General features: G+C 64.8%; 50 protein-coding genes (2 of these 50 running past the window's edge). 28 read left to right on the top strand and 22 right to left on the bottom strand.

Annotation, left to right across the window (positions count from 1 at the left end):
* The 8 genes from P6U24_RS34055 to P6U24_RS34020 all read left to right on the top strand — a co-directional run.
* Positions 1-392 carry the 3' portion of a phosphoadenylyl-sulfate reductase gene (locus P6U24_RS34055; protein ID WP_407156770.1) on the top strand. It extends 358 nt beyond the left edge of the window, so the window shows 392 of its 750 coding nt (coding positions 359-750); the start codon falls outside the window, past its left edge; the stop codon is at positions 390-392.
* A 254-nt stretch (positions 393-646) separates the two neighbouring features.
* Complete coding sequence (locus P6U24_RS34050; RefSeq protein WP_407156769.1) at positions 647-1636, top strand: sulfate ABC transporter substrate-binding protein; 990 nt, start codon at positions 647-649, stop codon at positions 1634-1636.
* Positions 1637-1927: 291 nt separating this feature from the next.
* Positions 1928-2713, top strand: a complete 786-nt coding sequence (gene cysT, locus P6U24_RS34045) for a sulfate ABC transporter permease subunit CysT (protein ID WP_407160682.1) — start codon at positions 1928-1930, stop codon at positions 2711-2713.
* A gap of 10 nt (positions 2714-2723) precedes the next feature.
* Entirely contained in the window at positions 2724-3620 is an 897-nt protein-coding gene (gene cysW, locus P6U24_RS34040) for a sulfate ABC transporter permease subunit CysW (protein ID WP_407156768.1), read from the top strand.
* Positions 3610-4647 carry a sulfate/molybdate ABC transporter ATP-binding protein gene (locus P6U24_RS34035; RefSeq protein WP_407156767.1) on the top strand — a complete coding sequence of 346 codons (1038 nt, stop codon included), beginning with the start codon at positions 3610-3612 and terminating at the stop codon, positions 4645-4647. Before cysW ends, P6U24_RS34035 begins: the two co-directional genes overlap by 11 nt.
* 277 nt (positions 4648-4924) lie before the next feature.
* Positions 4925-5434 (top strand): CAP domain-containing protein, encoded by a 510-nt coding sequence (locus P6U24_RS34030; RefSeq protein ID WP_407156766.1) that lies wholly within the window; start codon positions 4925-4927, stop codon positions 5432-5434.
* Positions 5435-5562: 128 nt separating this feature from the next.
* Complete coding sequence (locus P6U24_RS34025; RefSeq protein WP_407156765.1) at positions 5563-6741, top strand: DUF3734 domain-containing protein; 1179 nt, start codon at positions 5563-5565, stop codon at positions 6739-6741.
* 5 nt (positions 6742-6746) lie between these two features.
* A complete protein-coding gene (locus tag P6U24_RS34020; protein WP_407156764.1) occupies positions 6747-7535 on the top strand; it encodes a 3-hydroxybutyrate dehydrogenase in 789 nt (262 codons plus the stop codon).
* 166 nt (positions 7536-7701) lie between these two features.
* Here the strand turns inward: P6U24_RS34020 and P6U24_RS34015 are convergent, their stop codons facing one another.
* The 3 genes from P6U24_RS34015 to P6U24_RS34005 form a co-directional block, all read right to left on the bottom strand.
* The gene (locus tag P6U24_RS34015) at positions 7702-8358 is read right to left on the bottom strand and encodes a L,D-transpeptidase (protein WP_407156763.1); all 657 of its coding nucleotides are present in this window, start codon (positions 8356-8358) and stop codon (positions 7702-7704) included.
* A 143-nt stretch (positions 8359-8501) separates the two neighbouring features.
* Positions 8502-9872: a polysaccharide biosynthesis C-terminal domain-containing protein gene (locus tag P6U24_RS34010; protein ID WP_407160681.1), complete on the bottom strand. Its 1371-nt coding sequence runs from the start codon at positions 9870-9872 to the stop codon at positions 8502-8504.
* 291 nt (positions 9873-10163) lie between these two features.
* Positions 10164-11003 carry a protein-disulfide reductase DsbD domain-containing protein gene (locus P6U24_RS34005; protein ID WP_407156762.1) on the bottom strand — a complete coding sequence of 280 codons (840 nt, stop codon included), beginning with the start codon at positions 11001-11003 and terminating at the stop codon, positions 10164-10166.
* A gap of 130 nt (positions 11004-11133) precedes the next feature.
* Between P6U24_RS34005 and P6U24_RS34000 the strand changes: the two genes are divergently transcribed.
* Positions 11134-11799, top strand: a complete 666-nt coding sequence (locus P6U24_RS34000) for a YqgE/AlgH family protein (protein ID WP_407156761.1) — start codon at positions 11134-11136, stop codon at positions 11797-11799.
* Positions 11800-12048: 249 nt separating this feature from the next.
* Here P6U24_RS34000 and P6U24_RS33995 read toward each other — a convergent pair whose 3' ends face one another.
* Complete coding sequence (locus P6U24_RS33995) at positions 12049-12936, bottom strand: TauD/TfdA dioxygenase family protein (RefSeq protein WP_407156760.1); 888 nt, start codon at positions 12934-12936, stop codon at positions 12049-12051.
* Between the two features lie 172 nt (positions 12937-13108).
* Between P6U24_RS33995 and P6U24_RS33990 the strand changes: the two genes are divergently transcribed.
* The gene (locus P6U24_RS33990; RefSeq protein ID WP_407156759.1) at positions 13109-13489 is read left to right on the top strand and encodes a CsbD family protein; all 381 of its coding nucleotides are present in this window, start codon (positions 13109-13111) and stop codon (positions 13487-13489) included.
* A gap of 113 nt (positions 13490-13602) precedes the next feature.
* On the opposite strand, the gene P6U24_RS33985 is transcribed toward P6U24_RS33990, so the two are convergent.
* Entirely contained in the window at positions 13603-15318 is a 1716-nt protein-coding gene (locus tag P6U24_RS33985; protein WP_407156758.1) for a DUF459 domain-containing protein, read from the bottom strand.
* Positions 15319-15719: 401 nt separating this feature from the next.
* Positions 15720-17084 carry a lytic murein transglycosylase gene (locus P6U24_RS33980; RefSeq protein ID WP_407156757.1) on the bottom strand — a complete coding sequence of 455 codons (1365 nt, stop codon included), beginning with the start codon at positions 17082-17084 and terminating at the stop codon, positions 15720-15722.
* Positions 17085-17328: 244 nt separating this feature from the next.
* Here P6U24_RS33980 and P6U24_RS33975 point away from each other — a divergent pair, with 244 nt between their 5' ends.
* Entirely contained in the window at positions 17329-18204 is an 876-nt protein-coding gene (locus P6U24_RS33975) for a UTP--glucose-1-phosphate uridylyltransferase (protein ID WP_407156756.1), read from the top strand.
* A gap of 232 nt (positions 18205-18436) precedes the next feature.
* Here P6U24_RS33975 and P6U24_RS33970 read toward each other — a convergent pair whose 3' ends face one another.
* Positions 18437-19933 (bottom strand): diguanylate cyclase, encoded by a 1497-nt coding sequence (locus tag P6U24_RS33970; protein ID WP_407156755.1) that lies wholly within the window; start codon positions 19931-19933, stop codon positions 18437-18439.
* Positions 19934-20092: 159 nt separating this feature from the next.
* Here P6U24_RS33970 and P6U24_RS33965 point away from each other — a divergent pair, with 159 nt between their 5' ends.
* The 7 genes from P6U24_RS33965 to P6U24_RS33935 all read left to right on the top strand — a co-directional run bounded on the left by P6U24_RS33965 (position 20093) and on the right by P6U24_RS33935 (position 26960).
* Positions 20093-20374: a hypothetical protein gene (locus P6U24_RS33965; RefSeq protein ID WP_407156754.1), complete on the top strand. Its 282-nt coding sequence runs from the start codon at positions 20093-20095 to the stop codon at positions 20372-20374.
* A gap of 86 nt (positions 20375-20460) precedes the next feature.
* The gene (locus P6U24_RS33960; protein ID WP_407156753.1) at positions 20461-21024 is read left to right on the top strand and encodes a hypothetical protein; all 564 of its coding nucleotides are present in this window, start codon (positions 20461-20463) and stop codon (positions 21022-21024) included.
* Between the two features lie 229 nt (positions 21025-21253).
* Entirely contained in the window at positions 21254-23047 is a 1794-nt protein-coding gene (locus tag P6U24_RS33955; RefSeq protein WP_407156752.1) for a peptide ABC transporter substrate-binding protein, read from the top strand.
* Between the two features lie 50 nt (positions 23048-23097).
* The gene (locus P6U24_RS33950; RefSeq protein WP_407156751.1) at positions 23098-24057 is read left to right on the top strand and encodes an ABC transporter permease; all 960 of its coding nucleotides are present in this window, start codon (positions 23098-23100) and stop codon (positions 24055-24057) included.
* Entirely contained in the window at positions 24023-24964 is a 942-nt protein-coding gene (locus tag P6U24_RS33945; RefSeq protein ID WP_407156750.1) for an ABC transporter permease, read from the top strand. Before P6U24_RS33950 ends, P6U24_RS33945 begins: the two co-directional genes overlap by 35 nt.
* Positions 24964-25965, top strand: coding sequence for an ABC transporter ATP-binding protein (locus P6U24_RS33940; RefSeq protein ID WP_407156749.1), 1002 nt, complete (start codon positions 24964-24966; stop codon positions 25963-25965). The genes P6U24_RS33945 and P6U24_RS33940 overlap by 1 nt, the downstream gene beginning before the upstream one ends.
* A complete protein-coding gene (locus P6U24_RS33935; RefSeq protein ID WP_407156748.1) occupies positions 25962-26960 on the top strand; it encodes an ABC transporter ATP-binding protein in 999 nt (332 codons plus the stop codon). Before P6U24_RS33940 ends, P6U24_RS33935 begins: the two co-directional genes overlap by 4 nt.
* A gap of 183 nt (positions 26961-27143) precedes the next feature.
* On the opposite strand, the gene P6U24_RS33930 is transcribed toward P6U24_RS33935, so the two are convergent.
* From P6U24_RS33930 to P6U24_RS33920, 3 genes are all read right to left on the bottom strand, one after another.
* Positions 27144-29129: a cache domain-containing protein gene (locus P6U24_RS33930; protein WP_407156747.1), complete on the bottom strand. Its 1986-nt coding sequence runs from the start codon at positions 29127-29129 to the stop codon at positions 27144-27146.
* 460 nt (positions 29130-29589) lie between these two features.
* Positions 29590-32466, bottom strand: coding sequence for an EAL domain-containing protein (locus tag P6U24_RS33925; protein ID WP_407156746.1), 2877 nt, complete (start codon positions 32464-32466; stop codon positions 29590-29592).
* Positions 32467-32624: 158 nt separating this feature from the next.
* Positions 32625-33623, bottom strand: coding sequence for an NAD(P)H-quinone oxidoreductase (locus tag P6U24_RS33920; protein WP_407156745.1), 999 nt, complete (start codon positions 33621-33623; stop codon positions 32625-32627).
* A 93-nt stretch (positions 33624-33716) separates the two neighbouring features.
* Here P6U24_RS33920 and P6U24_RS33915 point away from each other — a divergent pair, with 93 nt between their 5' ends.
* The gene (locus P6U24_RS33915; protein ID WP_407156744.1) at positions 33717-33908 is read left to right on the top strand and encodes a DUF1192 domain-containing protein; all 192 of its coding nucleotides are present in this window, start codon (positions 33717-33719) and stop codon (positions 33906-33908) included.
* Between the two features lie 389 nt (positions 33909-34297).
* Positions 34298-34807: a DUF1465 family protein gene (locus tag P6U24_RS33910; protein WP_407156743.1), complete on the top strand. Its 510-nt coding sequence runs from the start codon at positions 34298-34300 to the stop codon at positions 34805-34807.
* Positions 34808-34950: 143 nt separating this feature from the next.
* Here P6U24_RS33910 and rpmE read toward each other — a convergent pair whose 3' ends face one another.
* Positions 34951-35178, bottom strand: coding sequence for a 50S ribosomal protein L31 (gene rpmE / locus P6U24_RS33905; protein ID WP_407156742.1), 228 nt, complete (start codon positions 35176-35178; stop codon positions 34951-34953).
* Between the two features lie 186 nt (positions 35179-35364).
* Here rpmE and P6U24_RS33900 point away from each other — a divergent pair, with 186 nt between their 5' ends.
* A complete protein-coding gene (locus tag P6U24_RS33900; RefSeq protein WP_407156741.1) occupies positions 35365-37224 on the top strand; it encodes an ABC transporter transmembrane domain-containing protein in 1860 nt (619 codons plus the stop codon).
* A gap of 261 nt (positions 37225-37485) precedes the next feature.
* Positions 37486-37686, top strand: a complete 201-nt coding sequence (locus tag P6U24_RS33895) for a hypothetical protein (protein ID WP_407156740.1) — start codon at positions 37486-37488, stop codon at positions 37684-37686.
* A 224-nt stretch (positions 37687-37910) separates the two neighbouring features.
* Here the strand turns inward: P6U24_RS33895 and P6U24_RS33890 are convergent, their stop codons facing one another.
* The 3 genes from P6U24_RS33890 to P6U24_RS33880 all read right to left on the bottom strand — a co-directional run bounded on the left by P6U24_RS33890 (position 37911) and on the right by P6U24_RS33880 (position 40555).
* The gene (locus P6U24_RS33890) at positions 37911-38360 is read right to left on the bottom strand and encodes a GNAT family N-acetyltransferase (RefSeq protein WP_407156739.1); all 450 of its coding nucleotides are present in this window, start codon (positions 38358-38360) and stop codon (positions 37911-37913) included.
* A complete protein-coding gene (locus P6U24_RS33885; RefSeq protein ID WP_407156738.1) occupies positions 38357-39385 on the bottom strand; it encodes a peptidoglycan -binding protein in 1029 nt (342 codons plus the stop codon). Before P6U24_RS33885 ends, P6U24_RS33890 begins: the two co-directional genes overlap by 4 nt.
* 171 nt (positions 39386-39556) lie before the next feature.
* A complete protein-coding gene (locus P6U24_RS33880; protein WP_407156737.1) occupies positions 39557-40555 on the bottom strand; it encodes a flagellar motor protein MotA in 999 nt (332 codons plus the stop codon).
* Positions 40556-40856: 301 nt separating this feature from the next.
* On the opposite strand from P6U24_RS33880, the gene P6U24_RS33875 reads away from it, so the two are divergent.
* The 4 genes from P6U24_RS33875 to P6U24_RS33860 all read left to right on the top strand — a co-directional run bounded on the left by P6U24_RS33875 (position 40857) and on the right by P6U24_RS33860 (position 47308).
* On the top strand, positions 40857-41879 hold the full coding sequence (locus P6U24_RS33875) for an SAM-dependent methyltransferase (RefSeq protein WP_407156736.1): 1023 nt from the start codon (positions 40857-40859) through the stop codon (positions 41877-41879).
* A gap of 294 nt (positions 41880-42173) precedes the next feature.
* The gene (locus tag P6U24_RS33870) at positions 42174-43367 is read left to right on the top strand and encodes an efflux RND transporter periplasmic adaptor subunit (RefSeq protein ID WP_407156735.1); all 1194 of its coding nucleotides are present in this window, start codon (positions 42174-42176) and stop codon (positions 43365-43367) included.
* Positions 43368-43372: 5 nt separating this feature from the next.
* Positions 43373-46522, top strand: a complete 3150-nt coding sequence (locus P6U24_RS33865) for a multidrug efflux RND transporter permease subunit (RefSeq protein ID WP_407156734.1) — start codon at positions 43373-43375, stop codon at positions 46520-46522.
* A 189-nt stretch (positions 46523-46711) separates the two neighbouring features.
* Complete coding sequence (locus P6U24_RS33860; protein WP_407156733.1) at positions 46712-47308, top strand: hypothetical protein; 597 nt, start codon at positions 46712-46714, stop codon at positions 47306-47308.
* 147 nt (positions 47309-47455) lie between these two features.
* Here P6U24_RS33860 and P6U24_RS33855 read toward each other — a convergent pair whose 3' ends face one another.
* The 6 genes from P6U24_RS33855 to P6U24_RS33830 form a co-directional block, all read right to left on the bottom strand.
* Positions 47456-48247, bottom strand: coding sequence for an inositol monophosphatase family protein (locus P6U24_RS33855; protein ID WP_407156732.1), 792 nt, complete (start codon positions 48245-48247; stop codon positions 47456-47458).
* A gap of 293 nt (positions 48248-48540) precedes the next feature.
* On the bottom strand, positions 48541-49677 hold the full coding sequence (locus P6U24_RS33850) for a tetratricopeptide repeat protein (RefSeq protein ID WP_407156731.1): 1137 nt from the start codon (positions 49675-49677) through the stop codon (positions 48541-48543).
* A 10-nt stretch (positions 49678-49687) separates the two neighbouring features.
* Positions 49688-50359 carry a thiamine phosphate synthase gene (locus tag P6U24_RS33845; protein ID WP_407156730.1) on the bottom strand — a complete coding sequence of 224 codons (672 nt, stop codon included), beginning with the start codon at positions 50357-50359 and terminating at the stop codon, positions 49688-49690.
* A 2-nt stretch (positions 50360-50361) separates the two neighbouring features.
* Complete coding sequence (locus P6U24_RS33840) at positions 50362-51384, bottom strand: class I fructose-bisphosphate aldolase (protein WP_407156729.1); 1023 nt, start codon at positions 51382-51384, stop codon at positions 50362-50364.
* Positions 51385-51571: 187 nt separating this feature from the next.
* Positions 51572-52069 (bottom strand): Hsp20/alpha crystallin family protein, encoded by a 498-nt coding sequence (locus P6U24_RS33835; RefSeq protein ID WP_407156728.1) that lies wholly within the window; start codon positions 52067-52069, stop codon positions 51572-51574.
* Positions 52070-52173: 104 nt separating this feature from the next.
* A complete protein-coding gene (locus P6U24_RS33830) occupies positions 52174-52629 on the bottom strand; it encodes an Hsp20 family protein (protein ID WP_407156727.1) in 456 nt (151 codons plus the stop codon).
* Positions 52630-52976: 347 nt separating this feature from the next.
* Between P6U24_RS33830 and P6U24_RS33825 the strand changes: the two genes are divergently transcribed.
* Both P6U24_RS33825 and rpoH read left to right on the top strand, forming a co-directional pair.
* Positions 52977-54107 carry a glycosyltransferase family 4 protein gene (locus P6U24_RS33825; RefSeq protein ID WP_407156726.1) on the top strand — a complete coding sequence of 377 codons (1131 nt, stop codon included), beginning with the start codon at positions 52977-52979 and terminating at the stop codon, positions 54105-54107.
* Positions 54108-54555: 448 nt separating this feature from the next.
* Entirely contained in the window at positions 54556-55470 is a 915-nt protein-coding gene (gene rpoH / locus P6U24_RS33820; RefSeq protein WP_407156725.1) for an RNA polymerase sigma factor RpoH, read from the top strand.
* Positions 55471-55709: 239 nt separating this feature from the next.
* Here the strand turns inward: rpoH and P6U24_RS33815 are convergent, their stop codons facing one another.
* The gene (locus tag P6U24_RS33815) at positions 55710-55976 is read right to left on the bottom strand and encodes a hypothetical protein (RefSeq protein WP_407156724.1); all 267 of its coding nucleotides are present in this window, start codon (positions 55974-55976) and stop codon (positions 55710-55712) included.
* Positions 55977-56595: 619 nt separating this feature from the next.
* A protein-coding gene (gene fba / locus P6U24_RS33810; protein WP_407156723.1) for a class II fructose-bisphosphate aldolase crosses the window boundary here: on the bottom strand, positions 56596-57036 show its final stretch. Its footprint extends 627 nt past the window's final position; 441 of the gene's 1068 nt are visible here — the last part of the coding sequence; its start codon lies beyond the right edge, outside the window; it ends in the stop codon at positions 56596-56598.

Genomic DNA, 57036 nt, shown 5'->3' with positions numbered 1-57036 from the left:
GGTTCTCCGATCCCGACGCCTGCTGCCGCATCCGCAAAGTGGAGCCGTTGGCGCGTGCGCTGGCGCCGTTCTCCGCCTGGCTCAACGGCCGCAAGCGTTTCCAGGGCGGGGCGCGCGCCGCGATCCCGGTCGTCGAGCAGGACGGCACGCGGCTGAAATTCAACCCGTTCGCCAACGTCTCGCGCGACGAGATCACGGCGATCTTCAACGATGCCAAGCTGCCGCCGCATCCTCTGCTGGCGTCGGGTTACCTGTCGGTCGGATGCATGCCCTGCACCAGCCGCACCTCGGCCAATGAGGATGCGCGCGCCGGCCGTTGGCGCGGCCGGCCGAAGACCGAATGCGGCATCCACACGGTTTCCAGCACTGAGGCGCTGGCGTCCTCGGCGTAACCCAGCGTTCCACCGCCGCGCCGGAGCGAAAGCGGCCGGAGCGGCGCTGGCTTGTCGTGCTGCTATCAAAAGTGCTGATCCATCAGCAGCTTCGGGTGTGACAGAAGGCGGCATCCGTTCTCGCGCCTTGCGGTAGCAGAATCGCGCTGCCGGAACCGAAACAAGAAAATCCGGTTTTGTTGACTTGTCGCGTTCCATCCGGCGTCTTGCGTGGCGGGCTCGCCTCCTCGGGCGGGCAACAATGGAGAGCTTCGATGATCCGGCGTCTTGTGATGGTTGCGGCGGCGTTGTGCTGGGCAGGGTCGGCCTTCGCGGCCGACGTGTCGCTGCTGAACGTGTCCTATGATCCGACGCGCGAGCTCTATATCGAGTTCAACAAGGCGTTTGCCGCGGCCTATCAGAAGGAGACCGGCAAGAGCGTCGAGATCAAGCAGTCCCATGGCGGCTCGGGCTCGCAGGCGCGCAGCGTAATTGACGGGCTGCAGGCCGACGTGGTGACGCTGGCTCTCGCCTACGACGTCGATGCCATCGCCGCCAAGGGCCTGATTGCACCTGACTGGCAGAAGCGATTGCCGCAGAATTCCTCGCCCTACACCTCGACGATCGTGTTCCTGGTGCGCAAGGGCAATCCGAAAGGCATCAAGGACTGGGACGACCTGGTGAAGTCGGGCGTGCAGGTCATCACGCCAAACCCCAAGACGTCAGGCGGTGCGCGCTGGAACTATCTTGCTGCCTGGGGCTATGCTCTGAAGAAATCGGGCACCGCGGACAAGGCCAAGCAGTTCGTTGCCGACCTCTATGAGCACGTTCCCGTGCTCGACACCGGTGCCCGGGGCGCCACCGTCACTTTTGTGGAGCGCGGCGTCGGCGACGTCCTTCTGGCCTGGGAGAACGAGGCTTATCTTGCTTTGCGGGAGTTCGGCCAGGACAAGTTCGAGATCGTGGCGCCGCCGCGCTCGATCCTGGCCGAGCCGCCGGTCGCAGTGGTCGACGCGGTTGCCAATAAAAAAGGCACACGAAATGTTGCCGAGGCCTATCTCAAGTACTGGTATACGAAGGAAGGTCAGGAAATCGCCGCACGCAATTCGTACCGTCCGCGCGATCCGGAGGTAGCCAAGGCTTACGAGAATGCGTTCGCCAAGGTCGAGCTTTTCACCATCGACGACGTGTTCGGCGGCTGGACCAAGGCGCAGAAGGATCATTTTGCGGAAGGCGGCATGTTCGACCAGATCTACAAGAATTGATCGAACGATGAGTTGAGTGCGTAGGGTGGATTAGCGACCGCGAATGATCGTTGTTGGATATCTCGCTGCAAGCGGCGGTCGCGTAACCCACCATGCTGGTGGATATGAGTGGATATGATCGGTGGGTGACGCGACTGCCACGTGGAAGTCTCGGTTGTCGAGACAGCAGGCGTACAGTCGCTAACCCACCCCACGAGCTGATCGAAATGAACTGAGCCGGATGACCTCTTGAGCGCATTTGTGACCAGTCTTGCACCACGACGCAGCACCTTGCCGGGCTTCGGTCTCACCATGGGCCTGACGCTGACCTGGCTGTCGGTGATCGTGCTGATCCCGCTCGCCGGCTTGTTCATCAAATCGATGGAGCTGAGCCTCGATCAGTTCTGGGGCATCATCACCAGCCGCCGCACGCTGAGCGCGCTGCGGGTGTCGTTCGGACTCGCCTTTGCCGCGGCCTGCGTCAATCTGGTGATGGGCACCATCATCGTCTGGGTGCTGGTCCGCTATCGCTTTCCTGGCCGGCGGCTGTTCGATGCCATCGTCGACGTGCCGTTCGCGCTGCCGACCGCGGTCGCCGGCGTGGCACTGACCTCGCTGTTCGCCGAGAAGGGCTGGCTCGGCGCCCCGCTTGCGGCACTCGGTCTCAAGGTCGCCTTCACGCCGGTCGGCATCTTCGTTGCGATGATCTTCATCGGCATTCCCTTCGTCGTGCGCACGGTGCAGCCGGTGCTGATCGATCTCGATCCGGAGCTGGAGGAGGCCGCGGCCAGCCTTGGCGCCGGCCGCTGGCACATCGTGACCAAGGTGATCCTGCCGAGCCTTACGCCGGCGCTGCTCACCGGGCTCGCGCTGGCTTTCGCGCGCGCCGTCGGCGAGTTCGGCTCGGTGATCTTCATCGCCGGCAATCTGCCGAACATCTCCGAGATCGCGCCGCTTTTGATCGTCATACGCCTGTCCGAATATCGCTATGCGGATGCCACCGCGATCGCGGTGGTGATGCTGGTTGCGTCCTTTGTCATCATCTTCACGGTGAACCGGCTGCAGCGCTGGGCGCAGAGCCGGATGCCCGCGAATTAAGGATTTCGACGTGAGCATCGAGATGACAGTGCCGCGCGCGCATGCGAGTTCTCCAGCGGAGATCGCGCGCGCCAGTCACGATCCCCGCAGCGAGCCGCGGGCCGTCCGCATCGTCCTAATTACTCTGGCCATCGGCTTCCTGTCGATCTTCGTCGTGCTGCCGCTGGTCATCGTGTTCGCGCAGGCCTTTGCCAAGGGCGTCGGCGCCTATCTCGCCGCGCTCGCCGATGCGGAAGCGCTGGCCGCGATCCGGCTCACGCTGCTGGTGGCCTTGACCTCGGTCGGGCTCAATCTGCTGTTCGGTCTGATCGCGGCCTGGGCCATCGCGAAATTCGATTTCGGCGGCAAGACGCTGCTGATCACGCTGATCGATCTGCCGTTCTCGGTCTCGCCCGTTATCTCCGGCCTCGTGTTCGTGCTGCTGTTCGGCGCGCAAGGCTTTTTCGGCAACTTTCTGCAGGCGCATCATCTGCAGGTCCTGTTTGCATTCCCTGGGATCGCGCTGGCGACCACCTTCGTGACCTTTCCGTTCGTCGCCCGCGCGCTGATCCCGCTGATGCAGGAGCAGGGCACGCAGGAAGAGGAGGCCGCGATCTCGCTCGGCGCCTCCGGCTTGCAGACCTTCTTTCGCGTCACGCTGCCCAACATCAAATGGGGCGTGCTCTACGGCGTCCTGCTCTGCAATGCGCGCGCGATGGGTGAGTTCGGCGCAGTGTCGGTGGTGTCAGGCCATGTGCGCGGCGAGACCAACACCATGCCGCTGCTGGTCGAGATTCTCTACAACGAGTACCAGTTCGTCGCCGCCTTCGCGATTGCCTCGCTGCTCGCCATGCTGGCGCTGATCACGCTGATCGCGAAGACCGTGCTCGAGCGACATCTGGATGAGGGGGCGCCACGTGGCCATTGAAGTCAAAAATCTCGTCAAGAGCTTCGGCACCTTCAGGGCGCTCGACGGCGTCGATCTCAGGGTCGCCGATGGCGAGCTGCTGGCACTGCTCGGTCCTTCCGGCTCGGGCAAGACCACGCTGCTGCGGATCATCGCCGGACTGGAATGGCCCGATAGCGGCGAGATTCATTTCGACGGCGAGAACGCGCTCTCGCGCGGCGCGCGCGAGCGGCATGTCGGCTTCGTGTTCCAGCACTATGCGCTGTTCCGCCACATGACGGTGTTCGAGAACGTCGCCTTCGGCCTGCGCGTGCAGCCGCGTCGGGTGCGCAAGAGCGAGGCGGAGATTCGAAGGAGGGTGAAGGAGCTGCTCGACCTCGTGCAGCTCGACTGGCTCGCCGACCGCTATCCGAACCAGCTCTCCGGCGGCCAGCGCCAGCGCATTGCGCTGGCGCGCGCACTGGCGATCGAGCCGCGCATCCTCCTGCTCGACGAGCCGTTCGGCGCGCTCGATGCCAAGGTGCGGAAGGAGCTCAGGCAATGGCTGCGCTCGCTGCACAACGAGATCCACGTCACCTCGATCTTCGTCACCCATGACCAGGAGGAGGCGCTCGAGGTCGCGCATCGCGTCGTGGTGATGGACAAGGGCCGCATCGAGCAGGTCGGTTCGCCCGGCGAGGTCTATGACAGCCCGGCCAGCGCCTTCGTGCACAGCTTCATCGGTGAATCCATCATGCTGCCGGTGGAGATAAAGGACCGTGCGGTGCATCTCAACGGCCGGCCGCTCGATCTCATGGCCGACGACATCGAGGCCGGCGCCTCGACCTTGTTCGTGCGCCGGCACGATATGCTGATCGGCCCGGCCGGTTCTGGCCCGCTGCAGGGCGCCGTGACCCATGTGCGCAGCTTCGGCCCGGTGCAGCGCGCCGAGATCGTGCTCAATGAGAGCGCGACCACGATCGAGATCGATGCGCCACGCGACCGCGATCTCAGGGTCGGCGAGGCGATCGGCCTGCGGCCGCGGCGCTATCGGATTTTCGCGGGGTGATGACAGCCCCGATCGTGATCTACCCTCTCCCCTTGTGGGAGAGGGTGGCTCGCCGCGCAGCGGCGAGACGGGTGAGGGGTCTCTCTCCACTTGCAGTGCGCGGGGAGAGAGACCCCTCACCCGGCTCAATCTCGCTTCGCGATCTTGAGCCACCCTCTCCCACAAGGGGAAAGGGTGCAGTGTGCCCTTGGGCAGCATGGGAACTTACCCCGCGTTCACCATTCAGCCACGGTTGGTATGCAACAACCCGCCCGTCTGTCACGGGGATGATTCAGTGATGCGCGCGGGTGCGGCCCTTTTCGTCACATTGTTGCTGGCTGGATGCGCCGCGGAGGTGCCCGTCGTCGAGGCCCCGTCGATGTATGCCGATATGGCCGTCTCCGGCGCCAGGCTCGATGCCGCTGCGGCGGCGACGATGATCTCGCAATATCGCCAGAACAACGGCCTCGGCACTGTCGAGGTCGATCCCGAGCTGATGAGGCTTGCGGAGGCGCAGTCGCAGGCGATGGCCGACAAGAACAAGCTCGATCACGACGTCCGCGCACCGCTCGCCAAGCGCCTCACCGGCGCCGGCTATCAGGCCAATGTCGCGGTCGAGAACGTCTCGGCCGGCTACCATACGCTCGCGGAAGCGTTTTCCGGCTGGCGCGACTCGCCGCCGCACAAGGCAAACATGCTCAAGAGCGGTGTCACAAAAATAGGCATCGCTGCGAGCTATGCTCCGAACACCAAGTACAAGGTGTTCTGGACCATGATCCTGGCCGCGCCCGACAAGCAGCCGTCCTGATCCGGCATCGGCCTTGTGCCGGGCGGCGATGCCGGTTTTAGCCCGCGCACAACCCAGCCTTGGGTATGGTTGACGTCACTGCGAAGTGACGCCACGGTGGTTTCATGTTTGATAATTGATCGATCGACATGACGGATCATTCTCTTCCGCCGCAGCCCTCCACACCTTCAGAAGCGCAGCGCGTGCTGGTGCTGCAGGGTGGCGGCGCACTCGGCTCCTATCAGGCCGGCGCCTTTCAGGCGCTGTGTCATTTCCATTTCGACCCCGAATGGGTCGCAGGCATCTCGATCGGCGCGGTCAACGCGGCAATCATCGCGGGCAACGAGCCCGAGAAGCGGGTGCCGCGCCTCAAGGAATTCTGGGAGATGGTGTCGGCGCCGGTGCCCTGGAAGCCGCTGCTCAATGGCGATCACGGGCGCAGCGCGTTCAACGAGGCCAGTGCCGCGCTGATCGCGACCTTCGGTGTGCCCGGCTTCTTCACGCCGCGGATTCCGCCCGCGCCGCTCTGGCCGCCGGGCCATCCCGAAGCGCAGAGCTATTACGACACCACGCCTTTGAAACGCACGTTGGAGCGGCTGGTCGATTTCGATCGTGTCAACGATCTGAAATGCCGGCTGAGCGTCGGTGCGGTCAGCGTCACCAGCGGCAATTTCCGCTATTTCGATAATGTCGAGTTCGCCCGCCAGGGCAAGCGCATCGGCCCGGAGCACATCATGGCGTCCGGCGCGCTGCCGCCGGGCTTTCCTCCCGTCGTCATCGACGGCGAGCATTATTGGGACGGCGGCATCGCCTCCAACACGCCGCTCGACTACGTGCTCGATGCGGAGACCAATCGCGACCTCCTGATCTTCCAGGTCGATCTGTTCAGCGCGCGCGGTGTGGTGCCGATGACCCTGCTGGAAGCGGCCGAGCGCGAGAAGGACATCCGCTACTCCAGCCGCACCCGGATGAATACCGACAAGAACCGGCAGATCCACAATGCCCGCCGGGCTGTGCGCGACCTCATCAGCAAGTTGCCGGAGCATCTGAAGGACGATCCTTCGGTCCAGCTGTTGCGCGAGGCCTCGAAGGAGAACACGGTCACGGTGGTGCATCTGATCTACAAGAGCAAGAACTACGAGACGTCCTCCAAGGACTATGACTTCTCCCATGTGGCGATGGTCGAGCACTGGAATGCCGGCGTGCGCGACGTGCATCTGTCGATGCGGCACAAGGATTGGCTGGAGCGGCCGCAATCGGGGGAGACCATGGTAACTTACGATCTCCTCGGGGACGGCACGCAAACCCTCCACGACAAGCAGGAGTGAACGAGATGGGTAATCTGTCAGGCAAGACCGCCGTCGTCACCGGCTCGACCAGCGGCATCGGGCTCGCTTATGCGCGCGCCTTTGCCAGCGCCGGCGCCAACATCGTGCTGAACGGCATGGGTCAGCCCGCCGACATCGAGAAGGAGCGCGCGGGCATCGAGAGCGACTTCAAGGTCAAGGCGGTGCATTCGCCGGCCGACATGACCAAGCCGGCGGAGATCGCCGAGATGGTCGCGCTCGGCGAGAAGACGTTCGGCTCGGTCGACATCCTGGTCAACAATGCCGGCATCCAGTTCGTCTCGCCGATCGAAGAATTCCCGCCGGAGAAGTGGGAGGCGATCATTGCCATCAATCTCTCCTCGGCATTCTACGGCATCCGCGCGGCCGTGCCCTTGATGAAGAAACGCGGCTGGGGCCGCATCATCAACACGGCTTCGGCGCACTCGCTGGTCGCTTCGCCGTTCAAATCGGCCTATGTCTCGGCCAAGCACGGCATCGCCGGCCTGACCAAAACCGTGGCGCTGGAAGTTGCCACCCACAAAATCACCTGCAATTGCATCTCGCCCGGTTACGTCTGGACCCCGCTGGTCGAGAAGCAGATTCCCGACACGATGAAGGCGCGCAACATGACCAAGGAGCAGGTCATCAAGGACGTGCTGCTGGACGCCCAGCCGACCAAGGAGTTCGTCACGGTGGAGCAGGTGGCGGCGCTGGCGCTGTTCTTGTGTAGCGACGATGCCTCGCAGATCACCGGCGCCAATCTGTCGATCGACGGCGGCTGGACCGCCGAATAAGGCCACCGCTTTCTATCGTCATTGCGAGCGGAGCGAAGCAATCCAGGGCTGAGATAAAGAGCCTGGATTGCTTCGTCGCCTTTCGGCTCCTCGCATGACGGAGCCCGATTTACGAATCCGATAAGTTCCCGCGCAGGGTTTCGCTGTCGCGCTCGCGGCTGTCCGATCACGTACGCCGATTGCCGAACAGGCCGCCGCTCGAGGCGCTCGCGCCGGCTGGGAGGACGACCACCGTCGTGCCCTGCTTGACGTGATCGTAGAGGTCGATGACGTCGCTGTTGGTCATGCGGATGCAGCCGGACGAGATCGCCTGCCCGATATATTCCGGCTGGTTGGTGCCGTGAATCCGGTACAGCGTGTCCTTGTTGCCCTCATAGAGATAGATCGCCCGCGCGCCGAGCGGGTTGGCTGGCCCGCCGGCGACCCGCTTCGGGTAGGGCCCGAGCCGGGCCTGGATCTCCGGCGTCGGAATCCAGTCCGGCCATTCTTGCTTCTTGCCGACCGTGGCGACGCCCGAGAAGGCCATGGCCTCCTCACCGACCGCGACGCCGTAGCGGATCGCCTTGCCGTTCGGCAGCACGTAATAGAGATAGCGCGCATCGGTATCGACCAGGATCGTGCCGGGTGCCTCGCGCCGGTCGTAGTCGACGATGTGCCGCTGATATTGCTCGGGGATCTTGGCTTCCGCATAGGGCGGATGCGCCAAGAGTTGCCGATCGCGCGGAGTCAGGCTGGCATCCGTCGATGGCGACAGCGTCGCCTGCATGCATCCCGCCAGCAGCGTCGCCCCCATCAGTGACACCGCGAGTCCCAATCTCGACATCGCTCGCTCCCCCAATGCGCATCGTCAGGCTATTCGCAGGCTCAATCATGCCTAAAACAAGGCGCTGAAATCAACGGTTGCGTGATCGAGGAACTTTTCCGCTTCCGCGAGGCGCGTTTGAATTTCGCGGAGATCTCATTAAGTCAGTTTATTTGACCAAACGCCAACACGTGCAGACCCAGTCGCCGCTTGACGATCCAGAACAGCAGCGCGGTCTCGGCGACCAGCGACAGCGAGGTCGCGGCCGCAGCGCCATGGCCGCCGAAGCGCGGCACCAGCGCGAGGCAGAGTACGACGTTCATGACGAAGGCCGCCGCATAAGCGGCGGCACAGATGTGCTGATGGCCCAGCATGTTGAGCAGGCGTTCGACCGGGCCGATCGCGGCCCGCACCACAAGCCCGATCGCGGCGACGAACATGATGTTGTAGCCGGCGACGAATTGCGGACCGAACAGCCACAGTAGCGGCTGGCCGAGCGCGAGCAGCAGCAAGGTGGCCGCCAGCGAGGGCCAGAACGTCCAGCGGATCGCATGCGCGACATAGGCCGACAGCCGGTCCTTGTCGCCGAGCGCGTGATATTCCGCGAAGCGATGCGCCGTGGTCGCCGACATCGCGTAGTGAATGAAGGAGACCAGTGCCAGGGTCTTCACCACGGCAAAATAGATGCCGACCTCGTCCGAGGGGCGGAACTGCTGCAGCACCAGCACGTCGGTGTAGGACAAGAGCAGATAGAAGCTCTCGACCAGCAGGATCGGCAGCGAGACGCTGAGCCAGCCTTTGATGTCGTAATCCTTCGGCCCGCGCCCGACATGGGCACCGAGCCTGCGATTGAGCACCAGCATCTGCCCGAGCATCGCGATCCACACCGCACCCGTGCTCGCGAGCATGGCGGTGGAGGCGCCGAGATGGAAGCCGAGCACGAGGGCGCCGGCGGTGATGCCGATGATCAGCGCCTGGCGGATGATGAATTGCGGCATCAGGCCGAGCGTCATCCAGTCGTGCGAACGGGCGATGCCGTCCTGGGTGTTGGCGACGACGAAGGCCGGCAGCGTCGCGCAGCCGATCATGAGCGGCACGATCTCGCCCGGCTCGATCCACGGCGACAGCAGCCTGACGAGACCGGCCAGCAGCAGCGCTGCGACGGTCGAAGCGGCAAAGGTCAGCCAGCGCCCGCCGGCGAGAAAGCCGCGCAGCAGCGCCAGCTCCCCGGCGGTGCGATAGTCGGGGATGATCTTCTGCGCCGAGGAGGCGAGGCCAAAGTCCAGCATGCTGCCGAGCAGCAGCACCCAGGTCCAGACGTAAACATAGACGCCGTAGTCGGAGCTGCCCATCCAGCGTGCCAGCAGGATCTGCGACAGATAGGCAAGGCCGGCGCTGAGCACGCGGATGACGAAGATGATACCGGCGAGCCTGCGCGTCAGCGACGCGTCGCTGGCGCCGCCACTGAGCCCTGCCTTCAGCCGCGCGACCAGGCCGGCGGGAGAGCGGGGCGTTTCGGCATCCATCACGGCCACGGCGGGTCCACTGCGCATGCCGCGGATGGCGGCGACAGGCCCCCTGTATCAACCCATCGTTAAGATTCGGTTGGATCGGGCCGCGATGACGGTGCGCTCCCTCTCCCCGTTCTTACGGGGAGAGGGTTGGGGTGAGGGGCAGACGCACGGGCGGTGCGAGTATTGAGACCTGTGCCCCCTCACCCGGATTGCATCTTCGATGCGCGGGGCGAGGTTGCACCGAGCGCGCCGCCAGATGCGTGCTGATCTCATCCAGGACGGTAGCAGCTCAGCGCGCAGGAGGCCTCAGCCTCACGGCAGGTTGACGTTGAACTCATAGGCCTTGTCGGCGCCGACCAGGGTGAATTTGAGCGCCGCGCCCTCGGGCTTGGCGCCGGGCGGCAGGCCGTCCAGCGCGAAGCTGAAGCGCTTGACGCCGGGCGGGCTGTGCGCCTCCGGCGCCGGGATCGGCAGGGCCCAGTCCGGCGTCGGACCCTCGACGAACAGGCTGACATCGCGCGCCTCCGGTGCGGCCACATCGACCACCACGGATTGGCCCTCGCGCTTGACGTCGCGGATCGTCAGCGGATTGGGATCGCCGATATTGGCCGGCTTCGGCACGGCATCGAGCGCGGCGAACAGCGCCGCGTCCTCGGTCGAGGCGACGCTGGTGAAGGCAAGCTCGGCCTTGGCGTCGACGGGAATGCAGATCTTCTCGCACACGGCGTAGCTGACGTCCGCGCGCAGGGTCACCGGCTTGTCGGCATTCTTGGTCACGATGCGCAGCGGCAGCACGATCTGATCGTGATAGCCGAGCGAATGGCCGCCGGCGCCGTCGTCGAACTTGGTCGGCGCCGGCCACAGCACCGTCACCGCCTCGACATTGTCCGATTTCGAGAAATCGAATCGCGGCGGCACGCCGGAATCGCCGGGGCTGCGCCAATAGGTCTTCCACCCCGGCTGCAGCTGCAGTGCGACGCCGCCGAGCAGCACCGTTCCGCTGCGTGATCCCGCCAGCAGGCGCAGCGCCGAATGGCCGTCACGCTGCCATGGCGAGGCATCCTGCGCGTATGCCGGCACCGTGAGCCACGATGGCGCGCACAGCACGACGAACAACGCAAATGCAATATGGGGAGGAACCAAGGCCTTCATGAGACGTCTTTAATGCCGGGTGCGAACCTAAACCATTGAATTGCTTGTGAGCGATGTTGGGCACGCGAACCTTGATTGACAGATGCGCGTCCCAATATCAGGATATCGAGATGCATGAGAGTCCTTGCGGATGAATCCTGAGGGAAAAAGGCACGGCGACATCGGTCGCAAGGTGACCGGCACCGGCAACGATGCGTCCAGCAACCATGCTTCGAGCGAGGGTTATCTTGACGGGCGGCTGCTGGTCGCGATGCCAGTGATGGGCGACCCGCGTTTCGAACGCTCGGTGATTTATCTCTGTGCGCATTCGGCGGAAGGCGCCATGGGTATCATGGTGAACCGGCCGGCGGGCAGCATCGATTTCCCGCAACTGCTGATGCAACTCAACATCATCAACAAGAGCGAACAAATCAAGCTGTCGGGCAGTGCCGAGACCATGAAGGTGCTGTCGGGCGGCCCGGTCGACACCGGCCGCGGCTTCGTGCTGCATTCGAGTGACTATTTCATCGCCAATGCGACGCTGAAGATCAATGAAGGCGTCTGCCTGACCACGACCGTCGACATTCTGAAGGCGATCGCCAAAGGCAGCGGCCCGCGGCACGCGATCCTCGCGCTCGGTTATGCCGGCTGGCGCCCAGGCCAGTTGGAATCCGAGATTCAGGACAATGGTTGGCTGCATTGCGATGCCGACGCCGACCTGATCTTCGGCGATGACGTCGACGACAAGTATGACCGTGCCCTGCGCAAGATCGGCATCGACCCCGGCATGCTGTCGAACGAAGCCGGGCATGCGTAAGCAGGCGCCTGGTGTGGTGTCGTCCTGGCCTTGAGCCGGGAAAGCGGGCCACAGTCTCCAATGTCGTCCCGGCGAACGCCGGGACCCATACCGCGTGATGTCAGGAAAGGGCACGCGGCTCGTACCGCGCGCAACAGCTAAGGCCTGTGGTTATGGGTCCCGGCGTTCGCCGGGACGACACCGGATGTGTGGCGACGGCTGCGCACTTCATCGCACTCCGAGTGCGAGCGAGCAAGATCTGTGCTGTCGCTACTCCGCCGCGTCCTGCGCGACCGTTGGCTCGGTGCCGGCGACGGTGGCGCGGCGCATGTCGCGCGGCTGCGACTGGTCGTAGCGGCGCACGCGGTGCATGGTCTGGCGGTTGTCCCACATCACGAGATCATGCAGCGTCCATTTGTGGACGTAGACGAATTGCGGCTGCGTGGCGTGCTCGGTGAGGTCGCGCAGCAAAAGCCGCCCTTCCGGCACACTCATGCCGCGCACCGCCCCGGCATGCGATGACAGATACAGCGATTTGCGGCCATGCGCGGGGTGCGTGCGCACCAGCCGCTGCAGGACCGGCTTGAACATCTGCTTCTCCTCCTCGCTGTAATCGAGAAAGCCGAGCGAGCCGCGCGAATACATCAGCGAATGTTCGCAAATGAGATCCTCGATCTCCGCTTTGGTCTCGTCATCAAGCGCATCATAGGCGGCGCGCATATCGGCGAATTCGGTGTTGCCGCCTTTCGGGTTCACCACGCGCGCCGACAGGATCGAGTATTTTGCCGGGATCGGCCGGAATGAGCTGTCGGAATGCCACAGGCAGTTGCCGAGATTGAACAGATGGGTGCGATGGTCCGACGGCAGCGGCTTGCCGTCCTTGCCGAGATTGGAGACGTCGTTCAGCCCGGTGCTCAGCCGATAGTCTTCGCGCTTGGTGATGGTGCCGCCGCGGGCCTGCTCGCGCTCGCCGAAATTCAGCGCGAAGGCCAGTTGCTGCTCGTCGGTGATGTCCTGACCGTGGAACACGAGCACGGCGTAACGGTCGATCGCGGCCTGCACTTGCGCGACCTCTTCGCTCGCGAGCGGGCGGCTTAGGTCGACGCCGGAGACTTCGCCGACGAAATGCGGATGGATCTGCCGGATCGCGAGGGGCATGGCGTTCTCCTGCTCTCGGCGGCCTTGGCGGCCGCTCTCTCATTCCCTCAAAAAGTGACTCGCCATATGCACGGAGTCAACGCGCGACCGAATGCCCAGGAACCCGCGCCGTCCTTGCCGGTTAGCTGAGCAGCAAATTCCCAGCGATAAAATCAAGCCAAGGAGTGTGGCAATGGACACGGATCGGATTGCAGGGACGACCAAGGATGTTGCGGGCAAGGTCGAGGGCGGCATCGGTCAGATGACCGGCGACAAGGAGACGGAGGCCTCGGGCCGTGCGCGTGAAGCGGCCGGCGTGGTGCAGAATCTCTACGGCCAGGCCAAGGATGCGGCGCGTGATGCCGGCGATGCGGCGATGGATTTTGCCAAGGACAAGTTGGGCAGTAGCACCACCGACAGCCTGCGCGACGGCACCCAGGCGCTGACGCAGAAGGTGCAGGACAATCCGCTCGGCGCGCTGCTGGTGGCCGGCGGCATCGGCTTTGCGCTGGCGCTTCTGATGTCGCGGCCGGCCCGCCGTCCGCCGCCGTCGCGCTGGCGCTACTACAACTGAGCGCATCGCCGAAGCTATTGCAGAGTGATGAGCGCGGCCTGCTTTCGTCTCTCGTCCAGGAGAGGCAGAGGCGGGCCGCTTGCTTGAGAACCAACGCAGGCCTGCGAACCGGCTCAGCGCGGCTGATCCTGCATCGCAGAGCGGCCGACATTGCCGGGCGGCCTCGGCGGTCCTGCGGGCGCCGGATTGTGCGGGGCCGATGGCCTCTGCTGCTGAGGCGCGCCAAAGCCGAAGAAATCGCGGATGGCCTGCCCGGCCGAAGGCGACTGGGCCTGCGGCGGCTGGCCGGGCGTCGTCGGCACAGTCATCCGCTTCGGCTTCTGCTGCGCCGGCGCGGCCGGGCTCGCTTCCCCAGGCGTGGTCGCGGCGACAGGCGTATCTGGCCTGGTCTGTTCCTTGCCCGGTTCTTTCGGCGGCTCCTTGGCCTGCTCGCGGCCGACCTCGCGGCGCGGCCAGACGAAATCATCGGCGCGTCCGGCGGGCGGGCTTAAAGGTTCGCCTTTGACGAGGGTGCGCGCGGCCAGTGCATCGACCGCCGCGGGCCGTCCACCGGGACCGCCGAGCAGTTGATCGGTGCCGACGGAGGACGCGACCAGCGGCAGGATCGGCCCGGCGATCGGGCGCGGCGCCGGCTGGCCGGGCACCGCATTGGCATCCGGTGTCGCCGGCTCGCTCGGCAGCTCGATCGGCGCCGAGCGGCCGGCCAGCGCTCGGGTGATCTCGCGCTCGACATAATGGGCGAGCTTGCGCGCGCCGGCCTTGGTGAAATAGACGCCGTCTGGCGAGCGCAGCGAGCGCGGCTGGCCCTCGAAGTCCGGGCCCTTCTGCATGAAGCGGCCGCCTTCGTCGACGAAGCCGTCCCAGACGTCGACATAGGTGATGCCGGCCTTGCCGGCGACGTCACGATAGAGCGAGTCCAGGAACAGCGCGTCCGCCGTGCCCTTGGGGCCGCGCACGGCCGGCAGGCCGACCCAGATCACCGGCACGCCCTTGCTCTTGAGGACGCCGATCATCTCCTCGATCTTCTTGGTGTAGAGCTCGACCCAGCGATCATCGCGGAAGTCGTAGATGCCGTTCGGCGAGCGCGCGGCCTTCTCCGGTGTGGCTGCCGGTCCGTCGCCATTGTCGGCATCGTCCTGCGGAAGATCGGTATCGACCGGCTTGTCGTCCGGTTTGGCCGCTGCGTCGCCCGGCTTCGGCTCTTTGCCCTGATCCTTTACCTTGGCGTCCTTCTTGGTCTTGTCCGCCTTCTTGTCGTCGGGCTTGTCGGTCTTGTCGACCGCCGGCTCACGCAGGGGAACGCGATCGTTGAGACCGAGCATGACGACGATGGCATCGGCGCGTTCGGCCGCAAGGATGCCCTTGGCAGCAGTCGCCCAGTCGGCCGGCTCGCCCTTGGGCTGATACTTGATGAGGCCGGAGCCGTTCTTGACCTTGCGGGTCACGCCCATATCGGGCTGCTCGGCGTAGGCGTCTTCCAGGCCATAAGCGAGCCAGTCGGCCATGGCGTCGCCGAGCACCAGCACGTAGCGCTCGGGCGCGTTGGCGTTGTCGTGCCGCTCCGGCGGCGGCGCCTTGGAATAATCCTGCTGGATGACGCGCTTGGGTTGTTGCGGCTGGAAGGGCTGGAAAAAGTCGCTGCCGAACCAGCCGCCTCCGCGACCGCCGCCGCCCTGGCGCGGCGCGGGCTGCGACGAAAACGGGTTGAAGTTGAAGAACTGCGCGGAGGCGGGGCCCGCGATGCCCACCAGCATAGCGATCGCAACCGCCAGCACGACCAGCAGGCCGGGTTCGGTGATGAGCTTGAAAATGGACTTCAGCTTGGTCATGCGCACCCGTCGCGCGGCAAATTCGTCAATCCTCATAATAGTGACAGCAGAAAGGGGCCGCAAACGGGCATTCGCAGGTTCCGGCCGCATGCGCCGTCCGCCGATTGTGATCAGGGTTATTTTTGCGGCGGTATCGGGCGTCGAGATGATGCAGGCCGTTGCGGCGCGGGCGGTGCGCTCCCTCTCCCGTTCTTACGGGGCCGCGACGAGCTTCGCTCGCGCTGAGAGGGCTTGGGGTGAGGGGCAGACGCACGATTGGACGGAGTTGAAAGACCTGTACCCCCTCACCCGGATGTAATCTTCGATGCCACATATCCGAAGCTTCGCTTCGGCGTTCTTAGGACGGCCGCCAGAGGCGGCCTGTGCCTCTCCCCGCAAGCGGGAAGAGGTAAAACTAGCACCTACCGCCCCCGCAGCCGTTCCAGCACGTCGGCCGAGGCAAAACCGTCGGCCGGCGCGCCGATCGAGGCCTGGAAGTTCCGCAGGGCTTCTCGGGTCTGGCCGCCGAACTGGCCGTCCGGGGTGCCGCGGTAAAAGCCGCGCTGCGCGAGCAACTGCTGCATCTCCAGCCGCTCGGCGCGGGACAGCGTGCGCTCCTCCCGCGGCCAGGCCTGCACGAAGGGCTGTCCGCCGCGCAGCCGGTCGGCGAAATGGCCGATCGCCAGCGCATAGGCCTCGGCCGGGTTGTATTTCATGATGACGCGGAAGTTCTGCATCATCAGGAAACCGGGGCCCTGCGCGCCGGCCGGCGCCAGCAGATAGACCTTCTCGTTCGAGGCGGGAAACGGCTGGCCTGTGGCGCGCTTCAGGCCCATCTGCTCCCATTGCGCGAAGGTCATGCTCCTGGCGCGATCGGCCAGCATGTAGTTGAAGCCCTGCGGCACCACGACCTCATAGCCCCAGCTCTGGCCCGGCTGCCAGCCGTCCTTCTTCAAATTGTTGGCGGTCGAGGCGATCAGGTCGGCCGGATTGTCGACCACGTCGCGGCGGCCGTCGCCGTCGGCATCGACGGCGAAGCGCTTGAAGGCGGTCGGCATGAACTGGGTTGCGCCGAAGGCGCCGGCCCAGGAGCCGTGCAATTGCTCCGGCCGCAGGTCGCCGCGGTTGAGGATCTCCAGCGTCGAGAGGAACTCGTCCCGGAAATAGTCCTGGCGGCGGCCGATACAGGCGAGCGTCGCGGTCGACTGCAGCACGCTACGGTCGCCGATCTGGGTCGAATAATTCGTTTCGATGCCCCAGATCGCCGCGATGATGTAGCGATCGACACCATAGGTGCGCTCGGTGGCGTCGAACTGCGCCTTGTACTTGGCCAGCACCTCGCGGCCTTTGGCGAGGCGATTGTCGTTCACCAGGATGTCGAGATAGTCCCAGATCGACTTGGTGAATTCGGGCTGCGCATCGAGCAGGTCCATGATGCGCAGGTCGGGCGTGAGGCCCGCGGTGAAGCGTTGGAAATTGTCCTGCAAGATGTTGCGGCGTGCGGCATCTGGCCACATGCCGGCGATGCAATTGTCGAAATTCGCCGCCGCCTCGCGGATCGCGGACGCCGTCATCAGCGGATGGCCGGAAGCGCCGTCCTCGCCGCTCCATTGCCCCGGCGCGCCGGGCGTGGGCTGCGTCGATGGTGCATTGGCGGCGTTCCCGTTGCTGAAGCTGCCGGTGAACAGGTTATCGAGAAAGCTGAACGGACTGCCGCCCGCTTGCGCCCGCACCGGCGCGGCGCAGGCAAGCGCAGCGGCGATCGCCACGGTCACGGCCTGCCACATCCTCAAGGGTTCCTGTTGTGCCATTTGGCCTACCCCGTTGCCTGAAAATCAGGCTTTCAGGAGGCGCGCTCCTGGTTACCAGCGGATTAACAAGCCCCCAATTTCAAATTGGGGAATTTTCGCGTCCATTTGTCGTGAGCCGAGGAACCGCCGACCAACATCCGCCTTTGTTCTCGGCTGCAAACCGGATACCAAGATGCGATCCATTTCGCATTCATATCGCTGCAAGGTTTAGTCCCGACCCATGAAGATCCGCAAAGCCGTTTTCCCGGTTGCCGGCCTTGGCACCCGCGTCCTTCCCGCCACCAAGGCGATGCCGAAGGAGATGCTGACGATCGTCGACAAGCCGCTGATCCAATACGTGTTTGATGAGGCCAAGGAGGCCGGCATCGAGCATTTCGTGTTTGTGACCGGCCGCAACAAGGATGCGATCGAGGATCACTTCGATCTCATGTACGAGCTCGACGCGACGCTCGCCGCGCGCGGCAAGAAAGCCGAGATGGAGATCCTGGCGCGCGACCAGCCTGCGGCCGGCGCGGTCAGCTTCACCCGGCAGCAGTCGCCGCTCGGGCTCGGGCACGCCGTGTGGTGCGCGCGCGATATCGTGGGTGACGAGCCGTTCGCGGTGGTGCTGCCGGACGAGCTGGTGCTGCATACGCCGGGGTGCCTCGCGCAGATGATCGCAGCCGCGGGTAAGTTGCCGGAGAAGTCGAACGTGCTGGCGGTGCAGGAGGTGCCGGCCGACCAGACCCATCAATACGGCATTTGCGGCGTCGGCAAACGCGACGGCAGGATGTTCGAGGTCGACGGCATGGTCGAGAAGCCAGCCAAGGGCACCGCGCCGTCGAATTTCTCGATCACCGGCCGCTACATCCTGCAGCCGGAGATCTTCAAGATCCTGGCGACACAGGAACGCGGCGCCGGCGGCGAGATCCAGCTTACGGACGCGATGATCGGGCTGTCGAAGACGCAGAAGTTCTATGGCGTCGAGTTCGAGGGCGAGCGGCACGATTGCGGCTCGAAGTCGGGCTTCCTGCGCGCCAACATCGCCTTCGGCATGGCGCGTCCGGACCTGCGCGAAGGCCTGCGCGAGGACATGAGGAAGTATCTGGAAGGGTAGGGCTGAGCGGCATCGGAAGTCACCCTCTCCCCTTGTGGGAGAGGGTGGCTCGCCGCCGCGGTACGCGGCGGCGAGCCGGGTGAGGGGTCTCTCTCAACGAGTCGTGCGCGCGGAGAGAGACCCCTCACCCGCCTTCGATGCTTCGCATCTCAGGCACCCTCTCCCACAAGGGGAGAGGGTGCAGCGTGCATCGCAGCTACCAGCCTGACCAATCACGGCGTGTAGTCGAGACTCAAGCCGCCAGCGGCAGCTTGGGCACGGCAGCGGCGATGCAGCGGTTGCGGCCGGCGGCTTTGGCCGCATAGAGCGCCTTGTCGGCCGCCTGGAGCAGGGCCACCCAATCCGTGTTGTGCGCGGGCGTGACACTGGCGACACCGACGCTCACGGTCGACGGCACGATATCGCCCGACCAGCTCTGCACCTTGCGGCGAATGGTCTCGGCCACGTCAAGTGCATCGCTCTCGGACAGCCCCGGCAGCAGCACCGCAAACTCCTCGCCGCCATAACGGACCGCGCAGTCGCCAGCCCGCTTCACCGAATCCGTGATGCAGATCGCGATGCCGATCAGCATCTGGTCGCCGGCCTGGTGGCCGTGATTGTCGTTGTAGCTCTTGAAGTGATCCGCATCGATCATCAAGAGCGCCAGCGGGGTGCGATGCCGCATCGCACGGCGCCATTCGCTCTCAATCGTCGTGTCGAATTTGCGCCGGTTCTTCAGCCCGGTCAGCGCATCCGTGGTGGCGAGCTCCTCGAGCCGTTCCTCGGCTTGCGTGCGGCGGGTGATCTCGCGCGCGGCGATCAGGGTTGCCGCGAGCACGAGGACGATCAGCGCCAGCATCGTCGCGCCGATCCGCGTCGCTTGCATCCGCCAGAGACGATAGACCTCGCGCCATGGCTTGCCGGCCAGCACGACCAGCGGTCTGGTGCCGTCGCGCCAGACCATCAGCCGGGCGATCTCGTCGAGCGCGCCGGAGCTCGCATACCATCCGCTCGGCTCGCTCAGCGCGCGCGCGACGCCCGGCACATGCGCGAGATTTTTGCCGATGTAGTCGAGATCGAACGGCGTGCGCATGATCACCGTGCCGTCGTGGCGGAACACGGTGATGCTGTCATCGGGCCCGAGGCTGAGGCGGCCGAACAGCTCGTGGAAATAGCTGAAGCGGATCGAGCCGACCGCGACGCCGAGAAACCGTCCGTCCGGTGCCGAGATCCGGCGGCTCAGCACGATCGCATAGGCTCCCCGGTGCAAGGTCGGCCGGCTGATGTAAAGGCCGACGTCCGGATTGTCGCGATGAACGCGGAAATACTCCTCATCGCCGCGCTCCTCTGCTTGCGGATCGAGCGTGGCAGAATCGACCTTCAGACGGCCGTTCGCGTCGTAGACCTGGATGGCGCCGAAATGCTTCGCCGTGGCGGCATGGTCGAACAGGATCAGCTGGCGGATCGGCTTGCTGACTTCGTCGATTTCGGGCAGCAACATGCCGCTGGCGACCGCGCGCAGCGACAGGTCATAGAGCTCGACGTTGCGGCTGATGTCGGCGTCGACGCCGGTGGCAAGGTTCTCGAGCGACTGATGCGCCAGCGCCTCCTCGCCGCGGCGCAGGTCGAGCAGGACGCTGGCACAGATTGCGGAAAAGCCAATGAGGGTGCAGACCGCGGAGATGATGACTGTTTTCGCGGAGAACAGCGACAGACGCTTGGCCGGAGCCGGTCGACCTGGCATTCGCATTGGGGCGTTCGCTTCTCCGCTCAGTTGTTCCCTTGGGATTGGAACAGGCGGTACCAAGCACCTCCCGGTTAATGTGCAGTTGCGGCGAGTGCGTATTTGCCGCGTAAGCTGCAGGAAGGCCGCCAGCGGCGGTATGATAGGATGCGATGGAGTGTTGACGTGCACGACTATGACGCCTTGCGCGATTACCTGAAGCGGCAGACCGTTCCGGAACTCGTGCTCAGCTTCGAGGCGATCGAGGACATCCTCGGCGGCAGCCTGCCGCGCGCCGCGCAGCGCGCCTCCTGGTGGGACTCCCTGCGCAGTCCGCAGGAGAAGATGCCACAGCGCGAGGCCTGCCTTGCGGCCGGCTATGTCGCGACGCGGATGCCCGACGGCGGCAGCGTCAAATTCAAGCGGCTGAAGAAGGAGCCGGGTCGCCGTCATGCCGCCGAGTCCTGAAACTCGGCGCAAGACGGAGCTGGAACCGATGATCTTTCTGTCCTGAGCGGGACGGGATGGTAGAGTCAGGAAAAGGAGATCACCTGATGGCTTTCGATGCGCACGCGATGCCGCGCCTTGCGCCGGTCGCCCGGCGGCACGCACCGCTGTTCTGTTTCGCGCTGCTGAGCGCGGCGAGCACGCTTGCGAGTCTCGTATTCGCCTGTGCCACGCCATTCGCTGCGTTCGCCGTGATCGCGGCCGCACAGCTGCCGCTGCGACAGGCGTTGCCGGTTGTCGTGGCGGCATGGCTGGTCAATCAGGGCATCGGCTTCGGCGTGCTTCATTATCCGACCGACGCCACCACGATGTTGTGGGGCCTGGTGATCGGCGTCGCTGCGGCTTCCGCGACACTTGCAGCGTCCGCCGTGCTGCGCGTCTCGTCGCGCCGGTCTGCGCCACCCGCGCTCACCCTGGCGATGGTCTGCGCCTACGCCTCGTATGAGCTGGTCCTGCTTGCCGCGACGCCTGTGCTTGGTGGTGCCGCGAGCTTCACCGTCGCGGTTGTCGCGCGGATTGGCCTCACCAGCACGGCTTGGATGATTGGTCTGGTCGCGACTTGCGAGATCGTCCGGCTGCTCAATTCAGCTCGGCTTCGCCGCACGGTCTGATTGCGCGACTTCCTGTTGCGACCTCGCCGGGTCGCCGGTCGCGCTGGGCGGTCGGGTCAGGCACTGTGCTCTTCGCAAGCGCGAACGATTGATCTGTCGTCTCCGCCCAAAGTTGGCCCGGATTCTGCTTTGACAGTCGCTCTGAAGGCTGATCCAATTTCGTGCACCTCCAGGCGATCGCATGGGGGCTGCCGATTTGGTATGCAGCATCACCCTTGGAGCCGATGGAATGAACGAGCGGGACCTTCGAAATCAGATCGCGGATGTCAAAGCGGGGCGCCTGTCACGCCGCGAATTTGTGCAGAAGATGATCGCCGTCGGGCTCACGGCGCCGATGGCCAGCGCGATGCTCTCCTATTCCGGTGTCGCAGTCGCGGCTGAGCCGATTCAGTACAAGCCGACCAAGGCCGGCGGCGGAGGTCCGCTCAAACTGCTGCTGTGGCAGGCGCCGACATTGCTCAATCCGCATTTCGCCATCGGCACCAAGGACCAGGAAGCCTGCCGCCTGTTCTACGAGCCGCTCGCCGGCTGGGACAAGGAAGGCAATCTGGTTCCGATCCTCGCCGCCGAGATTCCGAGCAAGGAGAATGGCGGTCTTGCGGAGGACGGCCTGACGGTCATCTGGAAGCTCAAGCAGGGCGTCAAATGGCACGACGGCAAGCCGTTCACCGCCGACGACGTTATCTTCAATTGGGAATATGCGATCAATCCGGATACGGCTGCGGTCTCGATCGGCAGCTACAAGGGTGTCAAGTCTGCCGAAAAAGTTGACGACTACACGGTGAAGCTGGTTTTTACCCAGCCGACGCCGTTCTGGGCCGACGCCTTCGTCGCCTCCTATGGCTTGATCATTCCGAAGCACCAGTTCGCGGACTACACCGGCGGCAAGTCGCGCGACGCGCCGGCGAACCTGAAGCCGGTCGGCACCGGTCCCTACATGTTCGTCGATTTCAAGCCTGGCGACACTGTGACCGGCAAGCGCTTTCCGGACTATCACCAGCCGAACATGCCGTATTTCGACACGGTGGAAATCAAGGGCGGCGGCGACGCGGTCTCTGCCGCTCGCGCAGTGCTGCAGACCGGTGAATATGACTACGCCTACAATCTGCAGGTGGAGGATGAGATCCTGCTCAAGCTGGAGGCCGGCGGCCAGGGCAGGACGGAGCTGACGCTCACCGGCAACATCGAATATATCGGGCTCAATGTCACCGATCCGAATGTCGAGGTCGACGGCGAGCGGTCCAGCCTCAAGACCAAGCATCCGCTGTTCTCAGATCCCGAAGTGCGCAGGGCGCTCAACCTGCTGATCGACCGCGCCTCGGTGCAGAAATTCATCTACGGCCGCGCCGGCATCGCGACGGCGAACTTCCTCAACAATCCTGCGCGTTTCCGTTCACCAAACAACAGCTTCGAGTTCAATATCGACAAGGCCAATCAGATCCTCGAGGCGGCCGGTTGGAAGAAGGGCTCGAGCGGCATCCGCGAGAAGGATGGCAAGCAGCTCAAATTCGTATTTCAGACCTCGATCAATTCGCCGCGACAGAAGAACCAGGCCATCATCAAGCAAGCCTGCCAGAAGGCCGGCATCGAGGTCGAACTGAAATCGGTGGTGGCTTCGGTGTTCTTCTCCTCGGATGCGGCCAATCCGGATACTTATCCGCATTTCTACTGCGACATGCAGATGTACCAGACCACCATGCCGCAGGCCGATCCGCAGTTCTTCATGAATCAGTTCGTGTCGTGGGAATGCGCGAGCAAGGAGAACAAATGGCAGGGACGCAACATCTGCCGCTGGCAGAATAAGGATTATGATGAGACCTATCGTCAGGCCCAGAGCGAACTCGATCCGGTCAAGCGCGCGGCGATGTTCATCAAGCTCAATGATCTTGTGGTTCGTGACAATTATATCCTGCCGGAGATCAATCGCCTGAACGCGATCGGTGTGAAGAAAGGGGTGTCGCTCTATAAGAGCGGCTGGGACAACGATCTTGCCTTCATCGCAAGCGTCTATCGTGAGACCTGACGGGCCCAGCGCCTTTCACATGACCACATCGAGATTGTAGGGCCGCAGCGATGGGAAACTATCTTCTCAGACGCCTCGCCGTTGCTGTGCCGAGCCTGCTCGGCATCAGCCTGATCCTGTTCGTGCTCTTGGCACTCGCGCCCGGCGATCCGTTCGGCGAGCTTGCCAGCAACCCGAACGTGCCGCCCGAGGTGCGCGAGGCGCTGCGCGTCAAGTTCGGGATGGATGACCCGATCCTGGTGCGCTACCTGCACTGGCTGGTCGCCATGTTGCACGGCGACTGGGGCTTTTCCTTTGCCAGCCGCGTCAACGTCGACACGCTGATCCTGCAGCGGATTCCGGCGACGCTCTACGTCGTCGGCACAGCGCAGGTGCTGGCTCTGATGGTGGCGCTGCCGATCGGGGTGCTGGCCGCGATGCGGCCCTATTCGATCTTCGACCAGATCGCCAATACGGTCGCCTTCATCGGATTCTCGCTGCCGACCTTCTTCACCGGCTTGCTGCTGATCCTGATCTTCAGCATCAATCTCGGCTGGCTGCCGTTCGTCTACCGCGCGGACATCAGCGCGACCGGTTGGCAGTGGTACTGGGAGAGCATCAGGCAAGCGATCATGCCGGTCGCGGTGCTCGGCCTGTACCAGGCCGCGTCTTATACCCGCTATGTCCGCTCCGCCGTTCTCGACGTCATCAAGCTCGACTACGTCACCACTGCGCGCTCCAAGGGGCTCGATGAGCGTAAGGTCATCGTCAAGCACGTGGTGCGCAACGCGCTGATCCCTGTGGTGACGCTGGTGGCGCTGCAGATGCCGACCGTGTTCGGCGGCGCCATCGTCACCGAGCAGATCTTCCGCATTCCCGGCATCGGTTCGCTCTTGATCAGCGCGATCCTTGCCAATGACACCCCCGTGATCATGGCGGTGACCTTCGTGTTCGCCTGTCTGGTTATCCTCTTCAATCTGATTGCCGATATCCTGTATGGCTGGCTTGACCCACGTATCTCCTTCAGTTGAAGCGCTCGCCATCGCAGCGCCCCGCAAGCGGCGCTTCTCGCCGGGCCGCGACGCGCTGCGTCGTTTCATCCGCCACCGCATGGCGGCGATCAGCGTTGTCATCCTGGGCCTGCTTGCGCTCGCGATCCTGGTCGGCCCCTGGCTCTGGCCGGTGCCGATCAACGAGATCGATTTCACCGCGCGGCTGTCGCCGCCGTCCTGGGACCATCCGTTCGGCACCGACGATCTCGGCCAGGACCTGCTCTCGCGCATGATCTATGGTGGGCGTATCTCGCTCGCCGTCGGCTTCGCGGCGATGGCGGTCGGCCTGTTCGCGGGCACCGTGATCGGCTCCATTGCCGGCGCCTCCAAGGGGCCGGTCGATGCGGCGCTGATGTGGCTGACAGATTTGTTCCTGTCCCTGCCGCAACTGCCGCTGCTGCTGCTCGTGATCTATCTGTTCCGCGACGCCCTCAAGGCCTGGGTCGGCCCCGAGGGCGGCACCTTCATCCTGATCGTGCTCGTCATCGGCGGCTTCCGCTGGATGCCTGTGGCGCGGCTGGTGCGCGCGCAGTTCCTGTCGCTGCGCGAGAAGGAGTTCGTCGAGGCGGCGCGGGCGCTCGGCGCCTCCAAGCTGCGCCTGGTCGTGCGGCACATCCTGCCCAACGCGCTCGGGCCCGTGATCGTCGCCGGCACCATCGATGTTGCGGCGGCAATCATCGCGGAATCGACCTTGTCGTTTCTCGGCCTCGGCTTTCCTCCGGACATTCCGACCTGGGGTCGGCTGCTCTACGACGCCAAGGACTATCTCGACATCGCGCCGCACTGGGCGCTGTTTGCCGGCGGCGCCATCTTCCTCACCGTCATCGCCATCAACTTCATCGGTGACGGCCTGCGCGATGCGCTCGATCCGCGGAAGGTGATGTGATGGACGCGCGAGTTGCACCGCTGCTCGAGATCAAGGGGCTGAAGACCTATTTCGACAGCGACGAAGGCAAGGTGCAGGCGGTCGACGGCGTCGACATCTCGATCGGCCGCGGCGAGACCCTGTGTGTGGTCGGCGAATCCGGCTCCGGCAAGACCGTCACCGCGCTGTCGGTGCTGAAGCTGATCGCGATGCCGCCGGGGCGCATCGTCGGCGGCCAGATCCTGTGGCAGGGGCGCGATCTCGTGCCGCTGCGCATGGACGAGATGAACCAGATCCGCGCCAGCGAGATCGCGATCGTGTTTCAGGAGCCGATGACCTCGCTCAACCCGGTCTACACGATCGGCGACCAGATCACGGAGGTGATCCGGCTGCATCAGGGCCTCTCCAAACGCGCCGCACTGGAGCGCGCCATCGAGATGCTGGCCTTGGTGCAGCTTCCGAACCCGCAACGCCGCGTGCACGATTATCCGCATCACTTCTCCGGCGGCCAGCGTCAGCGCGTGATGATCGCCATGGCGCTGTCCTGCAATCCCAAGCTCCTGATTGCCGACGAGCCGACCACCGCGCTCGACGTCACCATCCAGGCGCAGATCCTCGATCTCCTGCTCGACATGAAGGAGCGGCTCGGCATGTCGATCATGCTGATCACCCATGCAATGGGTGTGGTCGCCGAGGTCGCGCAGCGCGTCGTCGTGATGTATGCCGGCCGCGTGGCGGAGGAGGCGCCGGTGGATCGCCTGTTTGCCAATCCGCGCCATCCCTATACGCAGGGCCTGATCCGCTCCATCCCGCGCATCGATCTCGATGCGGTGAAGAAGACGCGGCTGGAGAGCATCGCCGGCACCGTGCCCAAGCTGATCAATCCGCCGGAGGGTTGCCGGTTCGCCTCGCGCTGCAAATTCGCGCTTCCCGAATGCCGGCGCGCCCAGCCTGAATTGCGCGAGATCGAGCCGGGCCACAAGGTGGCCTGCATCCGCGCCGAAGAGACCTTGCTGCAATGAACATCGTTGCCGAAACCCCGTCCGCCGCGCCTGCGCCGCTGCTCAGCGTCCGCGATCTCACCAAGGCGTTTCCGATCCGCGGCGGCTTCCTCAAGCGCCAGATCGGCAGCGTCAAGGCGGTCGACGGCGTCGATTTCCACATCGATGCCGCCGAGACCTTCGGCCTCGTCGGCGAATCCGGCTGCGGCAAGTCGACCACCGGCCGCTGCGTGCTGCGCCTGATCGAGCCGAGCTCGGGCGAGGTCAAGTTCGAAGGCAAGGACGTGCTGTCGCTGTCTGGCGAAAACCTCCGCCGGCTGCGCCGCGACATCCAGATCATTTTCCAGGACCCCTACGCGTCGCTCAATCCGCGCATGACGGTCGGCGCCATCATCGGCGAGGCGCTCACCATTCACGGGCTGGCCAAGACACGCGCGCAATATGAGGAGCGCATCGTCTATCTGCTCGAGACGGTCGGCCTGCAGGCCGCTCATGTCAGCCGCTATCCGCACGAATTCTCCGGCGGCCAGCGCCAGCGTATCGGCATTGCGCGCGCGCTCGCGGTCGAACCGAAGCTGATCATCTGCGACGAGCCGGTGTCCGCGCTCGACGTCTCGATCCAGGCGCAGGTGATCAACCTGCTGGAGGACCTGCAGCAGAAATTCGGCATCGCTTATCTGTTCGTCGCGCATGATCTCTCGGTCGTCGAGCACATCAGCCGCCGCGTCGCGGTGATGTATCTCGGCCGCATCGTCGAGACCGCGCCCTCACGCCTGCTCTATGCCGCGCCGAAGCATCCTTATACCGAGGCGCTGCTATCGGCGGTGCCGATCCCTGATCCCAGCGTGAAGCGCAAGCGTATCCGCCTGAAGGGCGAGGTGCCGAGCCCGATCAACCCGCCGTCGGGCTGCCATTTCCGCACCCGCTGTCCGCTCGCGCAGGAGATCTGCAGCCGCGAGGTGCCGAAGCTGAAGGAAAGCGCCCCCGGCCATCTGGTGGCGTGCCATTTCAGGTAAGGGCCGCGTCAGCCGCAGTGGAGTGGCTCGCGGGCGTCATTGCGAGGAGCCCACCGGGCCTCGCCTTCGGCGAGTCCGATGACAGGCTCCGGCGACGAAGCGATCCAGAATCTTTGCGCGACTCTGGATTGCTTCGCTTCGCTCGCAATGACGGGCAGAATGGAAGTCGTGTCCCAGCCCGCCTCACGCCGCGCGGCGATCGGCGAGGACGTTCGTCAGCTGCGTTTTCTGCTCGCCGTCGAGCGCGAACTGCAGCAGCGCGCTCTGATCGCTCGCCCGCATCACCGATCCTGGCAGGTCCGCGGTCAGCCCATTGACGGCGAGGCTGACCTTGGCGTTCACGGCCAGCGTCACCTGCACGGCCTCGATCAGCGCGCCGCCGAGCGCGAGGTTGCGCACCGTGACCGGCACCTGCTGGCCATTCACCATGAGCGTGCCCGGCCGGTTGATGTTGAGCCGCGACGACAGCCGCCGCGCGACGTCGGATGTCGAGGTCCGGACCACGCCAACCAGCGTCGTGCGCAGGTCCTGCATCTTGCGGGCAACATCGATCGAACCATCGCGGATGTCCGTCGAACGCCGCCCGGCTTCGCCGGCTTCGCGGGAGACCGAGGCGATCTGCGTCGCCACCTCGCGCGCCGCCAGCGAGGTCTCCTCCACCGTGCGCGAGATCTCCCGGGTCATGTTGTTCTGGGCCTCGATCGCGTCCGCAATGCTGGTCGAGACGGATTCGACATTGCTGATCACCTCGCCGATGGCGCCGATCGAATCGACCGAGGCGCGCGTCGATGTCTGGATCTCGGCGATCTGCTGCGAGATTTCGCTGGTCGCCTTCGCGGTCTGCTCGGCCAGCGTCTTGACCTCGGCGGCGACGACCGCAAAGCCGCGGCCGGCCTCGCCCGCCCGTGCCGCCTCGATGGTGGCGTTCAGCGCCAAGAGGTTGGTCTGCCCGGCGATCTCGCTGATCAGGCTGGTGACCGCGCCGACCTTGTCGGCGGCATCGGACAGCTTGGCAATCGTCGACTGCGCCTCCGATGACGCCGCAACGGCCTTGCGGGTCAGCTCGCGCGAGGCGCTGACGCTGGCGGAGATCTCGGAAATCGAGGCCGCGAGCTGGGCGGATGCCTTTGCCACCATCTGCGTGTTGGCGAGCGCCTGTTCGGCGGCGGCAGCGACGCTGCTCGAATTCTGCTCCAGCGCCAGCGTGCTGTCGGTCATCGATTTCGCGCTCTCGGCCATGATGCCGGTTCCACGCGCGACCTCGTCGACGACGCTGCTCGCTTCACGTTCGACCGCATCGGTCATCTCCTGCAGCGCCTCGCTCTTGATGCGCTCGGCCAGCTGCCGCTGGTCATCCTCCAGCGCCGCTGCATTGTGGACCTTGTCCTCGGTCTTGCGCTTGAACTGCTCGATCGAACGCGCCATGTCGCCGAGTTCGTCGCTGCGCGTCAGACCGGGCAGGGCGATGTCGAACCGGCCGGTGCCGAGCTGGTTGAGCGCATTGCTCATGGCGGCCAGCGCCGCCGACATTTGGCGCGCGATCAGCAGCGTGACGGCGCCGAGCACGATGACGATCACGAGCGCCGAGATCATGACGCCGCGCTTGCTGTCCCAGAGCTGCGCCTGCAGGTCGTCGACATAGACACCGGTGCCGATCACCCAGCCCCAGGGCTCGAAGCCCGCGACATAGGACAGCTTCGGCTGCGGCGCCTCCTTGCCGGGCTTCGGCCATTGATATTCGACGACGCCGCCGCCCTGGCGCTTCACGATGTCGACCATCTCGATGAACAGCCGCTTGCCGGTCGGGTCCTTGTTGTCGGAGAGGTTCTGGCCGTTCAGCTCAGGCTTGACCGGATGCATCACCATTTTCGGCGTGAGATCGTTGATCCAGAAATAGTCGCCGTTGCCGTAGCGCAGCTTGCCGATCCGCTCGGCCGCCTTTTTCTGTGCAAGCTCGGGCGCGACCTTGTCGCGCGCGATCGATTCATATTCCTCCTTCGCGATGCTGACGGCGGCCTGCACCAGGTGACTGAGCTCGTTCTGCCGTTGCTCCGTCAGCGCAGTAGCCAGGCTCTGCGTCTGCATCACGGCAAGCCCGATCAGGCCGCAGAAGCTCAGCCCGATGATGGCGTAGATTCGGAGGGCGAGAGAGAAACGCGGTCGGGCCATGCCAATATCCGGAAGATCAGGTTGTAATTTCGGACAGTTCTAATGAGTTGCGCGTTGACGCCGCGTTAAGCGCGATGCGCAGATGCAGGATCTTGGCAACGTCGGCGGTAATTTCATGCCGCGCGGCTGCGTGATGCCGTAGGTCGTACGGGCGCTCTCCTCTCATGAAGACTGCTGCAACATATGAGCTGTCGTCCCGGGCAAGCGTGCAAAGCACGCGCCGACCCGGGACCCATACTCACAGGACTATCGAGGTGAGAAGGTCGGAGCTACCAGCTCGTGCAACAACAGCGGCCGGTGGTTATGGGTCCCGGCGCAAGGCCGGGACGACACCAACTGTGTCGCGATCGCGTTGGTCAAACGCGAGCAGTCTTGTAGCCCGGATGAGCGCAGCGATATCCGGGTGCGGCGGGTCCTGCATGTCGCTGCGCTCATGCAGGCTACAGACGCGGCCATCCACTCAGCTCGCCGCCTCCAGCCGCTCCTCCGTGAGCAGCCGCATCGCGGCGTCGGCGTCCATCGGCTCGCCGAAGGCGAAGCCTTGCGCGTATTCGCAGCCGAGCTGATAGAGCTCGACCGCGTCCGAATCCGTCTCGGCGCCCTCGGCGACCACGTCCATGCCGAGATCATGGGCGAGCGCGATGATCGATTTCAGGATGACAGGGCGGGTGCCGCGCGTGGTGGTGCGGACGAAGGACTGATCGATCTTCAAGGTGTCGAACGGGAAGCGCTGCAGATAGGCGAGCGACGAATGGCCCGTGCCGAAATCGTCGATCGACAGGCCGACGCCGAGCTCGCGGATGCGCCCCAGCATCTGCGCGGCGTGCTCGGGATTCTCCATCACGAGCGATTCCGTCAGCTCCAGCTTCAGCGAGCCGCGCGCAACGGAAGAGCGCGCCAGCACCGAGCGGATGTCGTGGATCAGGTCGTGGCGCAAGAGCTGCCGCGACGAGACGTTGACGCTGGCGAAGATCGGCTCGCGCGAGCGCATCGCGCGCTGCCAGATCGAAAGCTGCCGCGCGGTCTGGTCGAGCACGAAGGTGCCGAGATCGACGATGAGCCCGATCTCCTCGGCAATGGTGATGAACTCGATCGGCGACATTCGTCCGAGCTTCGGGTGATCCCAGCGGGCCAAGGCTTCGAAGCCCGCGACCGAACGGTCCTCCAGCCGCACGATCGGCTGATAAAGGATGGTGATCTCCTGCCGCTCGATGGAGCGTCGGAGCTCCGACTCCAGCGTCAGGCGGTCGTTCTTGCGCGCGCGCATCGCCGGCTTATAGACGTCGATGCGGTCGCCGCCGATCCGCTTGGAATGATACATCGCAAGCTCGGCATCCTTGATGATGTCCTCCGAGAGCTGCACTTGCGGATCGGACAGCGCGAGCCCGATCGAGGCGGTCAGGAAGATCTCGCGCTCGTTGAAAGCGATCGGCGCGCGGATCGTCTTGCGGATGGTCTCGGCAAAAGCGGTGATGCGCGCCGGGTCCTGCTCGGACAACAGAATCAGCCCGAACTGGTCGCCGGCCAGCCGCGCCAGCGTATCCTGCGGCTTGAGGATGCGGCTCAATCGGCGGGCGAGGGTGAGCAGGATGGAATCGCCAACCGCGATACCGACGGAATCGTTGACCTGCTTGAAGCGGTCGAGATCGATCACCATCAAGGTCGGCCGCAGGTTCGGCATCGACCTCGCGAAATTGGCCACTGCGGCGAGACGGTCGATGAACAGCTTGCGGTTCGGCAGGCCGGTCAGGTTGTCGTGTACGGAATCATGGAGCATGCGCTCCTCGGCGTTCTTGAATTCCGTCACGTCGGTGAGCGTGCCGACCACGCGCGAGACCTCGCCATCGGAGCCGACCACGGGCCGCGCCTTCAGCGCGAACCACATGAAGTGACCGTCCGGCGTGCGCAGGCGGAAGTCCTGCACCAGGCGGCCGCGGCGCTGGTCGAGCACGCTGTCGAGCGCGGCGCGGAAGCGGTCCTGGTCCAGCGGATGCAGCACCTCGAGCCATTTCGCCGCCGGCCCTTCCAGCGCGCCACGTTTCAGGCCCAGCAGATGCTCGGTCTCGGGGCTGGTGAACACCTTGTCGGCCGAGACGTCCCAATCCCAGATCAGGTCGCCCGAGCCCGTGAGCGCCAGCGCCCGACGCTCGACGTCGGAGACGATGCCGGTGGTGGCGCCGCCGCCGGCAAAGGCGTGCTGCATGACCGTGAAGCCGATCAGCATCACGATCAGCACGAGACCGCCGAGCAGCGCCGGGCCGACGATGTCGTTGGTGACCGAACCCGCTACGGTCATTCCGGCGGCGACGACCCAGACCACCAGCAGGAACCAGGTCGGGATCAACAGCACCGCGCGGTCGAAGCCGTGCGAGGAAAGATAGACGATCAGCGCAAAGCCGAGCACCGCGATGAGAAGCAGCGACATGCGCGCGACGCCCGAGGCCACCGCAGGATCAAACAAGGCGACCGCGACCAAGGACCCCAAGAAGAACAGCCAGCCCAGGGTGATGTGGGAATAGCGCACATGCCAGCGCGACAAATTCAGATAGGCGAACAGGAATACCAGAAGCGTCGCTGCCAGAATCGCCTCACCGCCGGCACGCCAGACGCGCTCGGCGTTGTTCGACATGTCCAGCACTTTGCCCCAGAAGCCGAAATCCACGCCGATATAGACCAGCACCGCCCAGGCCAGCGCCGCGGCGGCTGGGAACATGATGCTGCCCTTGACCACGAACAGGATGGTGAGCACGAGGGCGAGGAGGCCGGAGATGCCGATCACGATGCCCTGGTACAGCGTGAACGAGTTGACCTTGTCCTTGTAGGCCTCCGGCTCCCACAGATAGAGCTGCGGCAGCTTGTCGGTGCGCAGCTCGGCGACGAAGGTGACGACCGAGCCCGGGTCGAGGGTGACGCGGAACACATCGGCGGTCGGGCTTTCCTGCCGCTCCGGCAGGTCGCCGATCGAGGGCGTGATGGTGGCGATCCGCGACAGGCCGAGATCGGGCCAGAACACGCCGGAGCCGACCACGCGGTAATGCGGCGCGACGATCAGGCGATCGAGCTGGTCATCGGTGTTGTTGGCGAGCGCGAACACGATCCAGTTCTGGCCGCCCTCGCGGCCGCGCACCTCGATGCGGCGGACGATGCCGTCATTGCCGGGCGCGGTGGAGACCTGGATGCGGTCGCCGTCGCTGTGCTGATGCTCGAGGATCCCGGTGAGGTCGATCGCAGGCGCATCGCCGCGGACGCTGACAGCGTCGACCGCATGCGCCGGCGCTGCGGCAACGGACATCATGAGGCCCAGCGCAAGCGACGCGAGGCACCTGATCAGACGCAATGTCAAATCTCCGCGTTCGACGCCACACCACAGCGAAAGGTCAAACAGATGGCCGCGCCCGGAAAGGGCCTGCGCCGCTGCGAACAGGTTGCGCGATCATTGCCACGAAAGTGAGGAAAATCAAAGGGTTTCGTGCCACTTTCCGGTTCGATGACCTGCTAGATCTTCAACACAATTTTGCCAATATGTTCGCTGGTCTCCATGCGGGCATGGGCCTGCGCGGCTTTTTCCAGCGGGAAGCTCGAATCCATCAGCGGCTTGATGCGACCGTCGCGGATGAATGGCATCACCTTGGCTTCGATCGCCGCCACCATCGCCGCTTTGTCGGCATTGCTGCGCGGGCGCAGCGTCGAGCCGGTATGGGTCAGTCGCTTGACCATCAGCTTGGTGAAATTAACGGTGGCCTTTGGTCCGCCGAGGAAGGCGATCTGGACGATGCGGCCGTCGATCGCTGCGGCATCGAAGTTCTTTTCGATGTAGCTGCCGCCCACCATGTCGAGGATGACGTTGGCGCCCTGGCCGCCGGTCGCCGCCTTGGTCTTCTCGACGAAATCCTCGCTTCTGTAGTTGATGGCGTGGTCGGCGCCGAGCTTGAGGCAGGCATCGGCCTTGTCCTGGCTGCCGACCGTGACCAGCACGTTCGCGCCGAACGCCTTGGCGAGCTGGATCGCCATGGTGCCGATCCCGGAGGAACCGCCGTGGATCAGCAGGGTCTCGCCGCTCTTGAGGCCGCCGCGCTCGAACACATTGTGCCAGACGGTCATCAGCGTTTCCGGCATCGCGCCGGCTTCCAGCATCGACAGAGCGGGGGGCACGGTCATCGCCTGCGCGTCCTGGGCGATGCAATATTGCGCATAGCCGCCGCCAGCGACCAGGGACATCACCCTGTCGCCAAGCTTGTGCCGCGTGGCGCCCTCGCCCAAGGCAACCACCTCGCCCGCGACCTCGAGGCCCGGCAAATCGCTGGCGCCGGGGGGCGGCGGATAGGAGCCGGAGCGCTGCGCCACGTCGGGCCGGTTGACGCCGGCCGCCTCCACCTTGATCAGGATCTCGCCGGGACCGGGCACGGGCACGGGCCTGGTCTCGGGAATCAGCACCTCGGGGCCGCCGGGCTTGCTGATACCGACCACGGTCATTTGCGCGGGCAGCTTTTCCATGATTTGTCCTTCCGGAAACGCGGGCGGGGCTGGCAAGCTGCTTAGCCAGCCAACTCGCGGCTTGCAACCGCGGGGGTGAAGGAGTTCATCACGATGGCGAGCGAGGACGAGGACCGGCCGCGGCAAGCCGTGGCGCATGAGATCGGACAAGACCTGTCGATGCTGTCGCTCGAGGAGCTGACCGCGCGGATCGCGCTGCTGCGCGGCGAGATCGACCGGCTCGAGGCCGCAGTTGCGAAGAAGCGCGCCTCGCGCGACGCGGCCAACAGCATTTTCAAGTCGTAAGCCGGTATCGTTAACGGGAATGCTCGGCCAATGGCCGACATGGCTAACGAAGCTTAAAAAAATTCGCGCGTTTACGGTCGGTTAAGCTTTCGCCTTTATAACCGGCGCTGTCCTCGTTTGGACACCGAGTGGCTCCTGTCCACTCTGTTTGACGCCTCCCTGTTATCAACTTTAAAAGCCGCCCTTCATGGGCGGCTCTTTTTTTGTGCCCCCGTGGACATCCGGTGTAGCGCGAAGCGTGTGCGCGGTACAAATGACACGCACCCCATCTCTCAGAAACCATAAAAGGTCTTGCTGCTGGACTCCTGAAGGCTCCCGCGCAATGATTTGTTCATCATACCGGCGACGTTTAAGCCGGATCCGTAACAGTCGCGTAAGAGGCGTTAACCATGTCGGACCGTTTGCTGGGCGATGGCGCACTTGTCCAGTTCAATGAGCGTCTCACCAATTCCGCCGCCTTCGGCACGCTGTTTCGAGAGGGCATGGACTTGGTCGAGGAGACCGCCGCCTATCTTGACGGTGTCGGCCGGACCGAGGCCAAGGCGCTCGATCGCGCCGTCGGCCTGACCTACGCGACCGAGAGCATGCGCCTGACCACCCGCCTGATGCAGCTCGCCTCCTGGCTGCTGCTGCACCGCGCGGTCAAGGAGGGCGAGATGACCCTGAGTCAGGCCAACCGCGAGAAGACCAAGGTCAAGCTGTCGGCCGCCGATCCCGGCCCGGCCGATCTGATCGAGAAGCTGCCGCAGCAGCTCCAGGACCTGATCACCCGCTCGATGAGTCTGCAAGCGCGGGTGCGCCGCCTCGACAGCACCATGCACGCCTCACCGGATCAGGCCACGATCGGCAACCCGCTGGTGCCGCAACTCAACCGCCTCAAGGCCGCCTTCGAGCAATAAGGCGAGCAGGGCGCCGGCTCGGCCGCTGGCCGAGCCGCCCAGGCTTGGTCCTCCAGTTGGATGCGGCACAACAAAAACGCCCCCGTTTCCGGGGGCGTTTTGCGTGCGGCAAACCTCAGCGCGGAATCGGCCGACCGAAGGGATCAATCCTTCTTGAGGAAGCCCTGGAACTTCTTCTGGAAGCGGGAGACGCGGCCGCCGCGATCCATGATCTGCTGGGTGCCGCCGGTCCAGGCCGGATGCGACTTCGGGTCGATGTCGAGGTTGAGCTTGTCGCCCTCCTTGCCCCAGGTCGAACGGGTCTGGTACTCGGTGCCGTCGGTCATCACGACCGTAATCGTATGATAATTCGGATGAATCTCGCTCTTCATGGCATATCCATATAGGCGCGGGGCGCCTGTTCCTGTCGTCACTGAAGGGGGACAATTGGGGCGCTCTATAACGCAAGGACCGGCCCAAAACAAGCCAACCCCATTGGTATGTTTCCGGAATTGCCAGCTCCTCCGGGCACGCCTATGTGGTCGGTCGGGATTTAGAACCAATCTCAGGTGGCCTTAATGAGTGCAGTCGAGCGGCTTGAAGAGCGACAGGACCAGACCCGGACTGAGGCCAATCCGGTGATCGAAGCCGTCGCCGCCGCCCAGGCGCTGGCCGAGCGGGGTAAGCCGGCGCGCGGTGCAAAGCTGCGGCCCCTGCTGGCGCTGTCGCCCTATGTTGCGCGCTATCGCGGACGCGTCATCCTGGCCCTGATCTCGCTGACGGTCGCGGCGATCACCACCCTGGTTGTCCCCGTCGCGGTGCGGCGGATGATCGATTTCGGCTTCACGCCGAAAGGCGTCGCCCTGATCAACAGCTATTTCAGCGTGATGGTCGCGGTGGTCGCCGTGCTCGCGCTCGCCAGCGCCTCGCGCTATTACCTTGTCATGACCATCGGCGAGCGCATCGTCGCCGATCTCAGGCGCGATGTGTTCGCGCATCTGTTGTCGCTGTCGTCATCCTTCTTCGATTCCGCCCGCAGCGGCGAATTGGTCTCGCGCCTCACCGCCGACACCACGCAGATCAAGTCGGCGGCCGGCGCCTCGGTCTCGATCGCGCTGCGCAATCTACTGCTGTTCTTCGGCGCCACCGCGATGATGGTGATCACGAGTCCCAAACTGTCGGGCTTCGTGCTGCTCGCAATTCCCTTGATCGTGCTGCCGCTGGTGGCGTTCGGGCGCTGGGTGCGGCGGCTGTCGCGCAATGCGCAGGATACGCTGGCGGATGCTTCGGCCTATGCGTCGGAGCTGGTCGGCGCGATGCGCACGGTCCAGGCGTACACCAGCGAGCGGCTCGCCGGCGCGCGGTTCGGCAAGGAGGTCGAGCAGGCCTATGAGGCGGCGCGGGTCTCGACGCAGGCGCGCGCGGTGCTGACGGCGATCATCATCTTCATCATCTTCTCCAGCGTGGTCGCGATCCTCTGGATCGGCTCCAACGACGTGCTCGCCGGCTCGATCAGCGCCGGCCGGCTCGGCCAGTTCGTGCTCTATGCCGCGTTCGCCGCCTCGGGCCTCGGCCAGCTCTCGGAAGTCTGGGGCGAGGTGTCGGCGGCCTCGGGCGCGGCCGAGCGGCTGTTCGAGATCCTCAATGTGCGGCCGGAGATCGCAGCGCCCACGAAGCCGCGCGCGCTGCCAGAGCCGGCGCGCGGCGACATCGACTTCGACCGCGTCAGCTTCGCCTATCCGACCCGGCCGGACGTCTCCGCGATCCGCGACGTGTCATTCGCGGTCAAGGCCGGCGAAAAGGTCGCGATCGTCGGCCCCTCCGGCGCCGGCAAGAGCACGCTGTTTCATCTCTTGCTGCGCTTCTACGATCCGGCGTCGGGCACGATCTCCTTCGATGGCGTGCCGATCAGGACTACCGACCCGCGCAGCGTGCGCGCCAACATCGCGCTGGTGCCGCAGGACTCGGTGGTGTTCGCAACCACTGCGCGGGAGAACATCCGCTTCGGCCGGCCCGAGGCATCCGACGTCGAGGTCGAGCGCGCCGCCGAGCTTGCGCATGCGACCGAGTTCATCCGCCGTCTGCCGGACGGGTTCGAGACTCAGCTCGGCGAGCGCGGAGTGACGCTGTCGGGTGGCCAGCGCCAGCGCATCGCGATCGCGCGCGCGATCCTGCGCGATGCGCCGCTCTTGCTGCTGGATGAGGCGACATCGGCGCTCGATGCCGAGAGCGAGACGCTGGTGCAGACCGCGCTCGAAGGGCTGATGCGCAACCGCACCACGCTGGTGATCGCGCACCGGCTCGCCACCGTGCTGTCGTGCGACCGCATCCTGGTGATGGACCAGGGCCGCATCGTCGAGCAGGGCACGCACGCTTCACTGGTCGCGGCGAACGGCCTCTATGCGCGGCTGGCCCGGCTGCAATTCGAAGGCGTGTAGGTGCCGCGCCGCAACAGCGTGGACGTTCGGCAACACCAGAGCCTTTTCCGTTCCGACTGAAACGGAACGGGGCTCTAGCTCTTCGTTTTGACGCGTTTTCTTGACGCGAACCGGTGTCCACTTCGCTTGAAAACGCTCGAGCGCTGGGCCCTGCGAATTCTCATCACGACCCCTGCAACCTTTAGCGGGATTCGTACGTTCCCTGCGCGAAACCAGCAGCGCGGCCTTGCAGGCTGCGGCGCCCAGCCAGGATGAACGACCATGCCCTATCGTCGCGGAAGTTTTGCCCTTACGCCCCCCTCAATGGTGATCTTCGTGATCGCGCTGGTGCTCGCGCTATTCGCGATGCTGGCGCACTACACGCATGCATCGGTGCCGCTGCTGGCCTCCTCGCATTCCTTCGACGCACTCGCCATCGCCTTCGTCGTGCTGACCATCGGCGTCTTGTTCCGCGGCGTGTAGTTCGGCGCGGGCGTGTATCAGCAGCGTTTCAACAAGCTCGCTGTCGCCCCTGCGAACGCAGGGGCCCATAGCCACAGGCCGCGGTTGTTGCGCGGTGCTCGCAACGCCTTTCTTCTCAATCATTCCTGCTGCGGAGTATGGGTCCCGGATCGCCCTCGCTGCGCTCGGTTGTCCGGGACGACAGCGGTGGATGTCCCGACAGCATGCAACGTCGGTTTGAGCGCTTATGGCACCCACGCCATCTTCAGCACCGGTCGGCCGGAGGTCGGATTGACGTCCTCGCCGGCATGCTTGAAGCCGTTGCGCAGATAGAAGCGGATGGCGCGGTCATTATCCTTGTTGACGAGCAGCGTGATGCCATCGGGCGCGCGCTGCTTTGCTGCGTCGACCAGCGCGGTTGCGAGCTGCGAGCCCCAGTGCTTGCTGCCGACCACGAGCTGATCGAGATACCCCGCGGCGTCGATGGTGACGAAGCCTGCGAGCGCGCCGTCCTGCTCGGCAACGATGATAGTGGCGTTCGGCACCAGCTCGCCACGCCAGCGCGTCCGCCACCAATCGACGCGCGCCGCGAAATCGATCGACGGATAGGCCTCTTGCCAGGTGCGCTGCCATAGCGCGATCGCGGCGTCCTCGTCCGCGATGCGATAGGGCCGTAGGGCAAAGGGCGTCGTCACCGCTCCGTCAGCTTCAGCTCGATACGGCGGTTGCGCCGGTAGGCGTCTTCGCTGGTGGCGGTGTCGAGCGGCTGGAATTCGGCGAAGCCGGCCGCGACCAGGCGCTGCGGCGGTACGCCGAGCGAGATCAGATACTGCACCACCGAGATCGCGCGCGCCGAGGACAGTTCCCAGTTCGACTTGAACACCGGGCTGCTGATCGGTCGCACGTCGGTATGGCCGTCGACGCGCAGCACCCAAGCGATCTCGGCCGGGATCTGCTTGTCGAGATCGATCAGCGCCTGCGCCACCGTGTTCAGCTCATTCTGCCCTTCAGGCAGCAGCGTCGCCTGTCCGGTGTCGAAAAACACCTCCGACTGGAACACGAAGCGGTCGCCGACGACGCGAATGTCGGGACGGTTGCCGAGAATGGCACGCAGGCGGCCGAAAAATTCAGAGCGGTAGCGCGATAACTCCTGCACCCGCTGTGCCAGCGCGACGTTGAGCCGCGAGCCGAGATCGGCGATCCGGCTCTGCGATTCCTTGTCACGCTTCTCCGAGGCATCGAGCGCATCCTCCAGTGCCGCGAGCTGGCGGCGCAGCGCGCTGATCTGCTGGTTCAACACCTCGATCTGCGCCAGCGCCCGGCTGGTGACTCCTTTCTCGGATTCCAGCGCCTTGTTGAGCTCATTGGCTCGGCCTTGGGCATCGCTGCCGGCATTGGCAAGCCCCTCATAGAGGCCCTTGACGCGGTCGCGCTCGGATTCGGCCGAAGCGAGCCCGGCGCGGAGCTGGCCGATCTGGTCGTCGAGCGAGAGCTTGCCGAGCTTCTCCAAGGACAGCATCTCGTTGAGCTGCGCGATCTTGGCGTTGAGCTGCTCCAGCGCCTTGTCCTTGCCGGTCACCTCCTGCGACAGGAAGAACTGGACGACCAGGAACACCGTGAGCAGGAATATGACCGAGAGCACCAGCGTCGACAGTGCGTCGACGAAACCCGGCCAATAGTTCATGCCGGATTCACTGCGGCGGGCACGGGCAAGGGCCATTAGTAGTCTCCGCTATTTCGACTTGTTCCGCACACCTCTCCCCCGCGGGGAGAGGTCGGCGCGAAGCGCCGGGTGAGGGGGTGCTGAACTCTCGATGGACTGTACCCCTCACCCCAGCCCTCTCCCAAAGGGAGAGGGAGCCCACCGGTGCCCGCGTCGCGAGCTTACACTTCAACTCTTCTCCGTCTGCCGTGCCAGCCGTTCGAGCAGCCGCTTGATCTCGCGGTTCTGCTCGCCCTGGCCGTCGGCCCATTCGCGGATCATCTGCTGCTCGGTGCGCATATGCCCCACCAGGCCCTGGATCGCCTCGGCGAGGTTGGCCATCGCCGCGGTGGCGCCGCGGCTTGAGCCTTCCTCGACTGCGCTGCGCAGCCGCTCGATCGCGACCGCAAGGTCGCCGCCGCCGCCCGTACCGACGCCATCGCTGCCATATTCGCGCACCGTAGTGGCGAGCCAGTCCTCCAGATCGGTATAGAAGCGGTTCTGCGCCTGGCTCGACTGCAGATCGAGGAAGCCGAGAATTAGCGAGCCGGCAAGGCCGAACAGCGAGGACGAGAACGAGATGCCCATGCCGCCGAGCGGGGCGGCCAAGCCCCCCTTCAGCGTATCGAACAACGCGCCGGCATCACCGCCGACCTTGAGCCCGTCGATCACCTTGCCGACCGAGCCTACGGTCTCGATGAGGCCCCAGAAGGTGCCGAGCAGGCCGAGGAAGACCAGGAGCCCGGTCATATAGCGCGAAATGTCGCGCGCCTCGTCGAGGCGCGTGGCGATAGAGTCCAGCAGGTGCCGCATGGTCTGCTGCGAGATCGTCATTCGCCCGGTGCGCTCGCGGCCGAGCATCGCAGCCATCGGAGCAAGCAGCGTCGGGTGCCGGGCGACCGCCAGGCCAGGATCGGCAATGCGGAAATTATTGACCCAGGAGATCTCGGGATAGAGTCGGATCACCTGCCGGAAGGACAGGATGGTGCCGATCAGCAGCACCGCGCCGATCAGCGCGTTCAGGCCCGGATTGGCGAAAAAGGCTACGACGATCTGCTTGTAGAGGACGACTCCGACCAGTCCGCACAGCACCAGGAACACCAGCATCCGGATCAGGAAGATCCGGGGCGAGGACAGCTTGCTCAATTCCACGTCCATCGCAGCGCGGTGGGAGGGAGGCTGGGGCATCGGGGATGACATCCGTTACGGGGAACCGTCTTAAGCCTCACTATGGCACAGCGGTGGCGGGAAAAAAGCCGCAAGCCGCTTAATTTCGGCGGGCATCCGGGAACCGTGAGGCGAAACCAGTCTTGGCTGTAGGGTGTAGCTCGTGCAAGCGCCCTTGCTTATTGGAATGCCAGAGGATTGGTATGACGTCCACCTGTCCTTGCACTTCGTCCTCGGCTGCTCTGACGATTGTTGCAGCCGTGCGGCACCGCCCGTGCTGCGCAGCAACGTCTTCTTGCCGTCATGTTGAGGGAGCCCCGCCATGAGCTTCCTCTCGACCATGATCGGTGCCGCGGAGCGCATCCCACTGCCTGATGTCGTGATCCGTGCCGTGATCCACGAGCTCTGCGCGCGGACTGCGGCCCGGCTTGCCATCGCCGGTGCCGCGAACGACGCGGCCTTTGCGCGAGCGCTGGCGTCGCGACCGATCGCCGAGCCTGTCGACGCCCGCAGCCGTCAGACCGAGCTGCCGGCGACGTTCTTCGCAGAGGTGCTCGGACCGAACCGAAAATATTCCTGCTGCTTCTATAAGGAGCCGGCCTCCACCTTGCAGGAGGCGGAGGAGGAAGCGCTGCGGCAGACGGTCACTAACGCCGATCTGCAGGACGGCCAGTCGATCCTCGAGCTTGGCTGCGGCTGGGGCTCGCTGTGCCTGTGGATCGCGCGGCAATTTCCGCATGCGCGCGTGACGGCCGTCACCAACTCGCATTTGCAGCGCCGCTTTATCGAGGACGAGGCGACCGCGCGCGGCCTGACCAATCTGTCCGTCGTCACCTCGGACATGGACCTGTTCGCACCCGCGACCCGCTTCGACCGCATCGTCTCGGTCCAGACGCTCGAGCACGTCTTGAATTGGCGGGCCCTGCTGACGCTGGTGCGCGCGTGGCTCGCGCCCGAGGGACGGTTCTTCGCGCAGGTCTTCGCGCACCGTACCGGTGCATATCTGCTCGATCGCTCCGACCGCGCCGACTGGATCGCGCAGCATTTCTTCGACGGCCGCGTGATGCCGAGCCACGGCCTAATCCGCCGATACGGCGACCTGCTCGCCATCGAGAAGGAGTGGCGCTGGAGCGGTACGCATTATCAGCGCACTGCGCTGGACTGGCTCGCGAACTTCGATGCCCACCGCGAGCGCATCGAGGCGATCCTGTTGCCGATCCATGGTGGCGAGACGCATCTATGGATGCGACGCTGGCGCTGGTTCTTCCTCGCCATCGCGGGCCTGTCCGGCTTCGACGGCGGCAATGAATGGGGTGTCAGTCAGTATCGAATGGCGGCGGTGTAGTTGCGTCGTTCGCGCGCGGCAAATGCCGCGGACCTGCGCGCTCATGTCGCAGGAACTTTTTGCGGAATTCGCGCAGCCATGCGCAGCCGGTGAGCTTGTACTGGATCTCGTGCTGCTCACATTCCGGTGAGTCTGGAAAAGAGAAATAATCTCAGTGACGTAGACTTGTGTGACATCAAGCCGCCGCGGCTTCGCGTTGCGTCGCAGCAGGGCCTTTTTATCTTGGCCGCATTCGCGGATCGTCATCCGTCGTCCACGCCAACACTGAACGCTAACACTGGGGCCTACTTTTCCATGTCTCGTTTTCGCGCGCCGTCGGTCAGCATTGCTTTGATGCTTGCGGGCCTCGCGCCGCTGCTCGCCGGCTGCGATGATGCCGCCACCGCAACCACTGCCACCGATTCCATTGTCGTTCCCGAGGTCGGAATCGTCACGGTCGAGCAGCAGCCTCGCGCTATCGTTCGCGAACTGCCGGGCCGTATCGCGCCGACCCGCGTCTCCGACGTGCGGCCGCGCGTCTCCGGCATCGTGGTGAAGCGGCTGTTCCGTCAGGGCAGCGAGGTGAAGGCTGGCGATCCGCTCTATCAGATCGATCCCAGGCCCTTCGAGGTCGAGGTGCTGTCAGCCAAGGCCGCGCTCGCCAAGGCCGAAGCCGTGCATGAGCGCGCGGTCCAGCAGGCGCGCCGCATCAGCATGCTGTTCAAGGAGCGCGCGACGCCGGAGGTCGAGAACGAGAAGGCAATCGCAGCCGAGCGCGAGGCGGCCGCCGACGTCGAGGCGCGCAAGGCGGAACTCGCCCGCGCCAATCTCAACCTCGACTACGCCACGGTGCGTGCGCCGATCGACGGCATCGTCGGCGCCGCGCAGGTGACGGAGGGCGCGCTAATCGTGCAGAACGACACCTCGCTCGTGACCATCCAGCAGCTCGATCCGGTCTATGCCGACTTCACCCAGTCGGTGACCGAGCTCGCGCGGCTGCGCCGCGCGTTCGAATCCGGCGACCTTGAGCGCATTGCGCCCGATGCGATCAAGGTGCATCTGGTGCTCGATGACGGCACGCTCTATCGGGCGGCCGGCAAGCTGTTGTTCTCGGAGGCCAAGGTCGACGCCAACACGGGCCAGGTCACGCTGCGCGGCGAGTTCGCCAATCCCAAGCGCGAATTGCTGCCCGGCATGTATGTGCGCGTCCGCCTCGAGCAGGGCATCGACAGCGATTCGGTCGCGGTGCCGCCGCAGGCGGTGCAGCGCAACGTCGCCGGCGGCAGCGAGGTCTACGTCATTCGCGAGGACAATCGCGCGGTGGCGCAGCCGATCCGCACCGGGCCCGTGCAGGATGGGCTCACGCTCATCACGGAGGGCCTGAAGGCCGGCGACAAGGTCGTGGTCGATGGCTTCCAGAAATTCGCTGCCGGTGACAAGGTCGCGCCGCAGGCCTGGAAGGCGATCAGCTCGGCCGAGAACATCTCGTCGCAATCGGCGACACGGTGATCGTCATGCCGAGCTTCTTCATCGACCGCCCGATCTTCGCCTGGGTCGTCGCGCTGTTCATCTGTCTGATCGGCGCGATCTCGATTCCGCTGTTGCCGATCGCGCAATATCCGATCATCGCGCCGCCCTCGATCTCAATCTCCACCAGCTATCCCGGCGCCTCGCCGGAGAACCTCTATAACAGCGTCACGCGGCTGATCGAGGAGGAGCTCAACGGCGCCTCAGGCATTCTCAATTTCGAATCCACCAGCGACTCGCTGGGCCAGGTCGAGATCACCGCCAACTTCGTGCCGGGCACGTCGACCAGCGACGCCTCGGTCGAGGTGCAGAACCGCCTCAAGCGTGTCGAGGCGCGGCTGCCGCGCGCCGTGATCCAGCAAGGCATCCTGGTCGAGGAAGCCTCCAGCGCGGTGCTGCAGATCATCACCCTGCGCTCGACCGACGGCAGCCTCGACGAGGTCGGCCTCGGCGACTTCATGATCCGCAACATCCTGGGCGAAATCCGGCGCATCCCCGGCGTCGGCCGCGCCACGCTGTATTCGACCGAGCGCTCGCTGCGGGTCTGGCTCGATCCGGACAAGCTGATGGGCTACGGCTTGACGACCGATGATGCGACGAAAGCGATCGCCGCGCAGAACGCGCAGGTCGCCTCGGGGAGCGTCGGCGCCGAGCCCTCGGCCTCGGGGCAGCGCACCTCAGCGCTGGTCCTGGTGAAAGGCCAGCTCGATTCGCCGGACGAGTTCGGCGCGATCATCCTGCGCGCCAATGCCGACGGCTCGACCGTGCGGCTGCGTGACGTCGCGCGGATCGAGATCGGCGGATTGAGCTATCAGTTCAATACCCGCCTCAATGGCAAGCCCACCGCGGGTCTGTCGGTGTTGCTGTCGCCGACCGGCAATGCGCTGGCAACCGCGAGCGCCGTCGAAGCCAAGATGAAGGAGCTGTCGCGCTTCTTCCCGGCCAATATCGCCTATGACATTCCCTACAACATCACCCCGGTGGTCGAAGCCTCGATCGAGAAGGTGATCCACACCCTGATCGAAGCCGTGGTGCTGGTATTCGTCGTGATGTTCCTGTTCCTGCAGAACATCCGCTACACCATCATCCCGACCATCGTGGTGCCGGTGGCGCTGCTCGGCGCCTGCTCGACGCTGATGCTGGCGGGCTATTCGATCAACATGCTCACCATGTTCGGCATGGTGCTCGCGGTCGGCATCCTGGTCGACGACGCCATCGTCGTGGTCGAGAATGTCGAGCGCATCATGGCCGAGGAAGGCCTGCCGCCGAAGGAGGCGACGCGCAAGGCGATGAGCCAGATCACGGGCGCGATCATCGGCATCACCTTGGTGCTGATGGCGGTGTTCGTACCGATGGCGTTCTTCCCCGGCTCGGTCGGCATCATCTACCGGCAGTTCTCGGTCACCATGGTCGCGGCGATCGGCTTCTCGGCGCTGCTGGCGCTGTCGCTGACCCCGGCGCTCTGCGCCACCTTGCTCAAGCCGGTCGCGGCCGGCCACGCCCATGCGAGGCGCGGCCTGTTCGGCCTGTTCAACCGCGCCATCGACGGCAGCCGCAGCCGCTACACTCTGATCGTGCAGGGCGCGCTGAAGCGCACCGGTCGGTTGATGCTGATCTATGCGATCCTGCTCGGCGGCCTGGCCTTCGCTTTCATCCGTCTGCCCGGCGGCTTTCTGCCGGTAGACGACCAGGGCTTCATCACGACAGACGTGCAGACGCCGCCGGAATCGTCCTATCCCCGCACGCAGGCCGCGATCGAGCGGGTCGAGAAGTATCTCGCTGAGCGCGCCGGCATCGACAACGTCACCTTCCTCACCGGCTTTTCCTATGCCGGGCAGGGCATCAACACCGCGCAGGCCTTCATCTCGCTGAAGGACTGGTCGGAGCGCGGCGAGCGGGACAGCGCCGCAGCGCTGGTCGCCGACATCAATCGCGACCTCGCCTCGATCCGCGACGCCAAGATCACCGCGCTGCAGCCACCACCGATCGACAATCTCGGCAACTCCTCGGGCTTCTCTTTCCGCCTGCAGGACCGTGGCCAGAAGGGCCTTGCCGCGCTGTCCGCGGCCGCGGATCAGCTGATCAAGGATGCCAATGCGAGCCCCGTGCTGCAGAAGGTCTATATCGAGGGCCTGCCGCCGGGATCGCAGGTCAACCTCATGATCGACCGCGAGAAGGCTGGCGCCTTCGGCGTCACCTTCGAGGACATCAACAACACGATCTCGACCAATCTCGGCTCGAATTACGTCAACGACTTCCCGAACCGCGGCCGCATGCAGCGCGTCGTGGTGCAGGCCGATCGCATCAGCCGCATGAATGCGGACGACATCCTGAACTACAGCGTCAAGAACAGCGCGGGGAAACTGGTGCCGTTCTCGTCCTTCGCCTCGATCGAATGGGCGAAGGGGCCGAGCCAGATCGCCGGCTTCAACTACTATCCGGCGGTGCGCATCTCCGGCGAAGCCAAACCCGGCTACACCTCAGGCGATGCGATCGCCGAGATGGAGCGGCTGGCCGACAAGCTGCCGCGCGGATTCGGCTATGAATGGGCTGGCCAGTCGCTGCAGGAGAAACTGTCGGGCTCGCAGGCACCGTTCCTGCTGGCGCTGTCAGCCTTCGTCGTGTTCCTGTGTCTCGCCGCGCTTTATGAGAGCTGGACCATTCCGCTCGCGGTGCTGCTCACGGTGCCGCTCGGCATTCTCGGCGCGGTGATCGCCGCGACCATGCGCGACCTGCCGAACGACGTCTATTTCACCGTCGGCCTGATCACGATCATCGGGCTCGCCGCCAAGGACGCCATCCTGATCATCGAGTTTGCCAAGGACCTGCGCGCACACGGCAAGCCGCTGATCGCGGCGACGGTCGAGGCGTGTGCCTTGCGCTTCCGCCCGATCGTGATGACCGGCCTTGCCTTCGTCTGCGGCGTGCTGCCGATGGTGATTGCCAAGGGCGCCGGCGGCGCCAGCCAGCAGGCACTCGGCACCAGCGTGATGGGCGGCATGATCGCCGTCGTCATCCTGGCGCTGCTGATGGTGCCGGTGTTCTTCGTCTCGGTGCAGCGTGTGCTCGCCGGCGACCGGGAAAGCACCGAACCGCAGGGCGAGGTCTACGGCCCGCCGGCGCCGATGAAGTCGTGAGTAGCGTCGTTGGGAGCGAAGCGAAGCAATCCAGAGTCAGAAAGGAAGCTTGGATTGCTTCGTCCGCTTCGCTCCTCGCAATGACAACGTCTTCGTCTGGCCCATTGCAACAGGCTTCACAACCTCTTCCCGTACTGGCGCTCCCGACTTCCGACGTGTATGCTCCGGGATCATCTCGCAGCAATACGAATGCCCATGTTTGCAGACAAGCTCAGTCTCGCATTGATCGCGGCGCTCTCGCTCGGCGGAGTCGCCCACGCCCAGACCGCTCCCATCCAATACTGGACTCCAGGCTGGCCCGTCGGCTTCAGCAACGGTTCCAACGATGCTGCGAGCTTCGAATCCTACGGCAATTTCCCGAGCTTCGTCGCCAGCGGCGACAGCGGCTTCTTCTCACGGCGCTACAGCTATACGAACGACTGGTCGGCCCTTGGCGGCGGCCTCGGCCAGCAGGGCATCAGCCCTTATGCTGCGTCGTTCGGCTCGTTGACGACAGAAGGTTCGCAGTTCGGCTACAAGTTCAAGAGCGGTGTCTCTCTGTACGGTGGCTTTGATACGCTGAGAGCTGATCGCGGCAGCAATGCCTTTGCCGCGTTCGAGTCCAATTCCGCCACGCTGCCGCTCTACAGGGCGCATGGCGGCATCGAGTTTCAACCGGCGCCGAATGTCAGCCTGTCGCTCGGCTTCAGCTACACCGGGCAGCAGTCGGATCGCCTCGACAGCGACATCAGGTCGCCGGCATTGCCCGGCGAGACGCCATCAGCCTTCACCAGCGGGCGGCGCTGAGGCTTGATGCGGATCCTGCCGCGTCATTGCGAGCCAACGGGTCCGCGCGAACGCGCGGCCCGATGACAGGCTCCGCGAAGCAATCCAGGATGCGCCAAGGCTATGGATTGCTTCGTCGCCTGCGGCTCCTCGCAATGACGAAGTGCCTTACACCGCGGCCTTCAACACTCTGACCAGCTCGCGGTGGATCAGCTCGTTGCCGCAGACGACATGGCCTGTGGCGAGCGCGTCGTCCTTGCCGTCGATGCCGGAGACGGTGCCGCCGGCTTCGCGCACCATGAGCAGGCCCGCGGCGATGTCCCAGGGCGCGAGGTCGCGTTCCCAATAGCCGTCGAGCCGGCCGGCGGCGACGAAGGCGAGATCGAGCGAGGCGGCGCCGAAGCGGCGCAGCCCGGCAACCTTGGTCTGCAGCGAGATGAATTCGCGATTGAACAGCGCATGGTCGCCGCGGCCGATATGCGGCAGGCCGCAGGCGATCACGCAGTCATGCAGCTGGCGGCGACCGGCGACGCGCAGGCGCTGGTCGTTGAGGAAAGCGCCCTTGCCGCGCTCGGCGATGTAGAGCTCGTCATTGCCGGGATTGTAGATCACGCCGGCAATGATCGAATCCTCGCGCTGCAGCGCGATCGAGATCGCGAATTGCGGAATGCCATGCAGGAAGTTGGTGGTGCCGTCGAGCGGATCGACGATCCAGGTGTGCGACTTGTCGGAGCCCTCGCGCCTGCCGCCTTCCTCGCCGAGGAAGCCGTAGCCGGGCCGCGCCTTGGCGAGATCCTCGTACAGCATCTCCTCGGCGCGCTTGTCGGCCATCGAGACGAAATTCGCCGGCCCCTTCAGCGAGACCTGCAGATGCTCGATCTCGCCGAGATCGCGCTTGAGGCTGCGGCCGGCGCGGCGCGCGGCCTTGACCATGACGTTGATGAGGGCGGAGTGCAGCATGGGTGATTGAGCTTTGATGGCAGAAGGGCGCTGGGCGGCCATGAAGTCGCCGCGGGATGGGCAGTGGGTGCCCTGCGAAAGCCCCGTCGTCAAGCCGCTTCCCCTAACCTCTCCCCGCCTGTGGGGAGAGGTCGGATTGCGAAGCAATCCGGGTGAGGGGTACAGGTCTAATCATTCGGACCGGTCGCGTGTCGGCCCCTCACCCCAACCCTCTCCCCGTAAGAACGGGGAGAGGGGGCGCACCGGTGCTCGGCCATAGTGTTGGCCCCACAGTCCATTCGACCGAAGATCAGCTACTTGGTCGTCCCGAGCCAGCGTTTGGCCGCCTGTTCGCCCTTCGTGCGGTCGTCCGGGCTCAGGTCGGCGAATTTTTCGTCCAGCTTGGGATCGCCCTTGCCGGCGGTCTTGGCAACCAAGTGCCACTTATAGGCCTCGGCCTTGTCGGCTGGCGTGCCCGAGCCGTAATACAGCACCCAGGCGAGACGATTCTGGGCGATCGGGCTGTTCTGCTTGGCCGCCTTGCGCAGCAGTGCCACCGCTGCAGGCAGATTCTTGGCCGTGCCGGTGCCATTGTAGAGCGCGATCGCGTATTCGACCTCGGCGTCGACATTTTCCGCCAGCGCGGCGGCCTGCAGCAGCTGCACCGCCTTCTGAGGGTCCTTTGGAACGCCGGTTCCCTCCTTGTAGAAGGTCGCCAGCGCATATTGCGCTTCCGGATTGCCGCCGTCGGCGGCCATCTGCAACAGCTCGGCCGAGCGCTTGAGATCCTGCGGCAGGGTCTGGCCGTCCAGATAAAGCAGGGCGAGGTTATAGGCCGCCTTGGGCTCGCCGAGCTTGGCCGCGGAGGCGAGCAGCTTCACCGCATCCTGGCGGTCGACCGGCCCACCGCGGCCCGCCAGCTGCATCATCGCCAACGCGAACATCGATTCGCGGTCGCCGGCATCGGCCGCGCGCTTGTACCAGGCGGCGGCCTTGTCGTAGTCGCGCTTGACCCCCATCGCGTTCTCGTAGAGCTGGCCCAGCATGGCCATCGCTTTGGGATCGCCGGTCTGGGCCTTGGCGGTGGCGAGGTCGAACGCGGTTTTGTACTGGCCGCGCTGATAGGCGCCGTAGACCAGGTCGACGTTCGGATCATTGGGAGGCGGCGACGTGGTCGTGGCGGTCGCCGGCGCGCTGGGCAGGGATGGCGCGGCCGGCTTTGCGGCGGCCGCAGGCGGCGGCGCCGGTTTCTTCGCCGCGGCCGTCGGAGCAGGCGGCTTCTCGGCGGCCTTCTCGCTGGCTTTGGGCTTTTCGGCGGGTCGCTCGAGCGGCTTTGGCTTGTCCGTTGCCGGCGGCTGCACGCCGGACGGCGTGAGCGGCATCTGCGCGACCGCGCTGGTTCCAGCCAGCAGCAGCACCGCGAGGATCGGTGTCAGGCGCAGCATGATCATCGAGGCAGGTTCATCCCTGGGCGGCCATCGTGGGCGCCGTATAAGCCGCCTTGATGGCAGCGCCAAGCTCGGCCAGCGCCGCGGCAGGGCCGCGCGCGTCCTGCCAGACGAGATCATCGGCCAGGATGAAATCCGCGCCGGCTGCCACGAACTCCGCCGCTTCCTCGCGCGTCGCGGCATAACCGATGCAGGGCGGCTCGAACAGCTCGGCCCACCAGCCGAGCCGCTCGGCGATGGCGTCCGGCGCCGGCCGCCGACCGTGTGCATCGGGCTCACCGAACAGCACGTAATCCGCGCCGCGCTCACCTGCATTCATCGAATCGTGACGGGTCGGCAGGCCGCCGACTCCGGCGATGCGGTCGGGCTTCAGGGTTGGCAGCGCCTCGTCGAGCGCCGCCATGCCGTTCAGATGCGCGCCGTCGGCACCACTGCGGGCGACGAGGTCGGCATGGCCGTCGATGAGCAGCGCCGCGCCCGCGCCCTGGATCGCCGGCGCCAGCGCCTTGATCGCCGAGATCATGCTGCGTGGATCGGTCTCTTTCAGCCGCACCAGCACAGCCGCGACATCGGCCTGCGCGAGCAGGCCGGGCAGCTGCGCGGCGAGCGGCGCCGGATCGGTCAAAATGGGGGTAGCGAGATAGAGCCGCGGCGGAGGCCGCGGCGGAGCCGTCTTGTTCGACACTTCTATGCTGCCTTCTTCTCCAGCTCGTCGGTCCATTGGCCGAGGCTCGCCAGCCCGTTCATGCGGGCGCGATGCGTGAACGCGCGCTGGCCGGCGGGCACGTTCTCGGCCTTGCCCGCCCACGCCTTCTGCGGCGCCGCCTGCAGCGCGCGGCCGTAGGAGAAGGTGAGCTTCCAGGGCAGATGGCCGATGCGGTTCATCGCATCGAGATGCGCGGTCGCCTGCTCGTCGGACTGGCCGCCGGACAGGAAGGCGATGCCCGGCACCGCGGCCGGCACGCAGGCCTTCAGCAGGCGGATGGTCTTTTCCGCAACCTCGGCGACGGAGGCCTGCCTCACGCATTTCATGCCCGCGATCGCCATGTTCGGCTTGAGGATCATGCCTTCGAGCTCGACGCGCTGAGCGCGCAATTCCTGGAACACCTTGTTGAGCACGTGGCTTGTGACCTCGTAGCAGCGGTCGATGTCGTGGTCGCCGTCCATCAGCACCTCCGGCTCGACGATCGGCACGATCTGCGCCGCCTGGCACAGCGCGGCGTAACGCGCCAGCGCATGGGCGTTGACATGGATCGCGGTCGTGGTCGGGATGCGCTGGCCGATATCGATCACCGCGCGCCATTTGGCGAAGCGCGCGCCACGCTCGTAGTATTTCTTCAAGCGTTCGGCAAGCTTGTCGAGGCCGACCGTGACGGTCTCGCCCGGGCAGGCGGGCAGCGCCTGCGTTCCCTCGTCGACCTTGATGCCGGGGATGCTGCCGGCCTGCTCGATCAGCTTGATCAGCGGCGTGCCGTCCTTCGCGTTTTGCCAGATCGTCTCGTCATAGAGGATCACGCCGGAAATGTGCTGCATCGCATCCTTGGCTCGCAGCAGCATCTCGCGATAGTCGCGCCGGTTCTCCTCCGTCGATTCGACCTTGATCGCATCGAAGCGCTTCTTGATGGTGCCGGTGGATTCGTCGGCAGCCAGAATGCCCTTGCCGGGCGTCACCATGGCAGTCGCGACTTTGTTGAGGTCGGAGAGGTTCATGACGGCATGCTCCAGATGCACCTGCCCTGCCTCTCAAAATAGACGGTTCTCGGGCAGTTGCCGAGAAAACATTGCGTGTGGGAGGCGGCCGGGGCGGCACGTCTGGGCCTGACCTCACGGCCGACGGCTCAGCCAAGGGGCGTTGCGTCGAAGCGGGGCGGGAGCGCCTAGCGCTCCCGCCATCCGTTCATTTCGCGTTGATTGCGATGCGCTTCACTTTCGATTCGGCCTGCGGCAGCTTAGGCATGGTCACCGTCAGCACACCGTTCTTGAATGCGGCCGATACCTTTTCCGGATGGACGTCGTCGACCGGGATGTGCCGTTCGAACCGGCCGTAATAGCGCTCGCTGAACCGTCGATCCTTGTCTTCGGTTTCCGTCTTCTTCTCGCCCTTGATCGAAAGGACGCCGCCCGTGAGCTCGACCTGAACGTCGTTCTCATCCAGGCCCGGCAACTCGGCCGTGACCTTGACGTCCTTGTCGGTCGCGCTGACCTCGATGCTCGGCCAGTTCATCGGTCCCTCGAAGAAGCGGCTGCCGAACGGGGCGACATCGAAGCCACGGAAGACGTCATCGAACAAGCGATTCATCTCGCGATGCAATGTGAAGATCGGGTTGTAATCCTCGCCCCGGCGCGTGGTCATCTCACGACCGCGGCCCCAGGGAATGAGATCGGTGATTGCCATCTTGTTATCCTCCTTTGTCGAAGCGAGCGCCCGCAGTCGCGGCGCAGGCCGCGCCGCGGGCCGCAAGTCACATACATTTCGTCACATGCACTTGGCCGGCTCGCTCAGGCCGCGTGCTTGTGCTCGACCTGCTGGTTGTCGTTTCCGGTCTGGATCGCGATCTGGCGCGGTTTCATGGCCTCCGGGACCTCACGCACCAGGTCGATCTTGAGCATCCCGTTCGTGAACGCGGCGCCCTTCACCTGGACATAATCAGCCAGATTGAACGTCCGCCGGAACGGGCGCGACGAGATGCCCTGGTAGAGGTAACGGTGCTCGCCTTTGTCGGGCTTGCGGCCTTCCACCGTCAGCAGATTCTGTTCGACGGTGATGCTGATCTCGTCGGGTACGAAGCCGGCCAGGGCCAGCGAGACCTGATAGTGATCCTCACCGACGCGTTCGATGTTGTAGGGCGGGTAGTTGTCGTTTCCCGTCCACCGGACGGAGTCCTCGATGAGGTCGATCATGCGATCGAAGCCAACGGTCGATCGCCACAGCGGAGCAAGGTCAAAGGTTGTCATAGCCACATCCTCCTTATGAGCAACATGGATACGAGCGCCTCGGACACCGTGTCCGGCGCCCGGTGACCGGGCCCTTGGACAGGCGCCCGGTGCCGCACGATGCGGGTGCGTGCACCGATCAAGTTAGAAAAGGCGCCCGACGTTTCAAGAGGCCTTTCGTCGCGCGCGACATCGTCTTTCACCGGCGATCATGGCACCGGGCCCCATCGGCGAATTCAGCACCCTCTCCCGGAACCAGCACGCCTGTTTGATGTTCATAGGCGCGGCTCATCGGCTTGGTTGGACGCCGCTGCTCGTCTCTTGCCGAAGTGCCGCCGAAGCACTGATTGCAAGTACGGAGGGATTGAATGAAGATCGCGCAGGTTGCTCCGTTATTCGAAAGCGTGCCGCCACGGCTCTATGGCGGGACCGAGCGGGTCGTGTATTACCTGACCGAGGAGCTGGTCAGGCAAGGGCACCAGGTCTCGCTGTTTGCGAGCGGGGATTCCATCACCTCCGCCGAGCTCGTCCCCTGCACGCCGCGCGCCTTGCGGCTCGATCCTGACGTCCGCGACGCGATCCCGCACCAGATCCTGCTGCTTGACAAGGTTCGTGAGCGGGCGGACGATTTCGACATCCTGCACTTCCATATCGACTACCTGCATTTCCCGCTGTTCCAAGGCGAGGCGGGTCGCACGCTCACGACCCTGCACGGTCGCCAGGATCTGGCCGATCACCTGCCGTTCTATGCGCATTTCGCGCAGATGCCGCTGGTCTCGATCTCGGACGCGCAACGCACGCCGCTGCCTCGTGCAAACTTCGTGGGGACCGTCCATCACGGCCTCCCGCTCGAGCTGCACAAGCCGACCTTCGAGCCGCGCGGCAACTACCTGGCGTTCCTCGGACGTATCTCCCCCGAGAAGCGGCCGGACCGTGCCATCAGGATCGCTCGGGCTGCTGGCCTGCCGCTGAAGATCGCGGCGAAGGTCGACAAGGCCGATGAGGCCTATTTCCGCGACGTCATTGCGCCGATGCTCGGCGGCCCCGGCGTCGAGTTCATCGGCGAGATCAACGAAAGCGAAAAGTCCGAATTCCTCGGAGAGGCCGCAGGGCTGCTGTTTCCGATCGACTGGCCGGAGCCCTTCGGCCTGGTCATGATCGAAGCCATGGCATGCGGCACCCCTGTGCTGGCGTTCCGTCACGGCTCGGTGGCCGAGATCGTCGAGGACGGGATCACCGGACGCATCGTGACAAGCGTCGAGGAGGCCGTGCAGGCGATCCCAAGCATGCTGGCGCTGGACCGCCGGATGATCCGCGCGCGTTTCGAGGAGCGTTTCTCCGCAGCGCGCATGGCCGCCGACTACGTCAAATTGTACCAGAAGCTGCTGCGCAAGCGTCCTGCGCCGGAACGCCAATTCTCGGTGCTGGCCGCGCACGCGGCGACGAACGGACATGTCGGATATTCGCCGGCAGGCGCGGCTCGTCAGGAGGTAAATTAAGCGATATCTCAGGCAGGCAACCGTCCCCTGGCCGGAGGAGTTCGGTCGCCTCGCCCCAGTGAGGAACTGACAGCCGATCAGGAACAACATCGGCTGATCGACGTTCGGTGAACGCCTCATCCGCCTCGGACGCCTGCAAGGGTCCACGAGAGGCGGAGATGGCATGCTCGTACCCATTTTGCTCATGGAGGATTTGGATATGGGACAAGTCTCGCCCTTTTTCCGGCGATCCAGTGTCGTCATCGATCGCCTGACGAATGCGCTTGCCGAGACGTCGCGCTCGGTTATCAAGCGAGGCCTTGGCGTCAGTCGCCCCGATCTGAAGACGCGGCTTCGGCGTCTGCGCGGTAAGCTCAGGACCCTGCTGCGTAAACGTCCGCTGGCGGCGCAGACGCCGGCCGGCTCGCGATAGCTCACGCCTCGTCAATCGGGATGAAGGAGCGATCGCATGTCGGGCATCGCAAAACTCCCCTATGTTTCCGCAGAAGGCGGCCTGTCGCGCTATCTGGCTGAGATCCAGAAGTTTCCATTGCTGACGGCATCCGAAGAGGCGGCCTATGCCAGGCGTTGGCGGGATTGCGGCGACCGGGATGCCGCATACCGCCTCGTGACCAGCCATCTTCGGCTTGCGGCCAAGATCGCCATGAAGTACCGCCGCTACGGCCTGCCCCTGGCGGATATCGTCTCGGAAGCCAACATGGGTCTGATGCAGGCGGTGAGGCGGTTCGACCCTGCAATGGGTTTCCGGCTCGCGACCTATGCCATGTGGTGGATCAAGGCGTCGATCCATGAGCATATCCTGCGATCGTGGTCGCTGGTGAGATTGGGCGTTGGCAGGGCCCAGAAGAAGCTTTTCTTCAAGCTTAGGCAGATCAAGAACAGGATCTCGGCCATCGAGGACGGCGATCTGCGTCCCGAGCAGGTCGCGTACATTGCCGAACAGCTCAAGGTGAGCCCGCCGGAGGTGATCGAGATGGATCGCCGGCTGCGCGGCGACGCTTCGCTCAATCTCGCGATCGGTCAAGACGACAGCACGGAGGAGTGGCAGGACCGGCTGATCGACCTGTCGCCCGATCCGGAGAGCACCCTGACGGATGCTGATGAGTATCGTCATCGACAGGCGGCGCTATCGGAGGCGCTCAAAGACCTGCCCGCGCGGGACCGCGCGATCCTCGAGGCACGCTATCTCGCCGACGACCCGAAGACGCTCGACGAACTGGCCCGGGAGCATCGGGTCTCGCGCGAGCGAATCCGGCAAATCGAGCAGCGCGCCTTCAACCGGGTGAAACGTGCGGTGTGCGCCCGAGTTGCTCGTGCGGCGTTAGCGGCGCTTCCGTGCGCAGACGCATCCAGGGCCGCATAGCGCAGGACACGAGGTAGAGCGGCGGGGTGGATGAGCCATGGGCCTCGTCCGCCCCATGTCGCACGTACATCGCAGCTGCGAAGACCGTGGGACGCGATATCCTGACAAAGGGCGCGTGAGGGCGGCCTCAGCGCTCTCCCGGTGCAATTAGTCTGAGCTTTCTAAGCCAGCCTGCTGCCATGGGTGGGATACGTTCGTCGGCAGAAAAAGGGGGGCCAGCGGCCCCCAAAGATCGATCTTCACCACCAGTGATGCCAGCGGTGATGCCACCACGGCCGATGGAAGAAGAACGGACGGGGCGGCGGATAGTAGGCGTAAGCGCCATAGAAGTTCGGGCGCCACCAGCACCGGCCCCAGGGATTGCAGACCCAGCGAACCTGCTCGATCTTGCTGTCGGCGTTCGAAAGCTGCTGCGCATTCGGCAAGCCGTTTGGCATCGCAAGTGCGGCAGGGGCCGCGATCGCGCTCGCGGCCAAAGCGGCGAGGCCGAGAAGGGCTGTTCTCATTTTCATTGAGACCTCCTTTGCAACTAACAACTCAACTAATCGTCAAACGCGAAGCCATCGCGGAAGTTCAGGAAGTGCTTCAATTTTCATGTTTGTGAACAAACGTTTGGCCAGGTGGGCGCGCATTCATCCCTGGCGATCGTCCAGGCGCAGTTCGAGCTCAATCGCGCTACGCGATCGAGCTCGCCGCTGGACGCAGCCGCCCTTTCGTTGCGCTGCAATGACCAATTCGACGATTCAGCAGCCGCGGCAAATGTCAGGGATCAGCTGCTCCGGCGGCACGGCGCGCTCCTTCCGGTTGCTGTTCCGCGTGGTGACGCGATCTGACGTTGCAACCAGCTCTCGGCGCGGCTGGACCGCGTTGTCCGAGACTGTCGCACGTCGGGCGGGAGAAGCTTCAGTCTGAGAGGCAATGCTCAGCACGCCGAAAACGGCGGCGGCCAATACTACTCTTCGCATGGCATCCTTCCGAGCTATCGGAATTTCGGGTTGTCAAGCGAAGGTAAAACTTGGTGCAAGCTCGAAGAAATTTCAAGCTCAGGAGGAGCCGACGCGAAGGTGTAAAAAAAGCCGGCAGCGGAATGATTTCCGCTGCCGGCTGACCAGAGCCCTCTCGCAACTACGCGACCTTGGGGTCGAGCTCGCCCGTGGCGTAGCGCTTGGCCATCTCGGCCGTGGTCAGAACGCGCTTGATCTTGCTGGCCTGGCCCGCGGTGTTGAACTCCTGCAGGCGCTGCTTGCACAGCTTGGTCATCGCCTCCATCGCCGGCTTCAGATATTTGCGCGGATCGAACTCTTCCGGGTGCTGCGTCAGCACTTTGCGGATCTGGCCGGTCATCGCCATACGGTTGTCGGTGTCGATGTTGATCTTGCGCACGCCGTTCTTGATGCCGCGCTGGATCTCGGCGACCGGCACGCCCCAGGTCGGCTTCATCTTGCCGCCATGGGCGTTGATGATCTCCTGCAGATCCTCCGGCACCGACGACGAGCCGTGCATGACCAGATGCGTGTTGGGCAGCTTGCGGTGGATCTCCTCGATCACGTTCATGGCGAGGATGTC

The organism is Bradyrhizobium sp. STM 3557, from assembly GCF_045571465.1.
GTDB lineage: Bacteria > Pseudomonadota > Alphaproteobacteria > Rhizobiales > Xanthobacteraceae > Bradyrhizobium.
The sequence above is the reverse complement of the archived record's forward strand: the minus strand, read 5'-3'. Positions and strand labels throughout refer to the sequence as shown.

Bases quoted from the DNA above. Each gene is read 5' to 3' on its own strand.
- P6U24_RS33915 (WP_407156744.1), top strand. From the start codon at position 33,717: ATGGCGAGCGAGGACGAGGACCGGCCGCGGCAAGCCGTGGCGCATGAG.
- P6U24_RS33920 (WP_407156745.1), bottom strand. From the start codon at position 33,623: ATGGAAAAGCTGCCCGCGCAAATGACCGTGGTCGGTATCAGCAAGCCC.
- P6U24_RS33960 (WP_407156753.1), top strand. From the start codon at position 20,461: ATGGCTTTCGATGCGCACGCGATGCCGCGCCTTGCGCCGGTCGCCCGG.
- cysT (WP_407160682.1), top strand. From the start codon at position 1,928: ATGGGCCTGACGCTGACCTGGCTGTCGGTGATCGTGCTGATCCCGCTC.
- P6U24_RS33935 (WP_407156748.1), top strand. From the start codon at position 25,962: ATGAACATCGTTGCCGAAACCCCGTCCGCCGCGCCTGCGCCGCTGCTC.
- P6U24_RS33955 (WP_407156752.1), top strand. From the start codon at position 21,254: ATGAACGAGCGGGACCTTCGAAATCAGATCGCGGATGTCAAAGCGGGG.
- P6U24_RS33825 (WP_407156726.1), top strand. From the start codon at position 52,977: ATGAAGATCGCGCAGGTTGCTCCGTTATTCGAAAGCGTGCCGCCACGG.
- P6U24_RS33975 (WP_407156756.1), top strand. From the start codon at position 17,329: ATGAAGATCCGCAAAGCCGTTTTCCCGGTTGCCGGCCTTGGCACCCGC.
- P6U24_RS33985 (WP_407156758.1), bottom strand. From the start codon at position 15,318: ATGACCAAGCTGAAGTCCATTTTCAAGCTCATCACCGAACCCGGCCTG.
- P6U24_RS34025 (WP_407156765.1), top strand. From the start codon at position 5,563: ATGACGGATCATTCTCTTCCGCCGCAGCCCTCCACACCTTCAGAAGCG.
- rpmE (WP_407156742.1), bottom strand. From the start codon at position 35,178: ATGAAGAGCGAGATTCATCCGAATTATCATACGATTACGGTCGTGATG.
- P6U24_RS34015 (WP_407156763.1), bottom strand. From the start codon at position 8,358: ATGTCGAGATTGGGACTCGCGGTGTCACTGATGGGGGCGACGCTGCTG.
- P6U24_RS33945 (WP_407156750.1), top strand. From the start codon at position 24,023: ATGGCTGGCTTGACCCACGTATCTCCTTCAGTTGAAGCGCTCGCCATC.
- P6U24_RS33910 (WP_407156743.1), top strand. From the start codon at position 34,298: ATGTCGGACCGTTTGCTGGGCGATGGCGCACTTGTCCAGTTCAATGAG.
- P6U24_RS33940 (WP_407156749.1), top strand. From the start codon at position 24,964: ATGGACGCGCGAGTTGCACCGCTGCTCGAGATCAAGGGGCTGAAGACC.
- P6U24_RS33980 (WP_407156757.1), bottom strand. From the start codon at position 17,084: ATGTGGCAGGCCGTGACCGTGGCGATCGCCGCTGCGCTTGCCTGCGCC.
- P6U24_RS34020 (WP_407156764.1), top strand. From the start codon at position 6,747: ATGGGTAATCTGTCAGGCAAGACCGCCGTCGTCACCGGCTCGACCAGC.
- P6U24_RS34000 (WP_407156761.1), top strand. From the start codon at position 11,134: ATGAATCCTGAGGGAAAAAGGCACGGCGACATCGGTCGCAAGGTGACC.
- P6U24_RS34030 (WP_407156766.1), top strand. From the start codon at position 4,925: ATGCGCGCGGGTGCGGCCCTTTTCGTCACATTGTTGCTGGCTGGATGC.
- P6U24_RS33835 (WP_407156728.1), bottom strand. From the start codon at position 52,069: ATGGCAATCACCGATCTCATTCCCTGGGGCCGCGGTCGTGAGATGACC.
- P6U24_RS33895 (WP_407156740.1), top strand. From the start codon at position 37,486: ATGCCCTATCGTCGCGGAAGTTTTGCCCTTACGCCCCCCTCAATGGTG.
- P6U24_RS33970 (WP_407156755.1), bottom strand. From the start codon at position 19,933: ATGCGAATGCCAGGTCGACCGGCTCCGGCCAAGCGTCTGTCGCTGTTC.
- P6U24_RS33850 (WP_407156731.1), bottom strand. From the start codon at position 49,677: ATGATCATGCTGCGCCTGACACCGATCCTCGCGGTGCTGCTGCTGGCT.
- P6U24_RS33830 (WP_407156727.1), bottom strand. From the start codon at position 52,629: ATGACAACCTTTGACCTTGCTCCGCTGTGGCGATCGACCGTTGGCTTC.
- P6U24_RS33865 (WP_407156734.1), top strand. From the start codon at position 43,373: ATGCCGAGCTTCTTCATCGACCGCCCGATCTTCGCCTGGGTCGTCGCG.
- P6U24_RS33885 (WP_407156738.1), bottom strand. From the start codon at position 39,385: ATGGCCCTTGCCCGTGCCCGCCGCAGTGAATCCGGCATGAACTATTGG.
- P6U24_RS33990 (WP_407156759.1), top strand. From the start codon at position 13,109: ATGGACACGGATCGGATTGCAGGGACGACCAAGGATGTTGCGGGCAAG.
- rpoH (WP_407156725.1), top strand. From the start codon at position 54,556: ATGTCGGGCATCGCAAAACTCCCCTATGTTTCCGCAGAAGGCGGCCTG.
- P6U24_RS33875 (WP_407156736.1), top strand. From the start codon at position 40,857: ATGAGCTTCCTCTCGACCATGATCGGTGCCGCGGAGCGCATCCCACTG.
- P6U24_RS33930 (WP_407156747.1), bottom strand. From the start codon at position 29,129: ATGGCCCGACCGCGTTTCTCTCTCGCCCTCCGAATCTACGCCATCATC.
- P6U24_RS33900 (WP_407156741.1), top strand. From the start codon at position 35,365: ATGAGTGCAGTCGAGCGGCTTGAAGAGCGACAGGACCAGACCCGGACT.
- P6U24_RS33860 (WP_407156733.1), top strand. From the start codon at position 46,712: ATGCCCATGTTTGCAGACAAGCTCAGTCTCGCATTGATCGCGGCGCTC.
- P6U24_RS34050 (WP_407156769.1), top strand. From the start codon at position 647: ATGATCCGGCGTCTTGTGATGGTTGCGGCGGCGTTGTGCTGGGCAGGG.
- P6U24_RS33870 (WP_407156735.1), top strand. From the start codon at position 42,174: ATGTCTCGTTTTCGCGCGCCGTCGGTCAGCATTGCTTTGATGCTTGCG.
- P6U24_RS33815 (WP_407156724.1), bottom strand. From the start codon at position 55,976: ATGAGAACAGCCCTTCTCGGCCTCGCCGCTTTGGCCGCGAGCGCGATC.
- P6U24_RS33880 (WP_407156737.1), bottom strand. From the start codon at position 40,555: ATGCCCCAGCCTCCCTCCCACCGCGCTGCGATGGACGTGGAATTGAGC.
- P6U24_RS33950 (WP_407156751.1), top strand. From the start codon at position 23,098: ATGGGAAACTATCTTCTCAGACGCCTCGCCGTTGCTGTGCCGAGCCTG.
- P6U24_RS34005 (WP_407156762.1), bottom strand. From the start codon at position 11,003: ATGAAGGCCTTGGTTCCTCCCCATATTGCATTTGCGTTGTTCGTCGTG.
- P6U24_RS33855 (WP_407156732.1), bottom strand. From the start codon at position 48,247: ATGCTGCACTCCGCCCTCATCAACGTCATGGTCAAGGCCGCGCGCCGC.
- P6U24_RS33995 (WP_407156760.1), bottom strand. From the start codon at position 12,936: ATGCCCCTCGCGATCCGGCAGATCCATCCGCATTTCGTCGGCGAAGTC.
- P6U24_RS33840 (WP_407156729.1), bottom strand. From the start codon at position 51,384: ATGAACCTCTCCGACCTCAACAAAGTCGCGACTGCCATGGTGACGCCC.